The following is a 57,554-nucleotide window of genomic DNA, read 5'->3' on the forward strand; positions in this document are numbered from 1 at the left end:
GAGAACGGCGTCAAGATCGCCCGCAAGTTCACCGGCCGTCGCGCCGTCGCGGTGCTCGACCACGCCTACCACGGCCGCACCAACCTCACGATGGCGATGAACTACAAGGCCATGCCGTACGCGACCGGCTTCGGCCCGTTCGCCGGCGACGTCTACCACGCCCCCAACTCCTACCCCTACCGCGACGGCCTGAGCGGCGCCGAGGCGGCGGCCCGGACCATCGCGTACCTGGAGAAGGTCGTCGGCGCGTCCGACCTGGCCTGCCTCGTCGCCGAGCCGATCCAGGGCGAGGGCGGCTTCATCGTCCCCGCGGAGGGCTACCTGGCCGCGCTGCAGGAGTGGTGCACGGCCAACGGCGTCGTCTTCATCGCCGACGAGATCCAGAGCGGCATGGCGCGCACCGGCGCGTTCTACGCCAGCGAGCACTTCGGCGTCGTGCCCGACCTGGTGCTCAGCGCCAAGGGCATCGCCGGCGGCCTGCCGCTGGCCGCGGTCACCGGCCGCGCCGAGATCATGGATGCCGCCCAGCCCGGCGGGCTCGGCGGCACCTTCGGCGGCAACCCCGTCGCCGCTGCAGCCGCGATCGCCGTCTTCGAGACGATCGAGCGCAACGACCTCCTCGCGGAAGGGCGCCGCATCGAGAAGGCGCTCAAACCGGCCCTCGAGAAGCTGCAGGAGAAGTACGACATCATCGGCGACGTGCGCGGCATCGGCGCGATGATCGCCGTCGAGCTCGTGAAGCCCGGCACCGCGCAGACGACGAAGGAGCCGAACCCGGAGGCGGTCAATGCGATCGTCGCCGCGGCGGCGCAGCAGGGCATCCTGTTCCTCAACGCCGGCACCTGGGGCAACGTGCTCCGCTTCCTGCCGAGCCTCGCGGTCTCCGACGCCCTCATCGCCGACGCCGTGTCGGTGATCGACGACGCCATCGCCGCCCTGTGAGCGGGGAGGACGCGGTGACCGCCCAGGTGTTCTCGGTCGACGAGTCGGTCGAGCTCGCGGTGGTCGAGCGGAGCGGCTTCGTCGAGTCGCGGCACGCGGGCTCCGCCGTCGTGCTCGGGCCGGAGGGCGACGTCCTCCGCACCCTGGGCGCGCCGGAGCGGCCGGTGTTCCCGCGGTCGAGCATGAAGCCGTTCCAGGCCGTCGCCGTGATGGGCGCAGGCGTTCCGCTGGAGGGCGCGAGCGCCGTGCTCGCGACCGCCAGCCACGGCGGCACCCCGGCCCACCTATCGGTGGTGCGCAAGATCCTGGCCCAGGCGCAGCTGACGGAGGACGCCCTCCGCTGCCCAGCCGACTGGCCGCTCGACACGGCCGCGCGCGACGAGCTGGTCCGCGCGGGCGAGCACAAGCACCCCGTCTACATGAACTGCTCGGGCAAGCACGCCGCGATGCTCCTCGCCTGCCGGGTCAACGGCTGGCCGACGGAGAGCTACCTCGACCCATCGCACCCGATGCAGCAGCACATCCGCGACACGGTCGAGCGGCTGACCGGCGAGAAGGTCGTCGCGACCGGAGTCGACGGCTGCGGCGCGCCCGTGCACGCGATGTCGCTGCTGGCGCTCGCGCGCGGCATCCAGCGGATCGCCACGGCGTCAGACGGCTCGCCGTTCGCGCTGTTCCGCAACGCAGCGCTGCTGAAGAACGCCGTGCTGGCCGACGGCTGGGCGATCGACGGCCCCGGACGCGCGAACACGGTCGTCATCGACGAGCTCGGCGTCTTCACCAAGGGCGGCGCGGAGGGCGTCATGGTCATGGCGGCGCCCGACGGCACCACCGTCACGCTGAAGGTGCTCGACGGGAGCCTGCGGGCCGCATCCATCGTCGCCCTGCGCCTGCTCGCCGACGCCGGCGCGCTGACGCACGACGACGTCGGCCGTGTGGCCCCGAAGCTCGACCTGGCCGTCCTCGGCCGCGGCGCCCCCGTCGGCGCCATCCGCGCCTCCTACGCCTGACCTCCGCCGCCCCCCATCGCTTCCTCGCTTAATCCGCCTTTTCAGGCTTCAGGGCCGGATTAAGTGAGGAAGCGACGGTGGGGGGTTACTGGCGGGCGAGGCGCTTGGCGCGGGCGGCGGCGGTCAGCTGCGAGATCAGCACCACGAGGATGGTGAGGATGAACACCGCGCTCGCGATCACGTTCGCCTGCGCCGGGATGCCGCGGCTCGCCGCGATGTAGATGTACATCGGGAACGTGGTCACCGCCCCGGCGTTGAAGTTCGTGATGATGAAGTCGTCGAAGCTGAGCGAGAACGACAGCAGCGCCGCCGACAGGATGCCGGGCAGCAGCAGCGGGAACGTGATCCGCCAGAACACCGCGTTCGGCGACCCGTACAGGTCGCGCCCCGCCTCCTCCAGCGCCGGGTCCAGCGACGCGACGCGCGCCTTCACCGTCACGACCACGAAGCTGATGCAGAACATCACGTGGGCGATGATGATCGTCCCGAAGCCCTTGTTCACGCCGAGGCTGAGGAACTGCGCGGCGAGGCCCGCACCGAGCACGACCTCCGGGCTCGCCATCGGCAGGAACAGCAGCAGGCTGGTCTGCGACCGCAGGCGGAACCGGTAGCGCATCAGCGCGATCGCGATCATCGTGCCGAGCACCGTCGCGATCACCGTCGACACGATGCCGATGATGATGCTGGCCATGAACGCGTCGCAGATGCCGGCGGCGTCGCAGACGTTCGTCCAGTTGCGCAGGGTGAAGCCGCGCCAGGCGATGTTGTTCTTGATCGCGTCGTTGAACGAGAACACGAACGTGTAGACGATCGGGATGAGCAGGAACGCGAGCGCGAGGAACGCGTAGACCCCGAGTCCCAGTCCCTTGAAGCGCCGCCGCGGGGTCGGACGCCCGGGCGGGACGGGTGCGGCGCCGGGCACGGCGCCCGGCTCGGTCATCATGGCGGTCACAGCAGGTCCTCCGTCCCGCTCCGGCGCACGTACACACCGACGATCACGAGGATGACGGCCATCAGGATGACCGACATCGCCGCCGCCGTCGGGTAGTTCTGCAGCACGAGGAAGTTGCTCTCGATGACGTTGCCCATCATCGAGGTGTCGGCCGCTCCCAGGAAGTCCTGCGAGGCGTTGATGTAGTCGCCGGCCGCCGGGATGAAGGTGAGCAGCGTCCCGGAGACGATGCCCGGCATCGACAGCGGCACGGTCACCTTGCGGAACGTCGTCCACGGGCTCGCGTACAGGTCCTGTCCCGCCTCCAGCAGGCGCGTGTCCAGCCGCTCCAGCGTCGAATAGAGCGGGAGGCACATGAACGGGATGAAGTTGTACGTGAGACCGAAGATCACCGAGAACGGCGTCCCGGTGATGTGGGCGTCCGGCGGGAGGACGGAGATCGCCTTCAGCGAGCTCGCCACCCAGCCGTCGTCGCTGAGGATCGCCTTCCACGCCAGCGTCCGCAGCAGGAAGCTGATGAAGAACGGCGCGATCACGAGCGTCATCAGCAGGTTCTGCGCCAGCGGCCGGCCGCGCATCTTCACGCCGATGAAGTACGCCAGCGGGTAGCTGATCAGCAGCGCCGCGGCGGTGGCGATCAGGGCGTACCCGAACGAGCGCAGGATCTGCGGCCAGTACTCGGCGATCGAGTCGGTGTAGTTCTGCCACTGGAATGCGGTCTGGTACTGGCCGATGTCGCCGTCCACGACGGGTGCCTGGAACGACGTGATGATCAGCGAGACCAGCGGCGTGAGGAAGAACAGGACGAGGTAGAGCACCCCGGGCAGGAGGAGGACGAGCGCGATGCCGCTCTTGCGGCGGACCGCGGGCTCCTGGTCCTGCGTCGGCGGCGCCCCGGTGAACGCGGCGAGGGCCATTACGCCTCCTCCAGCTCCGACAGCATCCGCTCCCGCGCCTGCGCCGCGATCGCCTGCGTGTCGGCGTCGTCGACGAACCGGCCGTCGGCGGGCGGCTCGTCGGCGAGCACGAACGTGTGCGCCGCGTCCCACGCCACCCACACCTCGCCGCCCAGCTGGGCGACCGGGCCGCTGGCGAGGTTCTGCGCGAAGACGACGATCGTGCCGACGCCGGGGACATCGACCAGGTACTGCGTGCTCACGCCGCTGAACGAGACGTCGGTCACCCTCCCCGGCCCGAGGGAGTTGGCCCCCGACGGGATGGTCTCGGGCGACGCGTGCAGTGTCAGCTTCTCCGGGCGCACGCCGACCGTGACGTACCCGGAGGTGCGCTGTGCGCGCGACCGGGGCACCTGGATGCGGTTGCCGCCGACGTCCACCCCGAGCGTCTCCGAGCCGGTCTCCTGCACCGGACCGGCGAACAGGTTGGACTGGCCGAGGAAGTTCGCGACGAACACGGTCGACGGCAGCTCGTACAGCACCTCGGGCGAGCCCATCTGCTCGATCCGGCCCTTGTTCATCACGGCGACGGTGTCGGCCATGGTCATGGCCTCCTCCTGGTCGTGCGTGACGTGCACGAACGTGAGGCCGACCTCGGTCTGGATGGACTTCAGCTCCAGCTGCATCTGCCGGCGCAGCTTGAGGTCGAGCGCGCCCAGCGGCTCGTCGAGCAGCAGCAGGGCGGGCCGGTTGACGATGGCGCGGGCGAGTGCGACGCGCTGCTGCTGGCCGCCGGACAGCTGCGCCGGCCGGCGCGCGGCCAGGTGGTCGAGCTCCACCAGCCGGAGGGCCTCATGGGCCTTGCCGACCGGGTCGCCGATCTTGCGGCGGCGCAGCCCGAAGGCGACGTTCTCCAGGATGGTCATGTGCGGGAAGAGCGCATAGCTCTGGAACACGGTGTTCACCGGACGCTGGTACGTCTTGGTGCGCGTGACATCCTGACCGCCGATCAGGATGCGGCCCTCGGTCGGCTCCTCCAGCCCCGCCACCAGGCGCAGGGTCGTCGTCTTGCCGCAGCCGCTCGGGCCGAGCAGGGCGAAGAACGAACCGGCCGGGATGGTCAGGTCGAGGTGCTCGATCGCGGTGAACCCGGGGAATCGCTTCTTGATGCCGTCGAGCTGCAGGTCGGCGCCGGACTCGGCGAATGCTCCCTTGGCCATCAGGCCCCCAGGATCACTTTCTGGAACGCCGCCTGGTACTTCTGCTCCTCCGCGGGCTTCAGGGTGCGGAACACCTTCACCTTCGACAGCGTCGACTCGTCCGGGAAGATCAGCTGGTTGTCGGCGAGCTTCGGGTCGATCTTCGCCGCCTCCTCCTTCGCGCCCTGCACCGGGGTGATGTAGTTGACCCACGCCGCCACCTCGGCCGCGACCTCGGGCTGGTAGTAGTAGTCGATCAGCTTCTCGGCGTTCGCCTTCTGCGACGACCCGATCGGGATGACGAAGTTGTCGCTCCAGAGGGTGCCTCCGGCCTCCGGGATGGCGAACTGCCAGTTGTCGCCGGCCTCCGCGTTCAGCTGGGTGATGTCGCCCGACCAGCAGATCGCGGCGAGCGTGTCGCCCGACTTGAGGTCGTTGAGGTACGAATTGCCCTTGATGTTGCGGATCTGGCCGTCGCTGACGTGCTTAGTCAGGGTGTCGATCGCCTTGTTGAAGTCGTCGTCGCTGAAGTCCTTGGAGATGTCGACGCCCTGCTGCAGCATGATCAGGCCCATGGTGTCGCGCATCTCGCTGAGCACGCCGACCTTGCCCTTGAGGTCGGAGCTCCACAGGTCGTCGATCGACTTGAGGCCCTTCGGCAGCTTCTCCTTGTTCCAGCAGATGCCGGCGAAGCCGCTCTGCCACGGCAGGGACTTCTTGCGGCCCGGGTCGAAGTCGACGTCCTGCAGGTTGGAGACGAGGTTCTTCTTGTTGGGTATCTTCGCCTCGTCAAAGGTCTGCACGTAGCCGAGCCGGATCCAGCGGGCGATCATCCAGTCGGTGAGGCAGACCGTGTCGGCGCCGATGTCCTTGCCGAGCGCCAGCTGGTCCTTCACCTTGGCGTAGTACGTGTTGTTGTCGTCGACGGCGACGTCGTACTTGACCTTGATGCCGGACTGCTTCTGGAACGCCTCGAGCGTCGGGTACTTGCCGTTGTCGTCCTGGTCGAGGTATGCCTGCCAGTTGGCCCAGGTCATCGACTTGTCCGTGGCCGACTCGTCCTTCGCCGGGGTCGGCTTGCCGGAGGCGCCGCCGGTCGAACACGCGGCCAGTGCCAGCGCAGCCGCACCGGCGCCTGCTCCCGCGAGGAGGCCGCGGCGCGTCAGCTGGGACGCCCGGGAGGACTGCACGATCCGGCGGATCATCGGGTCTTGCGGAAGGTTGCTCGGTTTCACTGTGGTGCTCCTTGGGGGATCGAACACGGACCACGGGCGACGGCGCTTCGGCGGCACGTCCTCGTGCCGTCGCGGTGGACCCGATCCTGACACAGAACCGTGGCGATCCGCATCAGAATCTGGCCGGATCGTCCATTCGGAAACACAATCTTTACGAAATCCGTTCCGAATCGGTCGAAACGCCCGGGAAACCGCAGACGGGCCGTTCGGCGCCGACCGGATCCGGCGGAGGGTGACCATGACCCGGGCCTGCTGCGGAAATCGTCCGCAAATTCGACCCGACTCCGCGAAATCAGCATCCGGATGCGCAGATTTCAGTCGAAATCCTCCGTGAAGCCCGCTATGGTGAGACCGAACCACCACGTCGAGTGTCGAAGGAGCCCCATGAAGGTCGCGATCCCCCGCGAGATCAAGAACAACGAGTTCCGGGTGGCGATCACGCCGGCCGGCGTGCACGACCTGGTCGGCGCCGGGCACGAGGTCTACGTCGAGTCGGGCGCGGGCGTCGGCTCGTCCATCCCCGACGAGCTGTACGCCGGAGCGGGCGCCACGATCCTCCCGGACGCGGCGGCCACCTGGGCGGCCGGCGACCTGATCCTGAAGGTGAAGGAGCCGATCGAGAGCGAGTACGGCTATTTCCGCGAGGGGCTCGTGCTCTTCACCTACCTGCACCTCGCCGCCGACGAGGCGCTCACGCGCGCGCTCATCGACAGCGGCGTCACCGCGATCGCCTACGAGACGGTGCAGCTGCCGACCCGTGCGCTGCCGCTGCTCGCGCCGATGAGCGAGGTGGCCGGCCGGCTCGCGCCGATCGTCGGCGCCAACACCATGCTGAAGCCCAACGGCGGTCCGGGCCTCCTCGTCCCCGGCGTCCCCGGCACCCACCCGGCGGTCGTCACGGTGCTCGGCGGCGGTGTCGCCGGCACGAACGCCATCTCGGTGGCGGTCGGCCTCGGCGCGGAGGTCACGGTGCTCGACACCAACATCCAGCGCCTGCGCGAGCTCGACGCGCTGTACGCCGGTCGCATCAAGACGATCGCCTCGAACAGCTTCGAGATCGAGAAGGCGGTCGTGGCCTCCGACCTCGTCATCGGCTCGGTGCTCGTGCCCGGCGCGAAGGCTCCGAAGCTGGTCACCAACGAGCTGGTGTCGCGGATGAAGGCGGGCAGCGTCCTCGTCGACATCGCGGTGGACCAGGGCGGCTGCTTCGAGGACTCGCACCCGACCACCCACGCCGACCCCACCTTCACGGTGCACCAGTCGGTGTTCTACTGCGTGGCGAACATGCCGGGCGCGGTGCCCCACACCTCCACCTACGCGCTGACGAACGCGACGCTCCCCTACGCGCGGGCGATCGCGAACCGCGGCTGGCAGGAGGCGCTGCGCGCCGACGCGAGCCTGGCCCTCGGCCTCAACGTGCACGCCGGTGCCGTCACCAACGAGGGCGTCGCCTCCGCGCACGATCTCGAGGCGACCTCCATCGCCTCCGCCCTCGCCTGACCCGCCCCAAGCAATCAGCTCCGGAGTTCTTCGACCGATCGACGGCGTGTCGGGTCGAAGAACTCCGGAGCTGTTGGCGCGTGGAGGGGGTTCAGAGCGGGGTCAGGTCAGGAGACGTCGAACCACTGGTCGCCGATCTCGACGCGCGTGCCGCGGGTGACGCGGTAGCGGCGGCCGGCCTCGCACTGACGCGGGACGCCGCCGAGCGGGTGCGCGATCGTGCCGTTGCCGGAGTAGCGGTCGCAGATCCAGAGCTCGTCGCCCTCCAGGCCGAACTCGAGGTGCGTCTTGGAGACGCTGCGGGTCGGATCGGAGACGACCACGAGCTGGTCGACGTGCTCCCCCGGCTGCGTGATCGGACGCCGGCCGACCAGGCCGGAGCCGGAGACCTCAACCACGTCGCCGGTCGAGAAGCTGAGCGTGTAGCGGTGCTGCACCGGCGGATGCGCCGGCGGCGCCTGCTCCACGGGCACGATCGTCATGGCCTGCGTCGGCGGCAGGCCGTCCTCGTCGAGCAGCACCTCGTCCGGGAAGCGGCCGGCGACCGCGGGCGCGGGCGGACGCTCCGCGACCCGCTCGGAGATGATCGAGGTGTCGGACGGCCGCTGGTCCGCGACCTCCGGCGGGCGCAGGCGCGACGAGGTGACCGAGCTGCCGCACATCGGGCAGAACAGGGTGCCCTCGGCGAGTTCCGCACCGCAGACGCGACAGATCATCGATCCCTCCTGGTTCCCTTGCGTCTTCCACGGTAGCCGAGGGAGCGCAGCGAGACGGCCGCGAGCAGCCGCTTCCACCGCGTGTCGCGTTTCGCGAGCTGCGAGCGGAGGTCGTCGACCGCCTTCCAGACCGAGTCGGCCTCCGCCGGGGTCGGCGCCAGGCCGCTGAAGGTGGCACGGTCGGCGACGCTGGCGAGCGCGTGCGCCCGGGAGCCGCCGATGGTGGAGGCGAACTCGACCCGGGTCGCGGCGGGCGGCGGCTCGTAGCCGTGGTCGACGGCGGCGTCGGCGAACTCGCGCCAGCCGCCGACGATGCGCTCGCGTGCGGTGGAGGCGGAACGCCGGAGCGTGCGCCGACGCCACTTCGCGGCGAGCACCGCGAGGAACGGCGAGACGAGCAGGGCCAGGACGAGCAGCGACCACCCGACGACGACCAGGATGGCGAGCAGCGTCTCGAGCACCGGATTCGGCTGCGGCTGGTTCGACGGGTCCACCTGCGCCTGCGGGGGCTCGTCGTTGCGCTGCGGGTTGTCGTCCACCGGCGGCTGCACGTTGGTCTGCGGCCGGGAGATCTGCGTCGGCTGGTCGGGCTGCTTCGGCGGGACGGGGCGCAGCGGCGGCGTGGGGTCGACCGTCACCCAGCCGTCGGTGGTCTGCACCTCGATCCACGCCGAGATGTCGGAGCCGACGAACGTCACCGCGGAGCCTGTCACGTCCTTCGGCGCGGCGAAGCCCACGACGACGCGCGCCGGGAAGCCGAGCTGACGCGCCATGAGCGCCGCGGTGACGGCGTACTGCTCCTGGTCCCCCAGCATCGGGACGTCGGTCAGCAGCTCCGTGATCCGGTCGGCGCCGTGGCCGGAGCGGCTGGCCGGCTCGTCCGGTCCGACGCCGTGGCTGATGTAGCCGTCCTGCGCGAGCCCGCGCAGCGCCGCGGCGAGCTTGGCGCCGGCGCCGGAGACGCCCGCGGTGTACTTCTGCAGCACGGACTGCAGCTCGTCGGGGATCACCGACGGGCGCGGCACGGAGTCCGTCCCGGGCTGCACCTTCTCCAGCTGCGACGCGCTCAGCAGCGGCTTCACGACCGACTCGGCCGTGTACGTGTCCCCGCTGCGCAGCGGCGAGGTGACCGCGCCCGTGCCGGTGACGTCGTTGTAGTAGAACGAGCCGGAGAGGCTTCCGGCGTCCTTCCCCGTGAACGCCAGCTGCTCCAGCTGGCCGCTGCCCGGAAGCCACGGCCCGCGGTAGTCGCGGACGACGACGTTCATGCTGACCCTCTTGCCGTCGACGCGGCTCTGGTCGATGCGGTACGGGACGCGCGTGAACGAGCCGGAAGCGCTGGTCACGTCGCCGCTCCCGACGGCGTACGTGACTCCGTCGTAGGTGTCGAGCGTCGCGATCCGGATCCGGCGGTCGGCGGGCAGCCCGTCGACCGTGATCATCGGCTCGTCCGCCCTCGCCGGCTGCAGGTACGACCGGAAGCCGCTGAGCGGGCTCGGGTAGGCCCGCGGGTCGAAGGGCTGCTCCACCGCCGTGCGGACGACCTGGCGGTCGGTCGCGGGCGGGAGGAGCGCCGCGGCCGCGATGCCCGCAGCGGAGGCGGTGACCAGCATGACCGCGGCGCCCGCGGTGGTCAGCAGCGCGGTCGAACGCCGCTCGCTGCGGGATTCGACCAGCAGCCCGCTCTGCTCCCGCAGCGTGCGCACGGCCGCGGATCGCCGCTGCAGCCGGAACCGGATCAGCCACGCCATGAGCACGGCGAACAGGGCGAGCAGGAGGGCGAGCGGCACCGGCGCTACGGACGACCCGAGCAGGATGCCCGCCACGAGCAGCAGCACCGGCGGGATGGCCGCCAGCTCCGGCCGCGACGACCGCAGCGCGATCGTGACGGTGACCACGGTCGCCAGCAGCACCAGCAGGAACGCGGGCACCAGCAGCGCCTGGTACGAGCCGACCGGGACGCTGATCGTCACGAGCTGCTTCCAGCTGAGCCACGTGCCCTGCACCAGGTCGACGAAGCCCGTCCACGTCGGGAGGAGACCACCCGCCGCCGCTTCGGTCGGCACCGCGAGCGGGACCCCGAGGGCCAGGTAGGCGACGACGACCAGGCCGGCGACCGCGATGCTGGGCAGCCGGAACGCCCATCCCGCGCCCGCGATCGCCGTGCCGGCCAGGAGCGTGACGACCAGCATGAGCACGAACGCCGCGGACTGGTAGACCGGCCAGAACGACCACGCGCCGAGCGCGACGGCCGCGAGGGCGAAGACGACGTCGACGAGGGCGGAGGCGGAGCGGCGCGCGGGCATCAGGTGGCCAGCCGTTTCGCGAGGCTGCGCTGGAGGTCCTCCAGGTAGCCGATGGTGAGCACGCTCAGGTCGGCGACCCGGCGCAGCGACGGGACGGCGCCCTCGTCGCAGACGATGGCGACGACGTCCACGCCCAGCGGGAAGTGCGCGGCGGCCGCCCGCAGCTGCGACGCGGTCAGCGTCGACCCGCAGACCAGGAACGCGATGGAGATGCCCGCGGCGTCCTCGGAGGCGACCTGTGCGAGCTCCGGGAGCCGCAGCGCGGCGTCCGTCAGCTCGACGCCGGACAGGTCGTCGAGCAGGCGGCCACGGTTGACGGTGCTGAGCCGCCGGGCGCTGAACACCATCCGCTTGGCGAAGTCGGGGGTCTCCGCGCTCGCCACCACCGAGACGGTGCGCGAGTCGAGCATGGCACGGACGCCGAGCGAGCCGGTCACGCTCACCGCGAGCTCGAACTCCTCGTCCGTCGCGTAGTCGGCCTCCGACAGCGTGAGGGCGACGAGGAGGTGGCTGCGCCGCGTCTCCTCGAACTGCCGCACCATGTAGCTGCCGGTCTTGGCGGTCGACTTCCAGTGGATGTAGCGGCGCTCGTCCCCCGGCACGTACTCCCGCAGCGCGTGGAAGGCGATGTCGCTCGAGGTGAGGTCGCGCGTGGGCGACCCCTCCAGATCCCGCACGAAACCGGTGCTCATGCTCGGGATGGCGATGGTGCGCGGGTGCACGAACAGGTCGAGCGAGTCGGCCCAGACCATTTCGCGCCTCAGCAGCCCGATCGGGTCCGCGCGCACGGTGCGCACCGGTCCGATCGGCACGATGCCGCGACGGGTGGTGGGCACCACGAACACGTCCGAGTGCTCGTCCCCCGCGCCAAGCGACGGCGCGGCGAACTCCGCGAGCCCGGCGCCGACCGGCACCTCGACCCGCACGCCGGGCAGCCTGCGGCGCAGCGGGTTCCGGATGGCGACCTCGCCGGGAGCGCGGTCGCCGACGACCACGCGGTTGGCCGGGAGCGACAGGCCCACGTCGTACGCGGTCCGGCCGATCAGGTAACCGGAGGCCACGACGAGCAGCGCGAGCGCCGCCCAGCCGGCGACGACCGACTCCACCCAGCCCCACACGTAGCCGGCGGTGAGCGCGAGCACGGCGAGCAGCAGCACGGACCAGCCGAGCGCCGTCACCACCCCGCCCACGCGCCGGGCGACGACCGCGACCGCGCGCCCGGCGGTCGCGGAGGTGCGCACGATCCACACGATCGCGTCGGCGAGGAACCCTTCGCGCTCGCCGACGATGCGGGCGCGCGCGTTGGTGAGCTCGGTCTGCGAACGGGTGACGGTGGTCACACGGCGGCCCGATCGCTCGGCGGCGGGGTCTCGATGAGCAGCTGGCCGACGATGCTGGACGCGCTGACGCCCTCGAACTCCGCCTCGGGGTCGAGCACCAGGCGGTGCGCGAGCACCGGCTCCGCCAGAGCCTTCACGTCGTCGGGCGTGACGTAGTAGCGGCCGGAGGCGGCGGCCAGCGTCTTCGCCGCGCGCAGCAGCGCGAGGGCGCCGCGCACGCTGACGCCGAGCCGGATCTCGTCGGCCGTGCGGCTGGCCTCCACGAGACGCGAGACGTAGTCGTTGATGGTCGGGTCGACGTGGACGCCGCGGGCGATGGTCGCCATCTCGACGACCGTGGCCGCCGAGATCACCTCGGGCACGACGACCTCGTGCGCCTTCCGCTCCGAGCCCTCCAGGATGCGGAGGGTGGCCTCGTGGTCGGGGTAGCCGATGGACGCCTTCATCAGGAAGCGGTCGAGCTGCGCCTCCGGGAGCCGGTAGGTGCCGGCCTGCTCGATCGGGTTCTGCGTCGCGATCACCATGAACGGCGCGCCGACCGAGTGCCGCACGCCGTCGACGGTGACCTGCTGCTCCTCCATGACCTCCAGCAGCGCGGACTGCGTCTTCGGGCTGGCGCGGTTGATCTCGTCGGCGAGCACGATGTTGGCGAACACCGGTCCCCGGTGGAACTCGAACGCGCCGGAGCGCTGGTCGTAGATGTTGACGCCCGTGATGTCGCCCGGCAGCAGGTCGGGGGTGAACTGGACGCGGTTGGTCGTGCCGCGCACGCTCTCCGCGATCGCCCGGGCGAGCGAGGTCTTGCCGGTGCCGGGGTAGTCCTCCAGCAGCAGGTGGCCCTCGCTGAACAGCGCGGTCAGGGCGAGGCGGATCACGTGCGTCTTGCCGAGGAGCACCCGGTCGATGTTCCCGACGAGGCGCTCGAACACTCCGGAGAACCAGCCGGCCTGCTCGGGGGTCATCGTCATGCTCCGGCCTCTTTCGGTACAGGGCGCGGCCATGCCGGCCGCTCGGGAAGGGAAACCTGCCGCGGGATGCGGCACTCCTCAGTATGGCGTCCGCGGATCACTGCAGGCTCGATCCCGGATAGGGCTGTTGGTACGTGTCGCCGCCGGACACGACCCGGATCACCAGGGTCGGGTTGGGGTCGTTCGCCGGTGCGGTGCAGGAGGCGGTGCCGCCGGCCGCGGGCATGGGCAGCTGCGTCGTCCCGTCGCACGAGTAGGTGACGGCGGTGTAGTCGCCGGTCGGCCAGCTGGTCCAGGTGAAGACGTGGCTCGCCGGGTCGTAGCGGCCGCCGCCGATCGCCGTGTTCACGGCGACGCCGAGCGATGCGCTCGCCGACTGCGACGAGCACAGCCGCGAGCCGTCGGGGTAGCCCTCGCAGATGCGCGTGAACTGGACGAGCATGTCGACGCCGTAGTGGTTCGCGCCCGATCCGGTGAGGACTCCTGAGGTGCCGTTCAGCGTGCCGGAGTCGAGGATCGCGCCGCCGTTCTTGGCGACCAGCTGGTAGTCGATCTGCGGGCTCGACCCGCTGCCGGCGCGGTACGACAGCGAGACCGGGAAGTCCCAGGTGGTGCCGTCCTGCTGCAGCTTGCTGACCGAGATGCTGCTCTGGTCGATCTGCCCGGGCGACTGGCGAGGCGTCGCGCTGACCACGGCCGCCGCCGTGCAGCCCTGGCCGTTGTAGGCGTAGACGACGAAGTTGTAGCTCTGGTTGGGGTTCAGCCCGTTGAAGACCGTGCTTCCGCCCTGCACCTGGCTCAGCCGCGGGTCGACGCTCACCGACGGGTTGCCGGTCTCGACGCCCGAGACCGAGCATCCCGGCATCCCGCCGCCCTGGAAGACGCCCGCGTAGTAGGCGCTGATCGCCTTGCCATTGTCCCCGAAGACGTTCGACCAGCTGAGGGTCACGCTGGTGCCGTTGGACGTGTCCGGGTTAGCCACCGGGGCGATGCCCGTCGTCGTCGGGGCGCCGGCGGGCACGCCGCTGCCCTGGCTCTGGTTCCAGGTGGTGCGGCCCTGGTAGAACTCGTTGCGCGAGGAGACCGTGAAGCCGATGCTGGCACCGTTCGCGATCCCTGCGTCGGTGATGTTGAGCGCGTAGCCGGTGCCGACCGGGTCGGAACCCGAGACCTGGAGCGCGTTCGTCACGCCGCCCACCGACACCACGTACGAGGTGATCGGGCTCGCCCCGGGCGCGTTCGCCGGCTTGGTCCAGGAGACGCGGAGCCCGTGGTCGAGCGGGGCGGCCGACAGCCCGGCCGGGGCGTTCGGGATGACGTCGGACCACACCGGCTCCACGTACGCCGTCGGGTCGGAGAGACCGAGCGCGTTCCTGGCGCGGACGGTGAGGGTCACCGCGTTCGAGGGCCCGTTGCCGGGGGTGGCGATCGCGCAGGTCGTGGTGGCGCACTGCGTCGTGGAGAGCACCTGCCCGGTCGCCGCGCTCGCCATCGTCACCTCGAAGCCGGTGATCGGCGAGTTGTTGAACGCTCCGGGGATCCAGCTCACCGTCAGGCTGCGGTCGGCGATGGTGCCGATCTGCACGTTGGAGACGGGAGCCGGCCGGTCCTGAACCGACACCGTGACCGTGCCCCAGGTGTACCGGTCGGGGTCGCCTGTCGCATCCGCCACCTCGTACTGCAGCGTGGCGTCCGCCGCCGCCGCGGTCGAGGACACCGAGATCTGCAGCCGGGAGTTGTCGGCGCTCGGCGTGATGCTCACGCCGTCGGGCAGGCCGCTGCCCAGCCCGCGCACGGCGATCACCCGGAGCGGCTTGTCGGGGAACGGGTTCGTGGCGCCGTCGTTCGCGAGCACGTCGACGCTCGTCGTCTGTCCGCGCGGGGCGATGACGCGGTCCGGCTGCGGGCTCGCCAGCGGACGGGTCGACGGCACCACCGAGATGTCGATGCGCCCCGCCTGGCCGGCGTTGACGGCGTCCTTCACGCCGATGGACAGCGACGGTGTGGAGCCCTTCTGCGTGCCGGTCGCGACGGTCACGGTCAGCTTCTGCCCGTCGAGGGACGCGCTCACGCCGGCCGGACGCGGGTCCTGGATCGAGTACACGAGCTCGCCCTGGTCCTTCGCGTACGGGTACTTCGTCACCTTGGTCAGGTCGATGGTCTTGGTCTGCCCCGGCTCGAAGTCGATCAGCGCACCGGTGAAGACCGGCGGCTGGTTCTCGCGCGGCGTGACATCGATGGGCAGCACGATCGTGGCGACGTTGCCGTTCGGATCGGTCGCGCTGGAGCCGTCGGTCACCTGGAACGAGATCGACGCGGGGCCGAAGTACCGCGGCGACGAGGTGAACTGCAGCGTGTCGGAGCCGGCGACCAGGTCGTCCCCGTTGGCGTGCGTCGCGCGCACGGTGGCCGCGTCGGTGAGCCGCACCTTGCGGCCGCCGACGGCGACGATGTAGTCGTTCAGGTGGATGGTCAGCGTCTTCTCGCTCACCACCGTGAGCTTGGGCGCACCGCGCTTCAGCTGCGGGAGCGCGTCGTCGTAGCCGGGGACGTGCACGAACCCGTAGGCCACGACCGACTCGTCCTCCGGATTGGCGACCTTGAAGGGCACGATCTGGCTCTTCGCGCCGATCGCGATCCGCAGGCGCTTCGACGCGGTGACCTGCGCGTCGCTGCTGTAACCCGGCACGAGCGAGAGCTTCAGCGTCGAGACCGGGCCGTCGGCGAAGAAGACGTTCGCGAGCACGTTCACGTCGACGTGGTCCTTGCCGAGGATGTCGGACAGGCCGAGCGTGGTGTCGGAGACCACCGGCCGCGCCGGCGGCGCCTTGTCGTCGACGGTCAATCGCAGGAAGGCCTGGCTCGTGCCCCCGCGCTCGTTCTGGATCGTGTACAGGAAGCCGTAGGAGCCCTCGGTCTTCGGCGCGGTCACGACGACAAGCGGTCCGCTCACCTTCGCCTTCGCCTTGCCGTCGAGCGACGAGACGGCCGTCACCGACAGCGGGCTGCCGTCCGGGTCGCTGTCGTTGGCGAGCACCTGGACGCTGAGCGTGCGGCCAGGACGCGTCGTCACATCGTCCTCGACCGCCACCGGGTTGCGTGCGCCCTCGACGCGCGCCGCGATGCCGACGCGGACCGTGCCGGTCGCGCGTGCGCCGAGCGCGTCGACCACCGCGTAGGTGAAGGTGTCGGTGCCCGCCGCGTAGTCGCCGGCCTGGAAGTCCATCCAGTCGGGTCCGGAGGCGATCACCGCGCCCTTCTGCGGATTGGTCTCCTGGCCGATGAACTGCACCGAGTCGCCGTCCGGGTCGATGCCCGACAGCGGGATCGTGATGCGGACCGTGTCGCCGGCCAGCACACGCGCGGTCACCGTCTTCGGCACCGGCGGGTTGTTGGTGGCGGCGTCGCGCTCGCGCACCGCGATGGTCACCTCGGCGGTCGCCCACTGCCCGTCGGCGCCGTAGACCTTGTAGGCCGCGGTGTAGTTGCCGGGCTTGCCGGGCGCGAGGTACCGCAGGTGGTCGCCGCTCGCGAACAGCAGGCCCGCGCCGCTCGGGAGCGGGGTCGCGAGCGTCGGGTCGAGGGTCAGCTTGTCGCCGTCGGGCTGCACGTCGTTGGCGAGCACTGGGATGTCGACGACGTCGTGCACGCGCACGGAGACGGTGTCCGGAGCGGCGATCGGCGGCTGGTGGACGGTCAGCGGCGGCAGCTGCACCACCGTCACCGTGCCGACCGTGTCCGCCAGGCCGTTGCTGAGCCGGTAGTGGAAGTCGACCGGTCCGTCGAGCGGCCGGCCGAGCGTGACGCGCAGCGTGCGCTGCTGCAGCACCTGCACCCGTACGCCGGTCGCGGCGGCCGGCTCGGTCACGCCGGTGACGAGCAGCACGCCGCCCGAGGGGTCGATGTCGGTGGAGAGCACGTCCACGTCCTGCGCCGACTGCTCCCGGATGAACGCCGTGTGCGGCACGGCGATGGGCGCGGTCTTGGCCCCGGGCGGCGCCTTCACCTCGACGCGGACGACGCCGGTCGCCGTGACGACGCCGTCGGTGGCGGAGTACTCGATGTTGTGCGTCCCGGCCTGGTCGGACTCGAACCGGAACGTGCCGCCCTGGTAGTCGGGCGTGATGGTCGCGTCCGCCTTCGACGGGACGGTGCTCAGACGCACCGTGCCGTTGCCGCCGCGCACATGGTCGAGCGGCGAGACGGTCACCTCCTGGCCCTGGTACGCGACCACCGCGAACGGGTCGGCGATGATCGGCACCTGCCCGGGCGGCCGCACGGTCACCGCGAGCAGGCCCGCCGACTGGGCGCGGCCGTCGGAGAGCGTGAGCGCGACGTCCTTCACTCCGGCGCCGTCGCCGTGGTCGGAGTAGGCGACCTGGCCCTGTGGGGTGAAGGTGACGGTGTCGGGCGCGGGGACCGACGCCCCGGCCAGGTAGAAGGAGTCGCCGTCCGGGTCGTAGCAGTCGCCCAGCACCTCGGAGGAGACCCGGCCGCCGGTCTGCACGACGGCCTTGGCGCTCCGCACGCACACGGGCGGCAAGTTCTCGGAGGGCGAGCGCACGGTCACCACGACGTGCGCGGTCGCCGTGCCGCCGCGGCCGTCGGAGATGGTGTAGTCGAACGCGATCGTGCCGCTCGCGGTGTCGGGCAGCGAGATCTGCAGCTGCTGGTCGGAGTTGGTCAGCTCCAGGGTGCCCTGCGACGCCGGGATCGCCGTGAACGAGTCGATCGTGAGCACGTCGCCGTTCGGGTCGTAGTCGTTGAGCAGCACCGGCAGCGGCGTCACGCGCCCCGGCCGGGCCCCGAACGCGTCGTCGACGGCGACGGGAGGCTGCTCCTGCTTCTCGTACTGCGGCGCCGTGTCCTGCTTGGTCTGGTCGACCATCTCCTTCGTCGTCTTCTTGGAGACCAGCTCGTCCCAGTTGTCGATGCGGGCGTTGCCGCTCTGCACCGCCCAGGAGACGCCGGAGCGACCGTCGTTGAGCACGACACGGTCGCCGTTCGCGCGGAAGGCGAGCGCGGCACCGGAGGGGACGTCCTTCAGGGTCGACCGCTCCCCCGACCCGTTCGCCGCGCAGGAGCGCCAGGCGGCGCCGTCGGACCAGGCCGCGTACGTGCACCCCGCGACCGTCACCGGCGCGGCGGCCGTTCCTGCGGCCGTCACGGGCCTCGTCGCCCGGCCGCCGTCGAGCGGCACGCGCACGAGTCCGGCGTTCGAGGAGATCCACACCGCATCGCCGTGCGCCGACGGCTGCTGCAGCACGGGATCCGATCCCTCGGGCAGCAGCGCGGAGAGCGCGACCGCGCGTCCGTCGATCCAGACTGTCCGCTGGTCGGGGTCGAGCAGCGCCCAGTGACCCGCGACCGAGGTGAGGGAGACCGCGGCGCCCTCCCCGCGCGTCGCCACCTTCTGCGTCGTGGTCGACGGCTCCGCCGCATCCAGGTCGATGCGCACAACCGTGCGGGTCGCGGGCTGGTAGGCGAACAGGATGCCGGACGGGTCCATCGCCGACACCGCGCGGCCGCCGAGGTCGATCGTGGCGGCCGATCCCGAGTTGAACTGGTCCAGCTGGCCGACCGTGGTCAGCCACAGCTGGCCGGTGGTCTGCGACAGCAGGGCGACGTGGCCACCGGCCAGCGACACCTGCGGAGCGCGCGGCGGCAGGGCGACCGACTTTCCCGCCTCCGCCTTCGCCGGGTCGACGACCGCGACGGTGTTCGCCTCGCGGTCGACGAGCAGGACGTCCTCGCCGTCCTGGACGACATCCAGCGCCTCGCCGGTCCCCGCCACCACCGAGTTGAGCCGGTCGATCTCGGTGTTGGCGCGGCCGAGCGACTTCTTCGCGTCGCTCGCCACCCACACCGCGGCGTCGTTCAGCTGCAGGTGCTGCGCGCTGTATCCCCCCGACACCACCGCCAGCGTGGTCACCAGGGCGGCCACCGCCGTCCCGCTGACGGCCGTCGCCGCGACCGACTTGTGGGCCGCGAGCCAGGCGCCGAGAGTGGCCAGGCGGCTCACGTCCCGTCCGTCCTCTCGACGCACTTCTGGCCGCTCGGCGTCCCCGGCTTGCCGTCGCGGTTGACGGTGACCGTCACGCACACCGTCTGCCCCGGCTTGGCATCCACCCGGAACTCGGTCGCGTGCTGGGTGGCCGGCGGCTGCTCGTCCACGGTCACCTGGTAGGTGTCGCCGTCCTGCAGGCCGGGATCGGTCCAGCTGAATTCGATCGTGCCGCCGGTGACCCGGCCGCTCAGGTCGCGGACAGTCGGGATGTCGGAGTTCGCGCCCGCCCGTACCAGGACGATGGACGCCGTCACGGCGAGCACCACGACGAGTGCGGCGCACGCGATCAACGAGACGACGAGCGCTCGCGAGGTCTTCGCCGGCGCCGCCTGGTTCGACGGCGAGCTGCCCCCGGTCTCGCGCACGACCGTGCGGGTCGGCGCCCGGGTGACGGTCGCGGAGGCCGGGACGGCGCGGCGGCGACGGCGGCGCTCCCCCGGATCGACGGCGACGACGCCCTTCACGCGGGTGCGGTCCTCCGGGTCGCCGGCGGTCGCCAGCGCCCAGTCGTCCATCGCGACCTCTATCGGCGTCTGCGGCAGGCCGAGCTCGGCCTCCACCGCCTGCAGCTCGCGGATGAACTCCAGTGCGCTGCGCTGCCGCTGCGACGGCTTGCGCGACATCGACTTCAGCAGCACCTGCTCGAGCCGCGGCGGCACGTCGGCACGGCCGATCGGCAGCGGACGCCCCTTGGTGATGCGCTGGATCAGCTCGGCGGAGGTGTTCTCCTTGCCCGGCACCTCGAACGGCGAGCGGCCGGCCAGCAGCGAGTACATGGTCGCCCCGAGCGACCACACCTCGCTCGCGATGGTGCCGCTCGTCTCGTCGAGCAGCACCTCCGGCGCCGACCACGGGATGGAGAGGCCGATCGCCTCCGTCACATCCGCCTCGCTGAGCGTGGCGGCGATGCCGAAGTCGCTCAGCACCGGGTGGCCGTAGGCGGTGCTCAGGATGTTGGAGGGCTTGATGTCGCGGTGCAGCACGCCTGCCCGGTGCGCGGTCTCGACCGCGCTGGCGATGCGCACACCGATGCTGAGCACCTCCGGGACCGACAGCGGCTCCGCCCGGTAGCGCTGACCGATCGCGGCGGAGCACAGCTCCATCACGAGGTAGGGCCGGCCGTCCGACGAGACGCTCGCCTGGTACACGGTCAGGATCGACGGATGCGTGCTCAGCTGCGCCATCAGGTTCGCCTCGGCCTGGAACATCTGCTTCACCTGACTGGTGACGACCTCGGCCAGCATGACCTTGACAGCGACCTGGCGGCGGGGCATGTTCTGCTCGTAGAGGAACACGTCGGCGAAACCGCCCGAACCGAGCACCCGGACGTACGAGAAACCGGGGAGGTTGGGCGGCTGGGATGGCAGACGCCGGGCCATCGGCTCCCTCCCGTTCGTCGGCGAAGACGCGTTCGCGCGTGCACAGCGTCTGACAATTGTAGGCAGCGGACTCTGGAGGACAGCCGGGCCGGACCCTCTCTGGGGGCAACCCGATTACCCCCAAGTCGGGGGGCATTTCAGTGCCGGCGGGCCGCCCTGCGGGAGCCGTCGTCGCGGTGCGCACCCGACTCGGGCGTGGCCAGCACGTCGACCACCACGACCGTGACGTTGTCGCGGCCGCCGTTGCCGAGGGCCGCATCCATCAGCTGCTGCGCGGCGTCGAGCGGCGATGTGCCCTCGCCGAGGAAGTAGCGGATGCCGTGCTCGGTGAGCTCCTTCGTGAGCCCGTCGGAGCAGACCAGCAGGCGGGAGCCGGCCACGATCGGGATGAGGAAGTAGTCCGGGACCGGGTCCTCGTTGAAGCCGACGGCCCGCGTGATCACGTTGCTGTGCGGGTGAACCTCGGCCTCCGCCGGTGTGATGGCCCCGGCGTCGAGCAGCTCCTGCACGATCGAGTGGTCGACGGTCAGCTGCTCCAGCGTGCCATCGCGGTAGCTGTACACGCGCGAGTCCCCGATGTTGAACACCAGCCAGTACGGGGACCCGTCGACGAGTGTCAGTGCGATGCCGGTGACGGTGGTGCCGGTGCCGAGGTCGGTGTGGCCGACGCCGCGGCCCATGTCGTCGACCGCCGCGCGGAGCGCTTCGGTGAGCGCGAGCTCGCCGACGAAGTCGGCCTTCACCTTCTCGGCCAGCCGGGTCACCACCGCGGTGCTGGCGAAGTCTCCCGCGGTGTGGCCCCCCATCCCGTCGGCGACGGCGAAGATCGGCGAGCGGGCCAGGAGGCTGTCCTCATTCACGCTGCGCCGGTATCCGGTGTCGCTGAGTGCCGCCCAGGACAGGCTGATGCGCGCGTCGGGATCGCCTGGCACGGCCACGGTGTGGCGTCTGCTGCTGCGACCGATCTGGGTCACTCGCGTCCTTCGTCTCGGCGGGAGGTGATCTCGATGATATTACCGTCGCCGATCTCGACCCTCGCGCCCGCGAGCACCACGACCGACTCCCCCGGCCGCAGCCGGCGGGCGCCCGCCGGTCCGGTCACCAGCGTTCCGTTGGTGGAGCGGAGGTCCGTGACGACGACGGCGTCCCCCGACTGCTCGATGCGGACGTGCGTGGACGACACCTCCTGCGTGGGCGAGACGACGGTGACGAGCCGCGGCTCCACGCCGTCGGAGACGCGCTGCGGCACGGGCCTCCGGCCGACGAGCAGGGGCGTGTCGAGCAGTCGCGTGTCCCCCGACGGGAGCCGGACGGCGAAGGTGGCGGGAGCCGGCGGAAGGACGACCGGCTCGGTCGGCGGGAAGGCGTCCTGCTGACCGGTGGTGAGCGGGGCGGGGGCGGCGCTCGGCGTGTCGTGCCAGGTCGGCGGCGCGATCGGGGCCGCGGCGGGGACTGCCGGGGCCGCGGCGTTCGCCGGCGCCGGGACGGCCGGGGGCGGCGGCACGACCGTCGGCTCCTCGATGTCGACCGCGCCGGGGAGTTCGTGGGCGGCCGGACGCACCGCCGGCGGCACCTGCTCGCGGCCGTCGAACTCCGAGCCGTCGGGTTCGGAGGCTCCGCCGCCGAACAGCCGCGAGCTGGAGTTGCGCTCGCGGATGATGGTCTCCTCCGCCGCCGGTCCGGGCGCCACCGCCGGGGCCACCGCCGGCTGGGCGGAGCGCTCGGCGCGCTCGATCGGGGTCAGCGTCCAGGTGAGCAGTTCGCCGTCGGCCACGCCGATGCGCAGCGGCAGCGACCCGATCGCGAGGCGGGCGACCGGGCCGGTCGGCGCGTCGTCGCCCTGCAGGACGAGACCGGTGACGTTCCGGAACTCGGCGAGCACCCACGGCTGCACGCCCTGAGCCGAGAAGCGGCGGGCGCCGCCGACGGAGAAGACGTCGATCGCGGCCGACCCGCGCACCACTGCGGTGACCGTGACCTCGCCGGCCGCGTTGGGGTCCGCGATCTCCGCGACCGCGAACGACCGGACGCTGTCGGGGCCGGCCAGCGGGAACGCGCCGACCACGGACTCGATGGTCGCGAGATCGGAGTCGGCCAGCCAGTACACCGCGTCGACGATCTCGTCGGCCACCGTGCTCTCGACCGCGGCGACGAAACGTCGTCCGGCGATCAGCAGCCAGCGCGAGGGCCCTGCCGTCGGCGCATACCGGACGAAGCCGCCAGCCATCGTCGGCTCCTCCCGTCGTTCCGCCTCCCGCGATCCTATCCCGCTCTCCCCCTCCCGACTGCCGCTGAGGTGGGGACGAGGTGGAAGGGGGTGCCGGGGCATGGGATGGACGCGGCGGGGATCGCCACGACGGTCCCGACGCGGACGGCGGGGTCGGTCGAGACCATGACACGGCCCGCCTCGTTGACCAGGGCGAGGCGACGTCCGGTCGAGAGGAGCGACGGCAGCAGCTCGCGCTCCAGCCGCTTCACGTAGACATCGACGCCGACGACCCCGAGCATCCTCCCGTCGCTCTCGACCGGCGAGGTCACGGTGACGATGTAGTCGCAGGCGCAGAGGTGGTCGATGTACGGCCCGGTGATGTGCGTGCGGTGGGTGCTGCGCGGGATGCTGTACCACTCCAGCGACCCGAGGTCGCGCAGATAACCGGAGTACGACCGGGAGGCCAGGTCGAGCCGGGACGGGGCCGCAGTCGCCCCGAACACCGGGTTGTCCTCCAGCGGGCCGAGCCACCAGGAGAAGTGGAGGTCGTCGCCACCGGTGAACTCCGGCGCGGCGATGAACCCCGCGCCGATGAGCAGCGGGTCGGTCTCGCGCAGCGGCGGGAGTACCAGGCTCGCCACGCGCTCGTCGAGCACCGCGGGCGAGGAGACGGCGTCGAGGTCGTCGAGGATGGCGTCGCGCCAGGCGCCGAGTGTCCCGTGCAGCAGCGAGAACAGCTCGGACACGCGCCCGGCCGCCTCCGCGACGCCCGCCTCCAGCACCGTGCTAGCCATCGATCGTCCCTCCGGTCTCGATCCGGGCCTTCGCCGCGAGCAGCCACTCGGCGACGTCGGAGAGCAGGGCGGAGACGCCCGCACGCGCCGCGGCGCCGTCCCGGGCGGCCACCGCGGCCGCGATCGCGTCCGCGGCCTCCGCGGCCCGTCGCCGCAGCGCCGCGTCGCGCATCCCGAGCCACAGCAGCGGACCGGATTCGGCCTGCAGCCGCAGCTGCTCGCGCACGAGCCGGGTGGACTGGCTGAGCACGGCCAGCTCGAGCAGGAAGCCTCCGGCGTTGCGCCGTGCCGCGGCGGCGTCCGAGAAGTCGGCGGCGGCGACCCAGACGCGCAGCCGGTCGTCGTCGGCCGGGGTGGAGCGCTCGGCCGCGCGGTCGGCGCAGCCCGCGGCGATCGCGGTCACGTAGACGGCCAGGTCGCCGAGCTCGACCTGCGACAGCCCGCGCAGCCGCGCGGTCAGCAGCGCGTCGTCGGCGTCTCCGGGATGCACCACGAAGCTGCCGCCCTCGCGGCCGCGGCGGGTCTCGACGAGTCCCGCCTCGCGCAGCATCCCGAGGCCCTCGCGCGCGGTCACCAGCGCGACGCCGAAGCGGCGCGCCAGCTCCGCCTCGCTCGGCAGGCGCTCCCCCGCCGCGAGCACTCCGAGCACGATCGCGTCGGCGAGGCGGCGGGCCACCTGCTCGGCGCGGCCGGCGTCGGCCAGCTGCGCGAAGACGGCGTCGCGCGCGCCCGGCGCCGCACGGGCCGGCCGGGCGTCGGGGCGAAGCGGGATGGTCACCGGTCCACGATATCCCGATCGAATCATCCGGTATAGGATGAATTGTCGAGCGAAGGAGCGAGCATGGCCGAAGGCGTCCCCGACCCGCGCGGGAGCGGCATCCTGAGCGGCCTCCGCGTCGCCGACTTCTCCCGCGTGCTCGCCGGCCCCTACGCCACGATGATGCTCGCCGACTTCGGCGCCGACGTGGTCAAGATCGAGAGCCCGACCGGCGACGACACGCGCGCCTGGCGGCCGCCGGTGGACGACGCGGGTGAGTCCACCTATTTCGCGGCGGTCAACCGCAACAAGCGCTCGGTGGCCTGCGACCTGACCACGCCGGAAGGTCTCACGGCCGCGCGGCGCCTGGCAGCGACGGCCGACGTGGTGGTGGAGAACTTCCGCCCAGGGGTCATGGAGCGCTTCGGCCTGGACGAGGCCACGCTGCGCGCCGGCAACCCGGGACTGGTCTACTGCTCGATCACCGGCTTCGGCCGCGATGCGGGCGCGGCCCTGCCCGGCTACGACCTGCTGGTGCAGGCGGTCGGCGGCCTGATGAGCATCACCGGCACGCCTGGGGGCGAGCCGAGCAAGGTCGGCGTCGCCCTGGTCGACGTGCTCACCGGGCTCAACGCATTCTCCGGCATCCTGCTCGCCCTGCGGCGCCGGGATGAGACCGGCGAGGGCTCCCGTGTGGATGTCGACCTCCTCGGCTCGCTCCTCGCCGCCCTCACCAACCAGGCGTCCAGCACACTCGCGACCGGCCGAGCCCCGGGCAGGCTGGGCAACGCCCACCCGAGCATCGCGCCCTACGAGCTGTTCGCCGCGGCCGACCGCGAGCTCGTCGTCGCCGTCGGCACCGACCGGCAGTTCTCCGCGTTCGCCGCCGCCCTCGGGCGGCCGGAACTGGCGGCCGACCCGCGGTTCGCCACGAACGAGGCGCGCGTCGGCGATCGCGCGGCCCTGCGCTCGGTGCTCGAACCGCTGCTCGCCGCCCGGCCCGCGTCCGAGTGGGTGGAGGCGTTCACGGCCGCGCGCGTGCCGGCCGGGCTCGTCAACGACGTCGCGGAGGCCTTCGCCTTCGCCGAGTCGCTCGGCCTCTCCCCCGCCGTCGAGACCGTCGACGTGGCGACAGGACGACGCTCCCGGCAGCCGGCGACCCCCATCCGGATCGACGCCGCCCCCGCTGCGCACCGCACGCCCCCGCCGCTCCTGGGCGCGGACAAGGCGCGCTGGGCCGACGAGGGCGCCCGGCCGACCGACACCGACCACGACCATCCCGTTATCCCGCACGAAAGGACCCGACCGTGACGACGACGCTCGACGAGGCGTTCAGCATCGACCACCTGCTCACCGACGAGGAGCGCGGCTGGCGCGACCGGGCCCGCGCGTTCGCGGCAGAGCGCATCCGGCCGGTGATCGAGCAGGACTTCGAGGACAAGCACTTCCGCCGGGAACTGGTCGCGGAGCTCGGCGCGCTCGGCGTGCTGGGCATGCACCTGAAGGACGAGGGCTGCGCCGGGGCGGGAGCCGTCAGCTACGGCCTGGTCTGCCACGAGCTGGAGGCGGCCGACAGCGGCTGGCGCACCTTCGTCTCGGTGCAGGGCTCGCTGGCGATGAGCGCGATCTCGACGTTCGGCTCCGACGAGCAGAAGGCCGAGTGGCTGCCTCCCATGGCCCGCGGCGAGCGCATCGGCTGTTTCGCGCTCACCGAGCCGGACGGCGGGAGCGATCCCGCCGCCATGCGCACGCGGGCCCGGCGTGACGGCGACGACTGGGTGATCACCGGGACCAAGCGCTGGATCGGGCTCGCGGCTCTCGCGGACGTCGCCGTGGTGTGGGCGGCGACCGACGACGGTGTGCGGGGTTTCGTGGTCCCGACGGCGACGCCCGGCTTCGCCGCGACGGCGATCGACGGGAAGCTGTCGATGCGCGCTTCGGTGCAGTGCGATGTGGTGCTGGAGGAGGTGCGCGTCCCGGGCTCTGCGATGCTGCCGGGCGCTCGCGGCCTGTCCGGTCCGTTCTCGTGCCTGAACGAGGCCCGGTACGGGATCGTGTGGGGGGCGATGGGTGCGGCCCGTGACTGCCTGGAGGTGTCGATCGCCCGGGCGACGACGCGGGAGGTGTTCGGCCGCCCGATCGGGGCGACGCAGCTGATCCAGGAGAAGCTGGCGAACATGCTCGTCGAGTACGAGAAGGGGATGCTGCTTGCGCTGCACCTGGGCCGGCTGAAGGAGGCCGGCCGGCTGACTCCGACCCAGATCAGCGTCGGCAAGCTGAACAGCGTGCGGGAGGCGCTGGCGATCGCGCGGGAGGCGCGCACCATCCTGGGCGGCGACGGCATCACGAGCGCGTTCCCGGTGATGCGGCACATGGCCAACCTGGAGTCGGTGCGCACCTACGAGGGGACGGACGAGATCCACACCCTCGTGCTCGGCCGCGCGCTCACCGGTCTGGCGGCGTTCGCGTGACCGGGGTCGAGGAGGCCGTCGGCGCCGCAGCCGCGGCGGCGCTGTCCCCTTCGACGCGGGAGGAGCGCGCGGGGTGGCTGGAGCGGCTGGCCGCAGCCCTCGAGGCCGACCGCGCCGAGCTGGTCGCGCTCGCGCACGAGGAGACCCACCTGTCGGAGGCGCGGCTCGACGGCGAGGTGACGCGCACGGCCGCACAGCTGCGCTTCTTCGCCGGTGTCGTCCGGGAGGGCTCGTATCTGGAGGCGGTGGTCGAATCCCCCGACCCGTCGCTCGTGCCGCCGCGGCCCGACCTGCGGCGCATCCTCCGGCCCCTCGGGCCGGTCGCGGTGTACACGGCGTCGAACTTCCCGTTCGCGTTCTCTGTGCTCGGCAACGACACCGCCTCCGCGCTCGCCGCCGGCTGTCCCGTCATCGTCAAGGCGCATCCCGGGCATCCGGAGCTGTCGCGCCGCACCGCCGCGCTCGCGGCCGGGGTGCTGCCCGCCGGCTGGCTGACCCTGGTCGAGGGGATGGAGGCCGGCGTCGAACTGGTGCGCCACCCGCTGGTGCGGGCGGCCGGGTTCACCGGCTCCGTGCGCGGCGGTCGTGCGCTGTTCGACATCGCGGTGTCGCGTCCCGACCCGATCCCGTTCTACGGGGAGCTCGGCAGCATCAACCCGGTCGTGGTGACGCGCGCCGCGGCGGCCGACCGCGCCGCGGCCATCGGTGCCGGCCTCGTCGGGTCGTTCACGCGCGACGCCGGTCAGTACTGCACGAAGCCCGGGCTGGTGTTCGTGCCGGAGGGCGGCGGTGTGGAGGCGGCGGTCCGCGACGCCCTCGGCTCGGCTCCGGCGGCCCGGCAGCTGACCGACGGCATGGCCGGGGCGTTCGCGTCGGGGGTGGAGGCGTTCGCCGCTCACGCCGGGGTCGACGTCGTCCGTGCGGAGGCCGCCTCGGGCGAATCCGCCCCGACGGTGGTGTTCGTGCCGGCGGCGGTGTTCCTCTCCGACCCGTCGGCGTTCCGGGAGGAGTGCTTCGGCCCGGTGACGGTCGTGGTGACGTACGCCGACGACGAGCTCGGCCGCCTCCTGGACGCGCTGGAGCCGTCGCTCACCGCCACCGTCCACCGCGGCCCGGGCGAGGACGTGACCGCCCTCGCCGCCGCGCTGGCCCCGCTCGCCGGGCGGCTGCTCTTCGACGGCTGGCCGACCGGGGTCGCCATCGGCTGGGCGCAGCATCACGGCGGCGGCTGGCCGTCGACGACCGCGAGCATCCACACCTCCGTCGGTGCGACCGCGATCCGCCGCTGGCTCACCCCCATCGCCTACCAGGACGCCCCGCAGGAGGTCCTTCCGCCCGAGCTGCGCGACGGCAACCCGCTGCGGATCCCGCGCCGCGAGTCGTGAGTCATACCGCGCACCATCGAGTCCGCAGAAAGTGCACGATTCTGGGCCGAAAGTGTGCAGTATTCGCGGACTCGATGGTGGGCGGAGGGGCGGAGGCGGTGGGGGTCAGACGGGGGTGGTGTCGGCGGCGGGGGCGGCCCGGCGGGCACGGAGGAGCTCCGCGACGCGGATCGCGTCGCCCTCGGGCGCGTCGGAATGCCGGTCGGGGCGTGCCAGGACGAGGTACAGCAGCCCGGCGCCCGCGACGATGCCGAGACCGATCAGCACGATCCAGTCGTTGAACCAGCTTCCGGTGTTCGTCGGCCAGGCGAGCAGGATCATCGCGAAGACCCCGTACGCCAGCGCCACGATGTTGACGACGAGTCCGGCCCGCCCCAGGCTGAACGGTCCGGCCGGACGCCAGCCCTTCAGCCGCTGCCGCAGCGACGCGAGCACGACCGACTGGAACGCGACGTAGATCCCGAGCACCGCGAACGCGGTCACCTGCGTGATCAGCCCGTCCGGTCCGACATAGACGATGAGCGTGATGATGACGGGGATGCTGCACGCCACGATCAGCGCGTTGACCGGCACCTTCGTGCGCGGCGACACCTTCGCCAGCCAGCGGTGCGCGGGGATCATCCCGTCGCGGGCGAAGGAGAACAGCAGCCGGCTGGCCGCCGCCTGCAGGCTGAGCACGCACGACAGGAACGCCGTGACGGCGACGACGAGGAAGATCTTCGCGCCGACCGTGCCGAGCGACGACTGCAGGATCTCCGGGATCGGGTCCACATCCTTGCCCGAGACGATCTTCTCCAGGTCGGGCGCCGCGAGCACGTAGCCCCCGAAGGCGAACAGCGCCGACACCCCGCCGACGAGGATCGTCATCATCATGGCCTTCGGGATGCGCCGGGCCGGGTTCGCGACCTCCTCGGCCACATCCCCGCACGCCTCGAACCCGTAGAAAAGGAACAGGCCCGCCAGCGCCGCGCCGAGGAACGCCGCCACGTACGACCCGTCCCCCTGCACTCCCATGGTGTCGAAGAACACCGAGAACGGGTGCTTGCGCTGGAAGAACAGCAGGTACAGCCCCACGGCGATGACGCCGATCAGCTCGGCCGCGAGGCCGATGCGGGCGACGGTCGCGAGGGTCTTGGTCCCGGTGAAGTTGAGCGCGAGGGCGACGACGAGCAGCACGACGGTGAGCAGCAGCGTCACCTCCTTGGTCGCCTCCAGCCCGAACAGGCTCGCCAGGAAGCCGCTGCCGTAGGAGGCGACGGCGGTGATGGTGACGATCATGGCCCAGATGTAGATCCACGCCGCCATCCACGCGTACCGCCTGCCCCACAGCCGCCGAGCCCACGGGTAGATGCCGCCGTGGATGGGGTACTGCGACACCACCTCGCCGAACACCAGCGAGACCAGCAGCTGCCCGGCGCCGACGATGACGATCCACCAGATCGACGGCGGTCCGCCGGTCGCCATGGCGACGGCGAACAGCGAGTACACGCCGACCAGCGGCGACAGGTAGGTGAACCCGAGGGCGAAGTTCGCCCACAGGGACATGGACCGGTTGAAGGAGTCCTCGTACCCCAGGACGGCGAGGTGCTCGCCGTCCTCGAGGTGCGCGGACGAGGGTTCTGCAGACATCGACTGCCTTCCGCTCGGACTGCACACCACGGTGTGTGTGCAGGCAGCGTAGCGGAGACCCGGGCCGGATACCTATAGGACAGGATGATTGATTCGGCCCGGCGTGTCGTCACTCCCCGATGTACGACATGACGTGCTTGATCCGGGTGTAGTCATCGAACCCGTACTGCGACAGATCCTTGCCGTAGCCGGAGTGCTTGAAGCCGCCGTGCGGCATCTCGGCGACGATCGGGATGTGCGTGTTGATCCACACGCAGCCGAAGTCGAGCCCCTTGGCGAAGCGCATGGCCCGGCCGTGGTCTCGCGTCCAGACGGACGACGCCAGGCCGTACTTCACGCCGTTCGCATTGGCGAGCGCCTCCGCCTCGGTGGAGAACCGCTGCACGGTCTGCACCGGGCCGAAGATCTCGTTCTGCACCGCCTCGTCGTCCTGCCGGAGGCCCGCGACGATGGTCGCCTCCCAGAAGTAGCCGCGGTCGCCCTGCCTGCGGCCACCCGTCTCCACCGTCGCGTGGTCGGGCAGCCGGTCGACGAACCCGGCGACCTGCGCCAGCTGGTTCGCGTTGTTGAGCGGCCCATACAGGATGCCGTCCTCGCGCGGCCCGCCGGTGCGTGCGTTCTCGCGCGCGTACTGCGCGAGCGCGGCGACGAACTCGTCGTGGATGCCGTCCTGCACGAGCAGGCGGGTGGCTGCCGTGCAGTCCTGACCGGCGTTGAAGTACCCGGCCGCGACGATGCCGGCTACGGCCTTCTCGATGTCGGCGTCGTCGAACACGATGACCGGCGCCTTGCCGCCGAGCTCCAGGTGCACGCGCTTGAGGTCGAACGAGGCGGCGCGCGCCACCTCCATGCCGGCCCGCACCGATCCCGTGATCGAGATGAGCTGCGGGATGGGGTCGGCGGTCATCGCGGCGCCCGTCGTCCGGTCGCCCAGCACGACGTTGAGCACCCCGGCGGGCAGGAACTCGGCCGCCACCTCGGCCAGCAGCAGGGTGGAGAGCGGGGTGGTGTCCGACGGCTTGAGCACCGTCGTGTTGCCGGCCGCGATCGCCGGAGCGAACTTCCACACCGCCATGTTCAGCGGGTAGTTCCACGGCGTCACCTGTCCGACGACGCCGATCGGCTCGCGCCGGATGAACGAGGTGTGGTCGGGCATGTACTCGCCCGCCGAGCGGCCCTCGAGGTTGCGGGCGGCGCCGGCGAAGAAGCGGATCTGGTCCACCGACAGCAGGATCTCGTCCTCCACGAGGGTCGCCCGCGGCTTCCCGGTGTCCTGCGACTCCAGGTCGGCGAACTCGTCGGCGCGCGCCTCCATCGCGTCGGCGATCCGGAACAGGGCGAGCTGTCGCTCGGCCGGGGTCGTCTGCCCCCAGGTCTCGAAGGCGCGCTCGGCGGCGCGGTAGGCGTCGGCCACGTCCTCCGCGGTCGAGACGGGCGCCGTCGCGTACACGTCCTCGGTGGCCGGATCCACGAGCGGGATGCCGCCCTCGCCGCGCGGGGCGACGTGCTCACCATCGACGAAGTTCTGAAGTTCCGCTGAGTTCATGGCGGCAGCCTACTGATTTCGTCATCGAAATGGGCAAAATCGTGCGGAATCGCTTGCGGGGTGCCTCATCCACTGACAGAATCGCTCCATGAGTACCCCTCGGGCGACGAACGGCCAGAAGGCTGCGGCGATCGATGACGTCTCCAAGGCGATCATCGAGCAACTGCAGGTGGACGGGCGCAAGTCCTATGCGGAGATCGGCAAGGCCGTCGGTCTCAGCGAGGCCGCTGTGCGCCAGCGCGTGCAGAAGCTGACCGAGTCGGGTGTGATGCAGATCGTGGCCGTGACCGACCCCATGCAGCTCGGCTTCTACCGGCAGGCGATGATCGGCGTGCGCTGCACGGGCGATACGCGTGCGGTGGCGGACAAGCTGGCGGCGATGCCCGCGGTGGACTACGTGGTGCTGACCGCGGGCACCTTCGACATCCTCGCCGAGGTGGTGTGCGAGAACGACCTCGACCTCATCACGATGCTCAACTCCGAGATCCGGACGCTGGAGGGCGTGCTCTCCACCGAGACGTTCGTGTATCTGAAACTCCACAAACAGTTCTACAACTGGGGAACGCGATAACCATGACGACAACCGTTGAAACGTTCGGCGAGCCCATCACGCCCGATGAGGCCGGCTTGCAGGCCAAGGCGCGCGACCACCTCTGGATGCACTTCGCACGCCAGTCGGTGATGGAGGACGGCCACGGCGTCCCCATCATCACGCGGGGCCAGGGCCACCACATCTGGGACGACCACGGCAAGCAGTACATCGACGGCCTCTCCGGGCTGTTCGTCGTGAACGCCGGCCACGGCCGCAAGCGTCTCGCCGAGACCGCCGCGAAGCAGGCCGAGCAGCTCGCCTTCTTCCCGATCTGGTCCTACGCGCACCCGAACGCGATCGAGCTCGCCGACCGGCTGGCGTCCTACGCGCCGGGCGACCTCAACCGCGTCTTCTTCTCCACCGGCGGCGGCGAGGCGGTCGAGACCGCCTTCAAGCTGGCCAAGTACTACTGGAAGCTGCAGGGCAAGCCGACCAAGCACAAGGTGCTCTCCCGGGCCGTCGCCTACCACGGCACCCCGCAGGGCGCGCTGGCGATCACCGGCATCCCGGCCATGAAGGAGATGTTCGAGCCGCTGACCCCCGGCGGGTTCCGCGTCCCGAACACCAACTTCTACCGCGCGGGCGAGATGGGCGCCCCGACCGACGACGTCGAGGCCTTCGGCGTCTGGGCGGCGAACCGCATCGAGGAGATGATCCAGTTCGAGGGTCCGGACACCGTCGCGGCGATCTTCCTCGAGCCGGTGCAGAACTCGGGCGGCTGCTTCCCGCCGCCTCCCGGCTACTTCCAGCGCGTGCGCGAGATCTGCGACAAGTACGACGTGCTCATGGTCAGCGACGAGGTCATCTGCGCCTTCGGCCGCATCGGCCACATGTTCGCCTGCGACGAGTACGGCTACGTGCCCGACATGATCACCTGCGCGAAGGGCATGACGAGCGGCTACTCCCCCATCGGCGCGACGATCATCAGCGACCGGATCTACGAGCCGTTCAAGCACGGCAACACGTCGTTCTACCACGGCTACACCTTCGGAGGTCACCCGGTCTCGGCCGCCGTGGCGCTGGAGAACCTCGACATCTTCGAGGAGGAGAAGCTCAACGAGCGCGTCCGCGAGAACTCGCCGCTGTTCCGCGCGGAGCTCGAGAAGCTGCTCGACCTGCCGATCGTCGGCGACGTCCGCGGCGCCGGCTACTTCTTCGGCATCGAGCTGGTGAAGGACAAGAACACCAAGGAGACCTTCGACGACGACGAGGCCGAGCGCCTGCTGCGCGGCTTCCTGTCGAAGGCCCTCTTCGACGCGGGCCTCTACTGCCGCGCCGACGACCGTGGCGACCCCGTCGTCCAGCTCGCGCCGCCGCTCACGATCGGCCCCGACGAGTTCGTCGAGATCCGGCAGATCCTGGAGTCGGTGCTGACCGAGGCCTCCAACCACCTGTAGGCCCCCGATCCATGGGACGCAACACGCCGCACGACCCGAACGAACGCGGCGTGTTGCGTCCCATTGTTCTGTAGAGGAGCACCATGGATTACCGTCAGGTCGGCTTCTGGTTCGACTCGATCGCGGAGCAGGAGGACGGCTTCCGCCCGCGCCCCGGGCTCGATGCCGACACGCAGGCCGACGTCGCGATCGTCGGCGCCGGGCTGACCGGGCTCTGGACGGCGTACTACCTCCAGGAGCGCGACCCGTCGCTGAAGATCGTGCTGCTGGAGAAGGAGGTCGCCGGCTTCGGCGCCTCCGGACGCAACGGCGGCTGGTGCTCCGCGCTCTTCCCCTGGTCGGCGTCCAAGCTGGAGAAGCGGTACGGCTTCGACGCCGCGGTCGCGATGCGCCGCGCCATGGTCGGCACGGTGGACGAGGTCGGCCGGGTCGCCGAGGCGGAGGGCATCGAGATCGACTACGCCCGCGGCGGCACCGTCACCTTCGCCCGCACACGGCCGCAGCTCGACGCCGCGCGCGCCGAGTACGAGGAGTCGGAGCGTTACGGCGTCGACGAGGTCGCCCTGTGGGGCACCGAGACCGTGCGGGAGCGCTTCGGCGCGCCGGACGCAGTGGCGGCGACGTTCACGCCCGCGTGCGCGCGCATCCACCCGGCGAAGCTCGTGCGCGGCCTCGCCCGCGTGGTGGAGCGGCGCGGCGCCACGATCGCGGAGGGCACCGAGGTGCTCTCCTGGCGCGACGGCACGGTCCGCGTACGGTCGCGCGGCTCCGACCGGCTGGTGCGGGCGGGCATCGTCGTCAACGCGACGGAAGGGTACGGCTCGCAGTTGCCGCAGGTCGGCCGCCGCATCCTGCCGCTCTACTCGCTGATGATCGCGACCGAGCCGCTGCCGGACGCGACCTGGAACCGCATCGGCCTCGAGCACGGGCAGACGTTCACCGACTTCCGCAACCTGATCGTGTACGGGCAGCGGACCGCCGACAACCGGTTCGCGTTCGGCGGGCGCGGGGCGCGATACCACCTGGGGAGCGCCATCCACTCGTCGTACGACCGATCGCCGCGCGTGCGGCAGCACCTCATCCACACGCTGTTCGACCTGTTCCCGGATGCGGCGGGCGCGCGGATCACGCACCACTGGGGCGGCCCGCTCGGGGTGCCGCGCGACTGGCACGCGAGCGTCGGCGTCGACCGGCAGGCCAGAGAGGCCTGGGCGGGCGGCTACGTCGGCGACGGGCTGAGCACCACGAACCTCGCCGGCCGCACCCTCGCCGACCTGATCACGGAGACGCGCACGGACCTCACGACGCTGCCGTGGGTCGGCCACCGCTCCCCGCGCTGGGAGCCGGAGCCGCTGCGCTTCGCCGGCGCGAACGCGGGATTGGTCGCGATGGAGTCGGCCGACCTGGAGGAGACGGTCACCCGCCGCCCCTCCGTCGTCTCCCGCGTCCTCGGCCCCCTCATCGGCCACTGACCGGGGCAGACGCAGAAGAGGGGGTCCCGGCCGAGTGGCCGGGACCCCCTCCCACGCTGGCGCGGGTCAGGCCTGGTTGAGGACCGCCTGCAGCTCGAGCGTGATGGTGACCTCGTCGCCGAGGAGCATGCCGCCGGTCTCGAGCGCGGCGTTGTAGGTGAGGCCGAAGTCCTCGCGGTTGATCTTGGTCTTCGCGGTCGCGCCGGCCTTGTAGTTGCCGTACGGGTCCTGGCCGAAGCCGCCGAAGTCGAACTCGAAGGTCACCGGCTTGGTGACGCCCTTGATCGTCAGGTCGCCGTCGACGAGGAACTCGCCGTCCTCGTGGCGCACACCGGTCGAGACGAAGTCGATGGTCGGGTGCTCCTCGGCGAGGAAGAAGTCGCCGGTGCGGAGGTGGGCGTCGCGGTTCTTGTCCTTGGTGTTGATGGACGCGACGTCGGCCTTGGCGGTGACCTTCGACTCCAGCGGGTTCTCGGCGGTGACGAAGGTGGCGTCGAAGTTCTCGAACACACCCTTCACCTTGCTGATCATCAGGTGGCGGATGCTGAAACCGACCTCGCTGTGGGTGGGGTCGATGGTCCAGGTGCCTGCTTTGTAGCCGGGGATCTCGATGGTCACGCTTGTCTCCTTCAAAGAATGTGCCCGCGGTGTGGCCGGTCCACCCGCGCGTCGAATACATGCAAGCGCATCGAATCCCGGTCTATTCCGCAAATCCGAAAAAAGTTGACGCGTCACTCTTTCGGCGCGAGCGAGTGCCGCAGCGTGAGCAGCTTCCTGGCCTGAGCGTCGACCTGGGCGGCCGGGATGCGGCCGTCGGCCACCGCCGCGGTGACGGCGTCGATCATCGCGCCCGGGTCCACTCCGGCGCCCTGCACCATGAGCACCATCGTGTTGCCCGCGGCCACCGCGGCGACCGCGTTGGCGCCCGGGTCCTGGTACTGCGGCAGGCCGGTGTCCTGCAGCATCCGCAGGTCGTCGGTGATCGAGACGCCGCGGAAGCCCAGCCGGTCGGTCAGGATGCGGTGCCAGGCCGCCGACAGCGACGCCGGCTGCGCATCCACCCCGCTGTAGACGAGGTGCCCGAACATGACCAGGTCGGCGCCCGCGTCGACGCCCGCGCGGAACGACGGCTCGTCCTGCGCGCCGAACCGGCCGAGGTCGATCGCCGCAGTGGGCACGGTCAGGTGCGAGTCGGCGTCGGTCTCGCCGTGGCCCGGGAAGTGCTTGAGCGTGCTGAGGACGACGCCCTTCTGCCCGGCGACGGAGGCGGCGACCCGCTCGGCGGCCGACGCCGGGTCGGTGCCGAGCACCCGGTCGGAGATGAACGACGACGGGTCGGCGGTGACGTCGGCGACCGTCCCGAAGTTCACCGTGATGCCCACCTGCTTCAGCAGCTGCGCGCGCTGCGCGAACGCCTGCTTCGTGGCCTCCGGAGGCTGCGACCGCAGCTGCACCGCACCGGGACCGCTGTCCCACGGCAGCCGGGTGACGTCGCCGCCCTCCTCGTCGATGCCGACCAGCGGCGGCAGCGACGGGTCGGACGCCCGGGTGGCGGCCGTCTCGGCCGCGAGGGCGTCCGGCGTCGCCGGGATGTTGTCGCCCATCAGGATGATGCCGCCGAGCCCGTACCGGTCGACGAAGCCGCGCAGGGCCGCCGGATCGGTTCCGGGCGCGTGCAGCATGAACAGGCTCGCGACCTTCTGGCGGAGGGTCATGTTGCGCAGCCGCGCGTCCACGTACGCCGCGGCGGGGTCGGCGGTCGGCGCCGGCGTGGCCGAGGGAGACGGGGACGCGCCTGTGCCGCTCACGCCCGCCCGTGGCGCCGCCGCGCCGCCACCGGTGCAGCCGGCCACCGCGAGGGCCACGAGGGCCGCCGTGGTCAGCGCGAGCGCGCGCAACGGACGGAAGGGACGGGAGCGCATCCCCCGATCGTAGACGTCAGCCCTTGACGGCTCCTCCGAGCCCGGCGCTGCGCAGGAACAGCCCCTGGAACACCAGGAACAGCGCGATCGGGATGAGCGTCGAGATCGCGAGCGCCGCCAGGTACACGTCGAGCTGGATCGCCGCCTGCAGCGTGGGCAGCCGCACCGACAGCGGCTGGATGGCCGGGTCGCGCAGCACGAGCAGCGGCCACAGGTAGTCCTTCCACGCCGCGATGATGGCGAACACCGACACGACCCCGAGGATCGGCTTCGACATCGGCAGCACGATCGACCAGAACAGCCGGAACGGCCCTGCCCCGTCCGTCCGCGCCGCCTCGAACACCTCGCGCGGCAGGTTGTCGAAGAACCGCTTCACCAGCACCACGTTGAACGCGCTCGCCCCCGCCGGCAGCCACACCGCCCAGAACGTGTTGATGAGGGTGGTCCCGAGCAGCGGCGGGTTCAGGATGGTGAGGTACAGGGGCACGAGCAGCACCACCGACGGCACGAAGAGCGTCGTGAGGATGAGTCCGTACAGCACGCGACCGTAGGCGGGCCGCAGCACGCTGAGCGCGTAGCCGGCGGTCGTCGCGACGATCAGCTGGGCGGCCCACGACCCGGCCGCGACCCAGATCGTGTTCACGAACTGCACGTCGATGTGGACGGTCGACCACGCGGTGGACAGGTTGGCCCAGTCCACGCCGTGCGGGAACAGCGCCATCGGTGTGCGCAAGGTGTCCTCCGTCGGCGTGATCGCCGACTTGGCGAGCCACAGCAGCGGCCCGAGCCCCACGACGACGAGCACGAGCAGCAGCGCACCGTGGATGACTCGGGTGCTCCAGCGCACACCGGGCTTCCGGCGGTCGGAGGGCGACAGGATGCCGCGCTCCCCCTCGTCCCTCCGCGGCCGCCTGCGCCGCCGGCCGGGCCGCGGCGGACGTCCGCCCTCCGCGGCGACAGCGGTGAGCAGCTCCTGGGTCTCGGGGGCCGCTTCGCGGGGAAGCTCGGTGGAGGTGGTCAATTCTGGCTCCAGGACTTGGTGAGGCGGAAGTACACGAGCGACAGCACGGCGAGGAACGCCGCCAGCATGAGGCTGAGCGCGGTGGCGGCGCCGTAGTCGCCGCCGAGCGAGTTCTGGAACGCGTACCGGTAGATCAGCAGCAGGATGGTGACCGTCGAGTCGACCGGGCCGCCTCCCGTGAACAGGAACGGCTCGAGGAAGACCTGCGCCGTGCCGATGATCTGCAGGATGAGGGTGATGAGCAGCACGCTGCGCAGCTGCGGCAGCGTGACGTGCCACACCTTCTGCCAGATGCCCGCGCCGTCCACCTCGGCCGCGTCGTACAGCTCGGGCGCGACGCCGGTGATCGCGGCCAGGTAGATGATGATCGTTCCGCCGGCCGCCGCCCAGGTCGCCTCGACGACGAGCGACGGCATCGCCTGCACGGCCGACTGGATCCACGGCTGCGGCGGGATGCCGACCCAGCCGAGGATCGTGTTGAAGACGCCGTCCGGCCGGGCGTCGTAGAAGAACTTCCACAGCAGCACCGCGACGACCGGCGGCACGACGACCGGCAGGTAGGCGAGGGCGCTGTACAGACCCCTCGCCCGCTTCACCTCGCTCATCAGCACGGCCGCGACGAGCGGGATCGGGTAGCCGAGCAGCAGCGCCAGGAGGGCGAACCAGGCGGTGTTGCCGACGGCCGTCCAGAACAGCGGGTCGTTCACCACCTGCACGAAGTTGTCCCAGCCGACCCACGTGGGCGCGCTCACCAGGTTGGTGTGCTGGAAGCTCATCACGACGCTGCGCACGATCGGCCACCAGGAGAACACCCCGAAGATGACGAGCATGGGCAGCAGGAAAAGCAGGGTGCTGAGCCCCCCGCCGCGCACCCAGGTGAGGGGTGTGCGGCGGGGGCGCGTCAGCGTTCGATCGGGTGCGGTCACGGTCACTTGTCCGCGTCGACGAGCTTCTGGATGTCGCTGTCGACCTTGGCGAGCAGCTGGTCGATGTTCGCGTTCTTGTCCGTCAGCACGGCCTGGACGACCGAGTCGAGCGCGCCGTACAGCTCCTGCGTGTGCTTGTTCGGCTCCGGGATCAGGTTGGCGTCGAAGATCTTGTCGGTGAACGTGGACACGTTCTCCTGCGGCACGTTGATCTCGCCCTTGATCCACTCCATGTTCTGGTCGTAGGTGGCCTTGTCGAACACGGGAAGGGTGGGGACGCCCACCGGCTGACCCGACTTCACCAGCACCTTCGCGTCGGCGACGGCCTGATCCTTGTTGAGCAGCTTCTGCATGTAGTAGAAGTCGATCCACTTCACCGCGGCCTCCTTCTGGGCCTGCGACGACTTGGGGCTGACCGCCGCGACGTTGCCGCCGCCCAGCACCCCGGCCTGCTTGTCGGACGTGTCGACCGGCAGCATCGTCAGCCCGTAGTTCTTCGGGTCGACGGCGTTCTGCTGCACGAGCGAGGTGAGCACGTCGGAGCCGGACGGGTACATCGCGATCTGGCCGGCTCCGAACGCCTGGTTGATGCCGCTCCAGTCGAGCAGGAAGTTGCTGCCGACGGAGTTGTCCTCCCAGCGGAGGTCGTGCAGCCACTGCAGGGCCTCCTTGGTCACCGGGTTGTCCGTCGTGACCTTGGTCTTGCCGCCCTCGGTGGTCTCCATGCGGCCGCCGCGCGAGTACACGGTGGTGGTGAGCTCCCAGCCGCCGGTGTTGCCCTGCGTCATCTGCATGTAGCCCGCGACGCCCGGCACCTTCTCGGAGATGGTCTTCGCCGCCTGGCGCACCTCGTCCCAGGTCGTCGGCGGCTTGTCCGGGTCGAGCCCCGCCTTCTGGAAGATCTCCCGGTTGTACGAGAGCCCCATCGCGTACGGGCCGTACGGGATGCCGTAGATCTTGTCGCCCGACTTGGCGACCGCGAGCACGTTCTCGTTGAACTTGTCCGCGTACGGCAGCTTCTTCACCTCGGCGGTGATGTCGGCGAGCTGGCCGGCCTGGAGCAGCGACTGGGAGTCGGTGAACGGCACGTTGAAGACGTCCGGGAGGGTGCCGCCCGCGAGCTGGGTCGCGAACGTGGGACCCGTCCACTGGTACTCCTCGGACTTCACGACGATGTCCGGGTTGGCCTTCTCGAACTCCTTCACCCGGTCGTCGAACGCCTTGAACGCGGCCTTGTCGCTGCCCGGGATGAGGCTCGCGACGGTGATGTGGACCTTGCCGTCGTTCGCGTCTCCTCCGGCGGACGAGCAGCCCGCGAGCAGGCCGACGCCGGCGAGGGTGACCGCCGCGACCGCGGCGATCCTTCGTGGTGACTTCATTGTCTGGACCTTTCGAGTGTGATGCGTGGATGGTGCGATTCAGGTGGTGAGGTGCCCCGCGGGGTGCTGCGTGCGCAGCCACGCCGTGGAGTCGGGAGGCAGCAGGCCGCCCTCGAGCGGGCTGCTGCTGAGGAGGATCGCCTGGTGCGGCGGCAGGGGCACCGCGGCGGAGGACAGATTGGTGACGCTGACGAACGCGGCGCCGCGCGAGAACGCGAGCACGCCGTCCGGCGCGTCGAGCCACGTCAGCGGACCGTCGCCGAGGGCCGGCTCCGCCCGGCGGATGCGCAGCGCCTGGCGGTACAGCCAGAGCATCGACGACGGGTCGCTCTGCTGCGCCTGCACCGTGAGGGCCGCCCAGTCGGCGGGCTGCGGGAGCCAGGGCGGAGCCGTCGCCTGGTCCGGGCTGAAGCCGAACGGCGGGGTGGTCCCGCGCCACGGCAGCGGCACGCGGCAGCCGTCGCGGCCGGGGTCGACGCCGCCGGAGCGCTCGTGCATCGGGTCCTCGCGCAGCTCGTCCGGCAGGTCCTCGACCTCGGGCAGGCCGAGCTCGTCGCCCTGGTAGATGTACAGGGACCCCGGGAGGGCGGCCGTCAGCAGCGCCGCGGCACGCGCCCGGCGGCGACCGAGGGCGAGGTCGGTCGGTGTCCCCTTGCGCTTGGTGGCGAAGGCGAACGAGCTGTCCTCACGGCCGTAGCGGGTGACCGCCCTCGTCACGTCGTGGTTGGACAGCACCCAGGTGCTGGGCGCGTGCACCGGCGCGTGGGCGGCCAGGGTCTCGTCGATGGAGGCGCGCAGCTCGCGGGCGTCCCACGGCGAGGCGAGGAAGTCGAAGTTGAACGCGGTGTGCAGCTCGTCGGGCCGCAGGTACCGGGCGAACCGGTCGATCTCGGGCAGCCACAGCTCGCCGACCAGCACGCGCGTGCCCGGATAGCCGTCGGCGAGGGCGCGCCAGCCGCGGTAGATGTCGTGCAGCTCGTCGCGGTCCTGGTTGGGGTGCTCCCCCGGCCCGGGATGCTCCGGCACCTCGGGCAGCGCCGGGTCCTTGACCAGCAGCGCCGCCGAGTCGATGCGGACGCCCGCCACGCCGCGGTCGAACCAGAACCGCAGGATGTCCTCGTGCTCGCGGCGCACGTCCGGGTGGTTCCAGTTGAGGTCGGGCTGCTGCGGACTGAAGAGGTGGAGGTACCACTCCCCGGGCGTGCCGTCGGGGTCCGTCGTGCGCGTCCAGGTGTCGCCGGAGAAGTTCGAGCGCCAGCCGGTCGGCATCCCGCTGCCGTCGTCGCCGCGGCCGCGGCGGAACCAGAACCGCTCGCGCGCCGCCGAGCCAGGACCGGCGGCGAGGGCCTCCTGGAACCACGGGTGCCGGTCGGAGACGTGGTTCGGGACGATGTCGACGATGGTCCGGATCCCGAGCGCGAGCGCGTCCGCGATGAGGGCCTCCGCCTCGGCCAGGTCGCCGAAGGCCGGGTGGATGCGGCGGTAGTCGGCGACGTCGTAGCCGCCGTCGGCCAGCGGGCTCTCGTACCAGGGCGTGAACCACAGCGCGTCGACGCCGAGATCGGCGAGGTAGGGCAGGCGCTCGCGAACCCCGGCGAGGTCGCCCACGCCGTCGCCGTTCCCGTCGGCGAAGCTGCGTGGATAGATCTGGTAGATCACCGCGCTCCGCCACCAGTGCGGGTCCTCCGGCGGCGCGACCGGTCCGGCCGGCAGCCCGGCCTGCTCCGCGTCCGCCGCATCCACCGCGGGGTCGGCGGCGGTGGCGGCGCTGTCGCCGGTCATCACGGTGAGGTCCACGCTGAGCCTTTCGGTCGTCTGTCGTCGCGACGGACACCGCGGCGCCGTCGTCGTTCACCGAAATGTAGCTAAGGCGACAGATTGACGCAAGAACTCAACAAAACGTAATTGGTTTGCGCACATTTGCGTGCGCTTGCGGGCTCAGCCGGCGTGCGGAGCCGGTCCGGTCGACCCGCGCACGACCAGTTCCGGCTCGAAGAAGAGTTCGTCGTGCAGGGCCGAATCGCTGGAGATCTGGCGCAGCAGGAGTTCGATCACCGTCCGCCCCATCGGCTCGATCGGCTGCCGGATCGTCGTCAGCGGCGGCTCCGTGCAGTTCATCAGCGCCGAGTCGTCGTATCCGACGATGGAGACATCGCGCGGCACCGACAGCCCTGCGCGGCGCGCGGCCCGGATCGCCCCGAGCGCCATCGGGTCGCTCGCGCAGAGGATCGCGGTGACCCCGGCGGCGAGCAGCCGGGTGGCGGCCGCCTGACCGGCCTCCAGCGAGTAGAGCGAGTGGACCACGAGCGACTCGTCGAACTCTGCTCCCCAGCCCGCGACGATCCGCCGGGCCGCCTCAAGCTTGCGCAACGACGGCACATGGTCGCGTGGACCGAGCAGCAGCCCGATCCGCTCGTGCCCCAGCGAGCGCAGGTGCGTCAGCGCCTGCGCGGTGGCGACGGAGTCGTCGCACGAGACGGTCGCGAAGGCGAGGTCGTCGACGGGCGCGTTGACCAGCACCGTCGGCAGATGCAGGTCGGCGAGGCGGCCGTAGTGGGCGTGATCGGCATCCCGCTGCGCGTAGGCGCCGCCGACGAAGACGACGCCGGAGACCTGCTGCTGCAGCAGCAGCTCGACGTAGTCCGCCTCCGAGATGCCGCCCGCAGTCTGCATGCACAGGACGGGCGTGTAGCCGTTCTGGGCGAGCGCTCCCCCGATGATCTCGGCGAACGCGGGGAAGATGGGGTTCTGGAGCTCCGGCAGCACGAGCCCGACGAGCCGGGCCCGCTCCCCGCGCAGCTTCGACGGCCGCTCGTAGCCGAGCACGTCGAGCGCCGTCAGCACGGCCTGCCGGGTCGCATCCGACACTCCCGGCTTGTCGTTCAGGACGCGGCTGACCGTGGCTTCGCTGACCCCGACCTTGCGGGCCACTTCGGCGAGACGTTTCGACATGGCCCACATCCTACGCAACTCCTTGCAGATCCACGCAACTTCTTGCGTCCCACGCCGATCTCGATCAGCACGGAGGGGCGGATACGATGGCGGGCATGGCGAAGAAGGTGCTCTCCCTCCTGCTTGCCAGCCATCCCGGTCCGACCGTGGTCGTCACCGTGATCGCCGCCCTGCTCGGACTGGGCCTCGGCTACCCGCCCGGGCGGCTCCTACTCCTCGCGCTCGCCGTCCTGTTCGGTCAACTGTCGATCGGGTGGAGCAACGACTGGCTGGACGCCGCCCGCGACCGGGCGGTCGCGCGCTCCGACAAGCCGGCGGCGCGCGGCGACGTCCCCGTCCCCGTGGTGCGCGCGGCCGCGTTCGTCGCGCTCGGCGCCGCCCTGCTGCTCACCCTCCCCCTGGGGCTCGGCGCGCTCGCGGCGCACACCGTCGCCATCGCCGGCGGCTGGGCGTACAACCTCGGCCTCAAGTCGACCGTGTACTCGTGGGTGCCGTTCGCGGTGAGCTTCGGCATCCTGCCGGCGATCGCGACCCTCGGGCAGGAGCAGCCCGCGTTCCCGCAGTGGTGGGTCTACGCCGCCGGCGCCCTGCTGGGTGTCGCCGCACACGTCACGAACGTGCTGCCGGACCTGGAGGACGACGCCCGCACCGGCATCAGCGGCCTGCCGCACCGGCTGGGGGCGCAGGTCAGCGGTCTCCTGGCCTTCGCCGCCCTGGCCGCCGCGACCCTGCTCATCACCTTCGGCCCGGGCCTCCCGGTGCGGCCGCTCCTGATCGCCGGGCTGGTCATCGGCCTCGGCGCGGCCGTCGCCGGTGTCGTGCTGCTGTTCCGGCGCACGCCGACCCGGCTGCTGATGCAGCTGATCATGACGTGCGCCATCGTCGATGTCGCCATGCTGGCCCTCGCGGGTCAGTCCGTGACCGTCTGAACCTTCTCCGCGACGGGCGCCTTGTTCCGGATGCCGATCGCCGAGACGATGCCGCCCACCAGCAGGAGGGCCGCTCCCGCGATCATGGCCCGGTGCAGCCCCGCGACATCCAGCGTCCCTCCGATGATCATGCCGGCCGCCGCCACGGCCAGCAGGCCCGCAATGCGGGAGACCGCGTTGTTGACCGCGGAGGCGATGCCCGCCTGCTCCGGGTGGATGGCGCCGAGGATCGCGCTCGTCAACGGCGCCACGGTGATCGACAGCCCCACGCCGAACAGCAGCACCGCGGGCAGGAGCGTCGTCCAGTAGTTCACGTCGGTGCCCATCATCAGCAGCCACAGGAAGCCGACGGCCGCGATCATCGGCCCGATCGCCATGAAGAGCCGGGGCCCGTAACGGCCGGCGAGGCCGCCGAAGAAGCCGGAGAGCAGCAGCATGCACAGCGTCGACGGGATGAACACGAAACCGGCCGCGATGGCGGAGAACCCCGCCACCTGCTGAAGGAAGAGCGTGACGATCAGCGGACCGAACGACAGCGCCGCGTACACGAAGAAGGTCGAGATGTTGCCCACCCAGAAGTTGTGGACGCTGAACAGGCCGAGCGGGAGCATCGGCTGCTTCACGCGCGTCTCCGCGAAGAAGAACGCGGCGAGGCAGAGCAGGCCGACGATCAGCGGGAGGTAGACACGCGGACTGCCCCACCCGTAGGTGCCCTGCTCGATCAGGGCGAACACCGTGCCCGCGAGGCCCACCGAGCCGAGGATCGCGCCCAGCACGTCGACGCGGCCGCCCATCCCCTTGTCGGTCTCGCCGAGGGTGAGCATGAGCACGAGCGTGACGGCGATCGGGAGGACGTTGATCGCGAACACCCAGCGCCAGCCGAGCGTGTCGACGAAGAGCCCGCCGACCACGGGCCCCGCGATCATCGCGATGCCGGTCCACGCGGTCCAGCGCCCGATCGCCTTGGCCTGCGCCGCCCCCTCGAACCGGGAGATGATGATCGCCAGCGAGCTCGGCACGAGGAGCGCTCCGGCGACGCCCTGCAGCGCGCGGGCCAGCACGAGGAACAGGCCGCTCGGCGCGAAGGCGCACAGCAGCGACGTGATCCCGAAGCCGATCAGCCCCGCGTACAGCACGCGCTTGCGGCCGAACACGTCGGACAGCGAGCCGGCGATCAGGATGAGGGAGCCGAGGGTGACGAGATAGGCGTCGACCACCCACTGCTGCAGCTGCAGGCCGCCGCCCAGGTCGCGCGAGATCGCGGGCAGCGCCACGTTGATGACGGCGCCGTCGAGGAACGCGACGAAGCTCGACAGGATCGCGATGAGGAGCACTCTCAACTGGAGCGACGTCATCCGCTCGATCCGTGCAGTGGTGGCCATGACCTCATTCAACGGCCTGGTCGGCGCGGTGGCAAGCGAACCGCATCCATGGGACGCGACACGCCGTGACGCCCGCCGGATAACGGCGTGTCGCGTCCCATGGATGCGCGCCGCAGCGCGTCAGTCGTTGCCCTTGGTGCAGGTCTGCTGCGCCGCGGTCTGACCCGTGATGGTCGACGGCAGCTCGACCGGGCCGCCCGCGGTGCCGGTCGGCGCGGGAGTCGTGCCCGCATCCGGTGTCCCCGGCGTCGCAGGAGTGGTCGGTGACGGCTCCCCGCCCGCGTCGGGAGCGGGCGACGAGGTCGCCGTCGGGTCCTCCGCCGCCCGTCCGGTCGAACCGGTCAGCTTCACGGGCTGGTCGGCGACCAGCGCCTGGTTGAGCGCGTTCGCGGCGGACTTTTGCGGTACCACCCGGTTCGGGTTGTCCGGGTCGCCCACCGCCGGGTACTGCACGAACACCATGTTCTGGAGCCCCGTGTCCTTCAGGGCGAGGGCGATCTGCACGAGCGTGGTCGGGTTGGTCAGCGTGTCGGAGGGCGTGATGTTGTTCACCGCCGCCTTCGCCAGCGCGTACAGCTGGACCGGGTTGGAGAGCACGCCGCCGCTGACGACCTTGCGGGCGAGCGCCGAGAGGAACACCTGCTGGTTGGAGATGCGCCCCAGGTCGCTGCCGTCGCCGACGCCGTGCCTGCTGCGCAGGAACGAGAGCGCGGTGTCGCCGACGATCGTGTTCTCCCCCGCCGGCAGGTCGAGCGGCGGGTTGGTGTAGTCGTCCTTCACGGGCGAGGCGAGGCACACGGTGACACCGCCGACCGCGTTCGACATCGCGCTCACGCCGTTGAAGTTGATGACCGCGGCGAACGGGATGTCGAGCCCGGTCATCTTCGACACCGTCGCGACGACGCAGTTGAGACCGCCGCGGGACAGCGCCGTGTTGAACTGCGCGTACGAGGTGCCGTCGATGGTGCCCTTGCCGTTGGGGTCGGGACAGTCCGGGATGGGGACCACGAGGTCGCGCGGAAAGCTGACGACCATCATGCTCTTGTGGTCCTGTGCGATGTGCAGCAGCATCGTGACGTCGTTGTTGCCCGCACCGCTGCTGGCGTCCTGCTCGTCCGCACTGTTGTAGATGCCGCCGAGGTCGCTGCGGCTGTCCGTGCCGGCCAGGAGCAGGTTCACCCCGCCAGGGATGGCCGCGACGTTCGGGATGTCCTGCGGGATCGCCGTGTGCCCGGGCAGCGCCTGGAGGTGCACTCCGGTCTTGATCGAGCGCGCGACATCCCACACCGCGTAGGCCGCGACCGAGCCGACGCTGACGAAGGCGACTACGACGACCACCGCGAGCAGCTTGAGCGCGGCGACGCCGCCCCGGCGCCGAGGGAGACGCCCGTGACGCACGCCGGCGGGCCCGCGGGCACGCTGATGGCGTCGCGGCAGGTCGGTCATCGGGATCCCTCGGGCTCGGCGGACGTTGCTGGAATCTTAGCCGCCCCGCGCCAGGTGCGGGCTGCGTGGCGCGCTCGCCGAGGCGTGGCGGGTTCCCCTCATGCCGCCCGCAGGGCGCGAGGCGGCGTGGCGGTTCTCCCCGATGCCGCGCGCGCACTCGGCGCGCATGCTCATGCCTGACGGCCGCCCCGGGCCGCCGCCCGACCGCCCAGGAGGCCACCATGACCATCGCAGAACCCCGCCACGAGACCGGCAGCGCAGCATCCGGCAGCGCCGCATCCGACAGCCCCGCATCCGACAGCGCCGAGATCCGGCCGTTCTCCTACACCGCGCCGCCGGAGGAGCTCGACGACCTGCGCCGCCGCATCCGCGCCACCCGCTGGCCCGAGAGGGAGACGGTCGACGACAGCTCCCAGGGCGTGCGGCTGGAGGTGATGCGCGCCCTCGCCGACTACTGGGCCGACCAGCACGACTGGCGGAAGGCGGAGGCCCGGCTGGCAGAGCTCCCTCAGTTCGTGACCGAGATCGACGGCCTCGACATCCACTTCATCCACGTGCGCTCGAAGCATGAGGACGCCATGCCGATGATCGTCACGCACGGCTGGCCCGGGTCGGTGCTCGAGCAGCTGAAGATCGTCGGACCGCTCACCGACCCGACCGCGAACGGCGCGGACGCGTCGGACGCGTTCCACCTGGTCATCCCGTCGCTCCCCGGCCACGGCTTCTCCGGCAAGCCGGACGCAACCGGGTGGGACCCGGTGCGCATCGCCAAGGCGTGGGTGGAGCTGATGCGCCGCCTCGGCTACGACCGGTACGTCGCGCAGGGCGGCGACTGGGGCAACGCCGTCACCGAGCAGATGGCGCTGCTGACCCCGCCGGGGCTGATTGGCATCCACACCAACATGCCGGCGACCGTGCCGCCCGCGATCCAGGCGGCCCTCGACGCGCACGAGCCGCCTCCCGCCGGCCTCGACCCGGAGGAGCGAGGCGCCTGGGACCAGCTGGCGTTCTTCTGCGCCCACGGTCTCGCCTACGCGCAGGAGATGGGCAACCGCCCCCAGACCCTGTACGCGCTCGCCGACTCCCCCGTAGGCCTGGCCGCGTGGATGCTCGACCACGACGCCCGCAGCTACGACCTGATCGCCCGCGTCTTCGCGGGTGCGGCCGAGGGTTTGAGCCGGGACGACGTGCTCGACAACGTCACGCTGTACTGGCTGACCAACACGGCCGTCTCCTCCGCCCGCCTCTACTGGGAGAGCAAGCTGGCGTTCTTCGCGCCGAAGGGCGTCACCCTGCCGGTCGGCGTGAGCGTGTTCCCGGACGAGATCTACGCCGCCCCACGCAGCTGGGCGACCGCGGCCTACCCGAACCTGGTGCACTTCAACCGTCTCGACCGCGGCACGCACTTCGCCGCGTGGGAGCAGCCGGAGCTGTTCTCGTCGGAGGTCCGCGCCACCTTCCGGTCGCTGCGCTGAGCGGGTGCGGCGGATGGAACCCCTGCTCCGCATCCACGCCGGCGACCTGGAGGTCGGGTACAGCGACACGGGCCCGCGGGACGGCGACGCCGTGCTACTGCTGCACGGATGGCCGTACGACATTCACAGCTTCGAGGAGGTCGCGCCCGCCCTGGCCGGAACCGGGTTCCGGGTGGTCGTGCCGTATCTCCGCGGGTACGGCACGACCGCCTTCCTCGACCCGGCCACGCTGCGGAGCGGTCAGCCGGCCGCCCTGGCACAGGATGCGGTCGCCCTGCTCGACGCCCTCGGCATCGACACGGCGATCGTCGCCGGCTGCGACTGGGGCGCCCGGACGACCAACATCCTGGCGGCGCTCCGGCCGGACCGGGTCGCCGGGCAGGTCACCGCGAGCGGTTACCTCGTCGCGGGGCAGGCCGCCAACGCGCACCCGCTGCATCCGGTCGACGAGCTCACCTGGTGGTACCAGTTCTACTTCGCGACCGAGCGCGGCCGGGAGGGGTACGACCGGTACCGGGACGAGTTCGCCCGCCTGATCTGGCGCACCGCGTCGCCGCGCTGGGCCTTCGACGACGCCGCCTTCGAGCGCAGCCGGCCGTCGTTCGCCAACCCCGATCACGTCGCCATCGTCATCCACAACTACCGTTGGCGGCTCGGCCTCGCCGCGGGCGATCCGCGGTACGACGAGTGGGAGGCGCGCATCGCCGAGCGACCGACGATCGGCGTGCCCGCGATCACGCTCGAAGGGGACGCGAACGGCGCCTTCCACCTCGACCCCGCCGCCTACCGCGACCGGTTCACCGGGCCGTACGAGCACCGTTCGGTGACCGGCGGCGTCGGCCACAACCTGCCGCAGGAGGCCCCGGACGCGTTCGCGCAGGCCGTCATCGACGTGGCGCAGCGAGCCGCCGAGCACACAGCGGAGGCGTCCGGTGTCCGCTGACCGTCCCCACGCGCCGTTCCGGACGCTGGCGCACCGCCTCGCGGGCGACCGGGAGGAGCTGCCCGACGAGGGCCGGCTGCCCCCGTTCTCCCGGGCCACCGGCTGGCTGAACAGCGAGCCGCTCACCCCGGGCGCGCTACGGGGCCGGGCCGTGCTCGTCGACTTCTGGACGTACACCTGCGTGAACTGGCTGCGCACCCTCCCGTACCTGCGGGCCTGGCACGAGAAGTACGCGGCCGCGGGCCTGACGATCGTCGGCGTGCACACGCCCGAGTTCGGCTTCGAGCACGAGCGGCGCAACGTCACCGAGCGCACCAGCGCCCTCGGCGTCCGGTATCCCGTCGCCGTCGACGACGACTACGGCGTCTGGGAGGACTTCGCCAACCACTACTGGCCTGCCCTCTACCTCGCCGGCGCCGACGGCCGCCTGCGCTACCACCACTTCGGCGAGGGCGAGTACGCGCGGACGGAGATGATGATCCAGCGCCTGCTGATGGACGCCGGCGCGACGGACCTCGATCCGGACCTGGTCATGGTCGACCCGCACGGCCTCGAAGTGGCCGCCGACTGGTCCCACCTCCGCTCGCCCGAGACCTACCTCGGTTACGCCCAGAGCAGCGGGTTCGTCTCGGAGGCGGCGGACCGCTACGATCGCTCCACCTCGTACGCCGGCTCGACCGCGCTCCCGCCGAACGCCTGGGATCTGACCGGGAGATGGACGCAGGCCCGCCATGCGGCCGTGCTCGACGAGGCAGGGGGAAGCGTCGCGTTCGCCTTCCACGCCCGCGACGCGAACCTCGTGCTGGGTCCGACCCCGCCGGGCGCCCGCATCCCGTTCGAGGTGCGGCTCGACGGCCGGCCGCCGGGCGACGCCCACGGGACGGACGTGGACGCGGAGGGCCGGGGCGTGCTCGACCGGCAGGACACGCTGCAGCTGATCCGGCAGCCGGGTGCTGTGCGGGACGCGGTGCTGCAGGTGCGGTTCGGAGCCGCGGGCGCGGAGGCGTACTGCTTCACCTTCGGGTGATGCGCTGTCACGCGATCCCGTGCCGCAGCGCGTACGCGGTCGCCTCGCTCCTGCGGGCGACCCCGATCTTCCGGTACAGGCTGGTGATGTGGCGTTCCACCGTCCGGTCGCTCAGCCACATCACCCCGGCAATCTCCTTGTTGCTGAGCCCCTGCGCGAGCAGCCCGAGCACCTCCAGTTCGCGCCGGGTGAGGGCCGCCGCCGTCGCCGGGTCCACGTACGGTGGCCGCGGGCCGACCTCGACCGTGCCACCGGCGAACGCCTGTGTCGTGACACCGGCGTCGGCATCGCCGTCGTGCAGCGCGTCCGCCGCCTCCCGCACCCGGCGGGAGACGGCGGCCAGCGCCGGCGTCACCTCGTCGAGCAGAGACCGGAGTTCGCTGCTCCGCCGGGCGAGCTCGCGCTCGGCCTCGCGCCGCGCGCGCTGCTCCGCGACGAGCCGGCGGGCGGTGTGCAGGGCGATGGCGGCCTGCCCGACCGCGACCCTCAGCAGGTGCGTCTCGCGCTCGGTCGGGAAGTCGGCCCGGTCGGCGGACGCCACCACCAGTCCGCTCCCCCACGGCAGCGCCAGCGCCAGGGTCGCCAGCCGCGCGATCCCGCCCTCGTCGCCCTCCCTCTCGCCGAGCGCAGCCTTCAGCATCCGCGGCGGGTCCGAGCCGGCCGGCCGCCACGCCTCCAGCGGCGATCCGGCGCCCGGAGTGTCGAAGCGGGCGTACACCGCATCCAGCCGGAGCATCCCGACGAGAACGCCGAGCAGGCCGTCCGCGATCTCCGCAGGCGGGTGGCCGACCCAGAGCGACGGGAGGGCGAGCAGCGCGCCCAGGTCGCGCATCCACCGCCGCTCGTCGTCGTCCATCCGCTCACTCCCCGGCGCGCTCACGCAGGAAGTCGGAGGGCGGCACGACGAACGGGCTCTCCTGCAGCTCGTCCGCTCCCATTCCGGCTCCCGCCCCGCGACGGTTGGAGGGTAGCCCAGCCGCCGCAGCGTGCACAACGGCGACCGACCGTTCCGCCGTGCTCGCGGTGCCACTACGCTCGCAGCATGACGAACAAGACCCCGCGCGAAGAAGAGATCCAGAAGGAGCAGGAGGCGAAGGACGCCGAGAAGGAGCGTCTGGAGCAGGAGGAGGAGCGCCGACTGCGCTGACCGCCTCTTGCCCCGGGGTGCGACGACCCGGTACAGTCGTGAACCTTGCGCCAGAAGGCGCAGGCAGCCCACGCTGAAGAACGCCGAGCGGAAGGACACGCGATGAGTCACCTGCAGTATCAGCAGCTCGACAAGCGCGCCTTCCGCGCGCTCGAGCGTCCCCGGGGTCTGTAGCACCACTGCCGCAGCCCCGTCGTTCGAGGACCGGGGCTGTCCATCCTTCGCGTCTCCCTGCCGGGAGCTCTCGCGTCGGTCCGGCCGTCCCGGCCGCACACCGATGAGAGACGAAAGGATCATGGAAAGAATCTCGAACCGCCTGCTGAGCTGGGCCTCCCTCCTGGAGGACTCCACGCGCGAGCAGGCGGTCACCACCTCGCGGATGCCGTTCATCCACCCGCACCTCGCCCTGATGCCGGATGCGCACCTGGGCCTCGGCGCGACGGTCGGCTCGGTCATCCCGACGCTCGGCGCGATCATGCCGGCGGCCGTCGGGGTCGACATCGGCTGCGGGATGATCGCCGTGCGCACGCAGTTCACGCGCGACGACGTCGCCGCGGTCGCGAAGCCGCTCTCCGTGCTGCGCGCCGACATCGAGCGGGCCATCCCGCTCTCCGCCGGCGCGCGCAACCGGAAGATCGTCGCCACCGCGGAGCCCCGCATCGCGGAGCTGACGCTCCTCGCCGAGGAGGCCGGCTTCGACCCGGCGGAGCACCGCAAGGACTGGGAGCTGCAGCTGGGCACGCTCGGCTCCGGCAACCACTTCATCGAGGTCAGCCTCGACGAGGACGGCAACGTGTGGTTGTTCCTGCACTCCGGCTCCCGCGGCGTGGGCAACCGGATCGCCGGGCACCACATCCGGGTCGCCCAGGAGCTGATGCGCCGCTGGTGGATCGAGCTCCCGGACAAGGACCTCGCCTACCTCATCGAAGGCACGCCGGAGTTCGACGCCTACATCGCCCAGCTGCGGTGGGCGCAGCACTTCGCGCTGCTGAACCGCGAGGAGATGATGGACCGGGTGGTGCGGCAGACGTCCGAGTGGTTCGGGACGCCGGTCGTCGAGCAGGAGCGCATCAACTGCCACCACAACTTCACGGAGCGGGAGCACCACTTCGGGAAGGACGTGTGGGTGTCCAGGAAGGGCGCGATCTCGGCGCGACCCGGGCAGCCGGGCCTGATCCCGGGCTCGATGGGCACAGCGTCGTACGTCGTGGCCGGGAAGGGCGACCCGTTGTCGCTGCACTCGTCGCCGCACGGAGCCGGTCGGCAGTTCTCGAGGTCGGCCGCGCGTAAGCGGTTCACGGTGGAGGAGCTGCGGGAGGCGATGGCCGGCATCGAGTTCCGTGACACCGACGCGTTCCTCGACGAGATCCCGCAGGCCTACAAGCCGATCGACCGGGTGATGGCGGACGCCGCCGACCTGGTCGAGGTGCGGCACACCCTCCGCCAGCTCGTCAACGTGAAGGGCGACTGACCGGCGCGGGCGGCACGTCACGCCACATGGTCGTGACGGCCGCCCCGTCGATCACGGAGCGGAACCCGCCCACCGGGCGGAAGCCCGCGCGGCGGTAGCGGTGGTCGTTGGCGGGGTTCGTCGACTCGAGGTAAGCCGGGATGCCCTGCTCGTCGGAGCGCGCCAGCGTCTCGGCGAGCAGGGCCTGGCCGATGCCGCGACCGCGGTGCGCCGGATGCGTCGCGAGCAGGCTGAGATACCGGTGGGGCGGTTCGTGCGGGTGCGTCTCCTCGAACCGTTCCCAGAGCCGTTGGTAGGCCTCGAAGCGTTCCGGCGTCAGCGTCCGCTCCATCAGGGCGTCTAGTGCCGTCTCCTGGGTCTCGATCAGCTCCGGCACGCCCGGGGGGAGCCACACGGCGACCGTCGCGACCTCGCCGTCCGGTTCGTTCACGAGCCGGACGAAGCCGTGCGGCACCGCGCCGTCGACGAAGAACCGCCAGAACGACTCCAGGTGCCCTGTGCCTCCGTCTGCCGCTTCGAGCGCCGGACCCCACACCGGGTCGTCGCGGAAGGCGAGCGCGATGGTGGTGGCGATCGCGGCCGCATCCTGCGGCTCGGCGGGGCGGCTCTGCATGCCTGAACTGTACCGAGACGTCGGGCAGAACAAGAACCCCCTGCGGTGCGCTCCGCGCTCGGCGCTCCGTCGGACATTCGGGCGATCCGCCTCCAGATCTCCGACGGAAGGCAGCCCAGCAGGAGATTCGAACGTTCGATCGCTCACCAGGCCAAGCAAGAAGCCCCCGGCCGATGGCCGAGGGCTTCCGGAAATGGTGGATCTGAGGGGACTCGAACCCCTGACCCCCTGCATGCCATGCAGGTGCGCTACCAGCTGCGCCACAGACCCAGAGTGTGATCCTTTCGGCCCTTCGGACCTCCCGGAACAACTCGTCCAGCGTACTACATCGCAGGCGTGAGAAAAAACTGAGGCGGGCTCGCGTCAGTCGAAGAGCTCGCTGAGCCAGTTCTCGCGCTTCTTCTTGTACGGGCGCTGTCCGTAGGAGTGGTCGGAGCGCTGATCGCGGTACTGCGGCTCGGCGTATTGCGGCTCCGCGTACTGCGGCGGCGCGTACGACGGGGCGGCCGGCGCGGGAACCGGCGCGGCGGTCGGCTGACCGGCCGTTCCGGCGCGGTCGATGATCTTGTCTAGCTCCCCGCGGTCGAGCCAGACGCCGCGGCACTCCGGGCAGTAGTCGATCTCGATGCCGTGGCGCTCGCTCATCACGAGGACGGCCTGGTCGTTCGGACACTTCATGCATCCATCCAAGCGGTCGCGCATGAGAGACCTCTCAGGCGGACCCGCGAAGAGGCTGGGAGCTACTCCGCGCTCTCGTGCACCGGCAGCTCGATCGGGAGGGTCGGGCAGTCCTTCCACAGACGCTCGAGCGCGTAGTACATCCGGTCCTCCTCGTGGAAGACGTGCACCACGAGGTCGCCGAAGTCGAGCAGCACCCAGCGGCCCTCCCCCTTGCCCTCGCGGCGCAGGGTCTTCACGCCGGCCTCGTTGAGCCGGTCCTCCACCTCGGACGCGATGGCGATGACGTTGCGCTCGACCCGCCCGCTGACGAGCAGGAAGGCGTCGGTCAGGGGCAGCGGACCGGACACGTCGAGCGCGACGAGGTCTTGGCCGCCCTTGGAGTCGGCTGCCGCTGCGGCCACCTGGAGGATCTCGCGGGCGTGCGGGGATGCGGTCACGGACGGTCCTCCGGTCGCGTTCTGTGCGGGACGGGTGCGGGTCGAGCTGGGGTGCGGATGATCAGAACACCTTCAGGACGTACGCGGCCACGAGCAGGCCGATGACACCGACGGCGAGCACGCCGGCCGTGACCATGAGCACCACGGGCAGCGCGTTGCCGCGCTTCTTCGGCGGCGCGATGACACCGCGGGTCGAGGTGTGCGTGCTGATCGCGCGCGATGCGCGGACGGGCTGCACCTCGGACGTGTTGAACTCGTTCTCCTCGCCGTCGAGCAGGCGGTCGATGTCGGACGAGTCGATCCGGTCGGGGTGCGCGCCGGTGGCGCCCATCCCCCGCGGCAGGTCGATGGAGCCTGTGACGAGGATCTCGCCCGTGCTCGTCAGCGGCGCAGCGCTCGGCTGCGGGATGGCCGGCAGGATCAGCGCGTTCGTGGTGGTCGCGGCCGTGGACTGGGCGACGTTGCGCGACGTGATCGGCTGGTTCTGGTCGTCGAGCTCGGCCGCCGTCGACCAATGGCCGGTCGGCGGGGTGAACGGACGGCGCTCCTGCGCAGCGGTGTCCTCCGAGGTCGCGGAGGCGGCGGGAGCCGCAGCGGTGGGGGCCGCAGCGGCGGCCGGGGACTCGGGCTCGGCCGGTGTCGACGGCTTCGGCGTGGCGGTCGCGCCGAAGGCGGCGAACGGCGACGCGGTGGTCTGCGTGACGGTCGGCTCCTCGGCACCGGCGCGCGCCGCGGAGGGCGCCGACGACGGGGTGAGCGGTGCGAACGGCCAGGCCGTCTTCTCGCTGGTGGACGTCTCCGCGCTCTGCGGCACGGCATCGCCCTTCGCAGCGTCGCCCGCGGAAGCGGACGACCCGGACTCCGGGCCCGACGTGAAGGCGACCGGGAAGACCTGCTCCTCGGAGGTCGCCGGGTGGTTCGCCTGCGCGTTCGCCTGCTGGGCCTGCTGCATCGCGCGCAGCTCGCGTCGCGTCAGCGTGCGCTCCGGGAAGGCTGCGGAAGCAGCGGGAGACGAGTCGGCGGAGGCGGCCTTCGGCTGGGCCGGCGTCTGCTGCGCCGGGGTCGCCGACTCCGGGGTCTGAAGGATCGCCATCGGCTGGGTGACGGGCTCCGGACGCGAGGAGTCGGGCGCCTGGCGGAACAGGTCGAAGCCGTCGCGTGACGGCGAGGAGACGCCGGGCTCGGCGAAGGCGCTCGCCGGGATGGCCGGGGCCTCGGCGGACTCCTGCCCCTGCTTCTCAGGCCGCGGGGCGTCGGAGGGCTGCGCGGTGTCGCTGTCGTCGGCCGGCCGCGGCGGGGCGGAGGTCGTCATGTCGGGCACCTGGCCGGCCGGGGTCGGCTCCGCCGTCCCGGCGCGCCGGGCGAACTCCCTGGCCTGTCGCCGCGTCTGCGGCTGGCCCGTCGGCGGCTCTTCAGGCCACGATGTCATGCCACGCTCCGATACAGATGGTGTTTGGAGATGTACTGAACCACTCCGTCCGGCACCAGGTACCAGACCGGGAATCCCCTGCTCACCCGGCTCCGGCAATCGGTCGACGAGATCGCCAGGGCCGGAACTTCCAACAAGGATACGTCCTGCTCCGGTAATCCAGAAATACTCAAGTCATGTCCCGGGCGACTCACAGCCACGAAGTGGGCCAGCTCCCACAGCTCCTGGACATTGCGCCAGCTCAGGATCTGCGCGATGGCGTCGGCGCCGGTGATGAAGAACAGCTCCGCCTCCGGCCGTTCCTCGTGCAGGTCGCGGAGGGTGTCGATGGTGTAGGTGGGGCCCTCGCGGTCGATGTCGACCCGGCTGACGGTGAACCGCGGGTTGGACGCCGTGGCGATCACGGTCATCAGATAGCGGTGCTCGGCCTCCGTGACCGGGCCCTTCTGCCAGGGCTGACCGGTCGGCACGAACACCACCTCGTCGAGCCCGAACGACTGGGCGACCTCGCTGGCCGCCACCAGGTGACCGTGGTGGATGGGGTCGAACGTGCCGCCCATCACGCCGATGCGCGGTCGGCCCGTCTGCGTCAATTCCATGCCGGGGTCAGCCCCATGCCAGGGGTTGGTCAGTGCCCCTGGGTCGGGTGCCCGCTGCCGTGGTGCGTCGCACCGGGGGCGCCGGCGTGGGCCGCGGCGTCGGGCGCCGAGCGGTGGCTGTGCCGGTTGGCCACGTCCTTGAAGCTCCAGGTGACGAAGACCAGGGCGATGAAGATCACGATCGCGATCGCTCCGAAGGCCCACGTGGGCATGGGCAGCTCGACGTGGGTCTCCGCCTCGGCGAGGACGGTCGTCAGGAATGACATCGTGCGTGGTCCTTTCTCGAGGGCTTCACGCCCTCCGTCAAGTCTAGCGGTCGCCTATGCGCGGATCTGGCCGGACCCGCGGACGATCCACTTCGTGCTGGTGAGCTCCGGCAGTCCCATCGGACCGCGCGCATGCAGCTTCTGCGTCGAGATGCCGACCTCGGCGCCGAACCCGAACTCGCCGCCGTCGGTGAAGCGCGTCGACGCGTTGACCATCACGACCGCCGAGTCGACCTCGGCGAGGAACCGCTCGGCGTTCGCCAGGTCGTTGGTGATGATCGACTCGGTGTGCTGCGTGGAGTACCGGCGGATGTGGTCGATCGCCTCGTCGAGGTCGTCGACCACCTTCACCGAGATGTCGAGGCTCATGTGCTCTGTGGCGTAGTCCTCCTCCGTCACCGGCACGGACTCGCGCGCGAAGGGCCGCGACCGCTCGTCGGCGTGGATGGTGACCCCGGACTCGCGCAGCGCGCTCAGCACCGGCGGCAGCAGCCGCTCGGCGGCAGCCCGGTGCACGAGCACCGTCTCGACCGCGTTGCAGACGCTCGGCCGCTGCACCTTGGCGTTGCGGACGATGTCGACCGCCCAGTCTTCGCGCGCCGACTCGTCGAGCACGATGTGGACGACGCCGGCACCGGTCTCGATGACGGGCACGGTGGACTGCGTGACAACGGCCTGGATGAGGTCGGCGCTGCCGCGCGGGATTAGCACGTCGACCAGGCCGCGCGCCGTCATCAGCTCGGCCGC

Annotated in this window: 47 protein-coding genes and 1 tRNA gene (2 of these 48 only partly in view); 14 read left to right on the forward strand and 34 right to left on the reverse strand. The window is 71.3% G+C overall.

Annotated elements, in window-relative coordinates; all coding sequences use genetic code 11:
- Both gabT and P5G59_RS03995 read left to right on the forward strand, forming a co-directional pair.
- On the forward strand, positions 1 to 942 hold the 3' portion of the coding sequence (gene gabT / locus P5G59_RS03990) for a 4-aminobutyrate--2-oxoglutarate transaminase (protein ID WP_301216219.1). Its footprint begins 420 nt before the window's first position; only the last 942 of its 1,362 coding nucleotides appear in the window; its start codon lies off the left edge, out of view; its stop codon occupies positions 940 to 942.
- The gene (locus tag P5G59_RS03995; protein ID WP_301216221.1) at positions 939 to 1,952 is read left to right on the forward strand and encodes an asparaginase; all 1,014 of its coding nucleotides are present in this window, start codon (positions 939 to 941) and stop codon (positions 1,950 to 1,952) included. The genes gabT and P5G59_RS03995 overlap by 4 nt, the downstream gene beginning before the upstream one ends.
- 85 nt (positions 1,953 to 2,037) lie before the next feature.
- Here P5G59_RS03995 and P5G59_RS04000 read toward each other — a convergent pair whose 3' ends face one another.
- The 4 genes from P5G59_RS04000 to P5G59_RS04015 are packed head-to-tail and all read right to left on the reverse strand — an operon-like array spanning position 2,038 to position 6,234.
- A complete protein-coding gene (locus P5G59_RS04000) occupies positions 2,038 to 2,895 on the reverse strand; it encodes an ABC transporter permease (RefSeq protein WP_435871241.1) in 858 nt (285 codons plus the stop codon).
- A 5-nt stretch (positions 2,896 to 2,900) separates the two neighbouring features.
- Positions 2,901 to 3,821 (reverse strand): ABC transporter permease, encoded by a 921-nt coding sequence (locus P5G59_RS04005; RefSeq protein WP_175337295.1) that lies wholly within the window; start codon positions 3,819 to 3,821, stop codon positions 2,901 to 2,903.
- Entirely contained in the window at positions 3,821 to 5,020 is a 1,200-nt protein-coding gene (locus tag P5G59_RS04010; protein WP_301216225.1) for an ABC transporter ATP-binding protein, read from the reverse strand. Before P5G59_RS04010 ends, P5G59_RS04005 begins: the two co-directional genes overlap by 1 nt.
- Positions 5,020 to 6,234 (reverse strand): ABC transporter substrate-binding protein, encoded by a 1,215-nt coding sequence (locus P5G59_RS04015; RefSeq protein WP_301216227.1) that lies wholly within the window; start codon positions 6,232 to 6,234, stop codon positions 5,020 to 5,022. Before P5G59_RS04015 ends, P5G59_RS04010 begins: the two co-directional genes overlap by 1 nt.
- Positions 6,235 to 6,618: 384 nt before the next feature.
- Here P5G59_RS04015 and ald point away from each other — a divergent pair, with 384 nt between their 5' ends.
- Positions 6,619 to 7,734: an alanine dehydrogenase gene (gene ald / locus P5G59_RS04020; protein WP_301216229.1), complete on the forward strand. Its 1,116-nt coding sequence runs from the start codon at positions 6,619 to 6,621 to the stop codon at positions 7,732 to 7,734.
- 107 nt (positions 7,735 to 7,841) lie between these two features.
- On the opposite strand, the gene P5G59_RS04025 is transcribed toward ald, so the two are convergent.
- The 10 genes from P5G59_RS04025 to P5G59_RS04070 form a co-directional block, all read right to left on the reverse strand.
- Positions 7,842 to 8,450: a zinc-ribbon domain-containing protein gene (locus P5G59_RS04025; RefSeq protein WP_301216231.1), complete on the reverse strand. Its 609-nt coding sequence runs from the start codon at positions 8,448 to 8,450 to the stop codon at positions 7,842 to 7,844.
- Complete coding sequence (locus tag P5G59_RS04030; RefSeq protein WP_301216233.1) at positions 8,447 to 10,756, reverse strand: transglutaminase TgpA family protein; 2,310 nt, start codon at positions 10,754 to 10,756, stop codon at positions 8,447 to 8,449. The genes P5G59_RS04025 and P5G59_RS04030 overlap by 4 nt, the downstream gene beginning before the upstream one ends.
- Positions 10,756 to 12,096: a DUF58 domain-containing protein gene (locus P5G59_RS04035; protein ID WP_301216235.1), complete on the reverse strand. Its 1,341-nt coding sequence runs from the start codon at positions 12,094 to 12,096 to the stop codon at positions 10,756 to 10,758. Before P5G59_RS04035 ends, P5G59_RS04030 begins: the two co-directional genes overlap by 1 nt.
- Positions 12,093 to 13,064: an AAA family ATPase gene (locus P5G59_RS04040; protein ID WP_175337302.1), complete on the reverse strand. Its 972-nt coding sequence runs from the start codon at positions 13,062 to 13,064 to the stop codon at positions 12,093 to 12,095. Before P5G59_RS04040 ends, P5G59_RS04035 begins: the two co-directional genes overlap by 4 nt.
- A 97-nt stretch (positions 13,065 to 13,161) precedes the next feature.
- Positions 13,162 to 19,086 carry an Ig-like domain-containing protein gene (locus tag P5G59_RS04045; RefSeq protein ID WP_301216238.1) on the reverse strand — a complete coding sequence of 1,975 codons (5,925 nt, stop codon included), beginning with the start codon at positions 19,084 to 19,086 and terminating at the stop codon, positions 13,162 to 13,164.
- Positions 19,083 to 20,510, reverse strand: coding sequence for a serine/threonine-protein kinase (locus P5G59_RS04050; protein ID WP_301216240.1), 1,428 nt, complete (start codon positions 20,508 to 20,510; stop codon positions 19,083 to 19,085). Before P5G59_RS04050 ends, P5G59_RS04045 begins: the two co-directional genes overlap by 4 nt.
- A gap of 137 nt (positions 20,511 to 20,647) precedes the next feature.
- Positions 20,648 to 21,484 carry a PP2C family protein-serine/threonine phosphatase gene (locus tag P5G59_RS04055; RefSeq protein WP_301216242.1) on the reverse strand — a complete coding sequence of 279 codons (837 nt, stop codon included), beginning with the start codon at positions 21,482 to 21,484 and terminating at the stop codon, positions 20,648 to 20,650.
- The gene (locus P5G59_RS04060; protein ID WP_301216244.1) at positions 21,481 to 22,737 is read right to left on the reverse strand and encodes an FHA domain-containing protein; all 1,257 of its coding nucleotides are present in this window, start codon (positions 22,735 to 22,737) and stop codon (positions 21,481 to 21,483) included. The genes P5G59_RS04055 and P5G59_RS04060 overlap by 4 nt, the downstream gene beginning before the upstream one ends.
- A 35-nt stretch (positions 22,738 to 22,772) precedes the next feature.
- A complete protein-coding gene (locus P5G59_RS04065; RefSeq protein WP_301216246.1) occupies positions 22,773 to 23,513 on the reverse strand; it encodes a cache domain-containing protein in 741 nt (246 codons plus the stop codon).
- Positions 23,506 to 24,291 carry a FadR/GntR family transcriptional regulator gene (locus tag P5G59_RS04070; protein WP_301216248.1) on the reverse strand — a complete coding sequence of 262 codons (786 nt, stop codon included), beginning with the start codon at positions 24,289 to 24,291 and terminating at the stop codon, positions 23,506 to 23,508. Before P5G59_RS04070 ends, P5G59_RS04065 begins: the two co-directional genes overlap by 8 nt.
- A gap of 63 nt (positions 24,292 to 24,354) precedes the next feature.
- On the opposite strand from P5G59_RS04070, the gene P5G59_RS04075 reads away from it, so the two are divergent.
- From P5G59_RS04075 to P5G59_RS04085, 3 genes are read left to right on the forward strand one after another with little or no spacing between them, the layout of a single operon-like run.
- A complete protein-coding gene (locus tag P5G59_RS04075) occupies positions 24,355 to 25,581 on the forward strand; it encodes a CaiB/BaiF CoA transferase family protein (RefSeq protein ID WP_301216250.1) in 1,227 nt (408 codons plus the stop codon).
- On the forward strand, positions 25,578 to 26,741 hold the full coding sequence (locus P5G59_RS04080; RefSeq protein ID WP_301216252.1) for an acyl-CoA dehydrogenase family protein: 1,164 nt from the start codon (positions 25,578 to 25,580) through the stop codon (positions 26,739 to 26,741). Before P5G59_RS04075 ends, P5G59_RS04080 begins: the two co-directional genes overlap by 4 nt.
- Positions 26,738 to 28,126 carry an aldehyde dehydrogenase family protein gene (locus P5G59_RS04085; RefSeq protein ID WP_301216254.1) on the forward strand — a complete coding sequence of 463 codons (1,389 nt, stop codon included), beginning with the start codon at positions 26,738 to 26,740 and terminating at the stop codon, positions 28,124 to 28,126. The genes P5G59_RS04080 and P5G59_RS04085 overlap by 4 nt, the downstream gene beginning before the upstream one ends.
- Positions 28,127 to 28,231: 105 nt before the next feature.
- Here the strand turns inward: P5G59_RS04085 and P5G59_RS04090 are convergent, their stop codons facing one another.
- Both P5G59_RS04090 and P5G59_RS04095 read right to left on the reverse strand, forming a co-directional pair.
- Positions 28,232 to 29,755, reverse strand: a complete 1,524-nt coding sequence (locus tag P5G59_RS04090; protein ID WP_301216256.1) for an APC family permease — start codon at positions 29,753 to 29,755, stop codon at positions 28,232 to 28,234.
- Positions 29,756 to 29,864: 109 nt separating this feature from the next.
- A complete protein-coding gene (locus tag P5G59_RS04095) occupies positions 29,865 to 31,301 on the reverse strand; it encodes a gamma-aminobutyraldehyde dehydrogenase (RefSeq protein WP_301216258.1) in 1,437 nt (478 codons plus the stop codon).
- A gap of 88 nt (positions 31,302 to 31,389) precedes the next feature.
- On the opposite strand from P5G59_RS04095, the gene P5G59_RS04100 reads away from it, so the two are divergent.
- The 3 genes from P5G59_RS04100 to P5G59_RS04110 all read left to right on the forward strand — a co-directional run bounded on the left by P5G59_RS04100 (position 31,390) and on the right by P5G59_RS04110 (position 34,762).
- The gene (locus tag P5G59_RS04100) at positions 31,390 to 31,872 is read left to right on the forward strand and encodes an Lrp/AsnC family transcriptional regulator (protein WP_301216260.1); all 483 of its coding nucleotides are present in this window, start codon (positions 31,390 to 31,392) and stop codon (positions 31,870 to 31,872) included.
- 2 nt (positions 31,873 to 31,874) lie between these two features.
- Positions 31,875 to 33,290 (forward strand): aspartate aminotransferase family protein, encoded by a 1,416-nt coding sequence (locus P5G59_RS04105; RefSeq protein WP_301216262.1) that lies wholly within the window; start codon positions 31,875 to 31,877, stop codon positions 33,288 to 33,290.
- 83 nt (positions 33,291 to 33,373) lie between these two features.
- Positions 33,374 to 34,762 (forward strand): NAD(P)/FAD-dependent oxidoreductase, encoded by a 1,389-nt coding sequence (locus tag P5G59_RS04110; RefSeq protein WP_301216264.1) that lies wholly within the window; start codon positions 33,374 to 33,376, stop codon positions 34,760 to 34,762.
- A 66-nt stretch (positions 34,763 to 34,828) separates the two neighbouring features.
- On the opposite strand, the gene P5G59_RS04115 is transcribed toward P5G59_RS04110, so the two are convergent.
- The 7 genes from P5G59_RS04115 to P5G59_RS04145 form a co-directional block, all read right to left on the reverse strand.
- Positions 34,829 to 35,380 carry a YceI family protein gene (locus P5G59_RS04115; RefSeq protein ID WP_301216265.1) on the reverse strand — a complete coding sequence of 184 codons (552 nt, stop codon included), beginning with the start codon at positions 35,378 to 35,380 and terminating at the stop codon, positions 34,829 to 34,831.
- A gap of 113 nt (positions 35,381 to 35,493) precedes the next feature.
- Entirely contained in the window at positions 35,494 to 36,684 is a 1,191-nt protein-coding gene (locus P5G59_RS04120) for a glycoside hydrolase family 3 N-terminal domain-containing protein (protein WP_301216267.1), read from the reverse strand.
- 16 nt (positions 36,685 to 36,700) lie between these two features.
- Entirely contained in the window at positions 36,701 to 37,705 is a 1,005-nt protein-coding gene (locus P5G59_RS04125) for a carbohydrate ABC transporter permease (protein ID WP_301216269.1), read from the reverse strand.
- Complete coding sequence (locus P5G59_RS04130; protein ID WP_301216271.1) at positions 37,702 to 38,631, reverse strand: carbohydrate ABC transporter permease; 930 nt, start codon at positions 38,629 to 38,631, stop codon at positions 37,702 to 37,704. Before P5G59_RS04130 ends, P5G59_RS04125 begins: the two co-directional genes overlap by 4 nt.
- Positions 38,632 to 38,633: 2 nt before the next feature.
- Positions 38,634 to 40,010, reverse strand: coding sequence for an ABC transporter substrate-binding protein (locus P5G59_RS04135; RefSeq protein WP_301216273.1), 1,377 nt, complete (start codon positions 40,008 to 40,010; stop codon positions 38,634 to 38,636).
- Positions 40,011 to 40,049: 39 nt separating this feature from the next.
- A complete protein-coding gene (locus P5G59_RS04140) occupies positions 40,050 to 41,792 on the reverse strand; it encodes a glycoside hydrolase family 13 protein (RefSeq protein ID WP_301217005.1) in 1,743 nt (580 codons plus the stop codon).
- 156 nt (positions 41,793 to 41,948) lie between these two features.
- Entirely contained in the window at positions 41,949 to 42,962 is a 1,014-nt protein-coding gene (locus P5G59_RS04145; protein ID WP_301216275.1) for a LacI family DNA-binding transcriptional regulator, read from the reverse strand.
- Between the two features lie 95 nt (positions 42,963 to 43,057).
- Here P5G59_RS04145 and P5G59_RS04150 point away from each other — a divergent pair, with 95 nt between their 5' ends.
- On the forward strand, positions 43,058 to 43,891 hold the full coding sequence (locus tag P5G59_RS04150) for a UbiA family prenyltransferase (RefSeq protein ID WP_301216277.1): 834 nt from the start codon (positions 43,058 to 43,060) through the stop codon (positions 43,889 to 43,891).
- Here the strand turns inward: P5G59_RS04150 and P5G59_RS04155 are convergent.
- Together P5G59_RS04155 and P5G59_RS04160 are read right to left on the reverse strand one after the other, a co-directional pair.
- Positions 43,873 to 45,273 carry an MFS transporter gene (locus P5G59_RS04155; protein WP_301216279.1) on the reverse strand — a complete coding sequence of 467 codons (1,401 nt, stop codon included), beginning with the start codon at positions 45,271 to 45,273 and terminating at the stop codon, positions 43,873 to 43,875. The genes P5G59_RS04150 and P5G59_RS04155 overlap by 19 nt on opposite strands.
- 120 nt (positions 45,274 to 45,393) lie before the next feature.
- On the reverse strand, positions 45,394 to 46,719 hold the full coding sequence (locus P5G59_RS04160) for an LCP family protein (RefSeq protein WP_301216281.1): 1,326 nt from the start codon (positions 46,717 to 46,719) through the stop codon (positions 45,394 to 45,396).
- A 221-nt stretch (positions 46,720 to 46,940) separates the two neighbouring features.
- Here P5G59_RS04160 and P5G59_RS04165 point away from each other — a divergent pair, with 221 nt between their 5' ends.
- From P5G59_RS04165 to P5G59_RS04175, 3 genes are read left to right on the forward strand one after another with little or no spacing between them, the layout of a single operon-like run.
- Positions 46,941 to 48,194, forward strand: coding sequence for an epoxide hydrolase family protein (locus P5G59_RS04165; protein WP_301216283.1), 1,254 nt, complete (start codon positions 46,941 to 46,943; stop codon positions 48,192 to 48,194).
- 13 nt (positions 48,195 to 48,207) lie between these two features.
- The gene (locus P5G59_RS04170) at positions 48,208 to 49,137 is read left to right on the forward strand and encodes an alpha/beta fold hydrolase (RefSeq protein WP_301216284.1); all 930 of its coding nucleotides are present in this window, start codon (positions 48,208 to 48,210) and stop codon (positions 49,135 to 49,137) included.
- A complete protein-coding gene (locus tag P5G59_RS04175; protein ID WP_301216286.1) occupies positions 49,127 to 50,164 on the forward strand; it encodes a thioredoxin family protein in 1,038 nt (345 codons plus the stop codon). Before P5G59_RS04170 ends, P5G59_RS04175 begins: the two co-directional genes overlap by 11 nt.
- A gap of 7 nt (positions 50,165 to 50,171) precedes the next feature.
- Here P5G59_RS04175 and P5G59_RS04180 read toward each other — a convergent pair whose 3' ends face one another.
- A complete protein-coding gene (locus P5G59_RS04180; RefSeq protein ID WP_301216288.1) occupies positions 50,172 to 51,020 on the reverse strand; it encodes a helix-turn-helix transcriptional regulator in 849 nt (282 codons plus the stop codon).
- A gap of 586 nt (positions 51,021 to 51,606) precedes the next feature.
- Here P5G59_RS04180 and P5G59_RS04185 point away from each other — a divergent pair.
- On the forward strand, positions 51,607 to 52,782 hold the full coding sequence (locus P5G59_RS04185; RefSeq protein WP_301216290.1) for an RtcB family protein: 1,176 nt from the start codon (positions 51,607 to 51,609) through the stop codon (positions 52,780 to 52,782).
- Here the strand turns inward: P5G59_RS04185 and P5G59_RS04190 are convergent.
- The 8 genes from P5G59_RS04190 to P5G59_RS04225 form a co-directional block, all read right to left on the reverse strand.
- The gene (locus P5G59_RS04190) at positions 52,763 to 53,395 is read right to left on the reverse strand and encodes a GNAT family N-acetyltransferase (RefSeq protein WP_301216292.1); all 633 of its coding nucleotides are present in this window, start codon (positions 53,393 to 53,395) and stop codon (positions 52,763 to 52,765) included. The genes P5G59_RS04185 and P5G59_RS04190 overlap by 20 nt on opposite strands.
- A 194-nt stretch (positions 53,396 to 53,589) precedes the next feature.
- Positions 53,590 to 53,665, reverse strand: a tRNA-Ala gene (locus P5G59_RS04195).
- 93 nt (positions 53,666 to 53,758) lie between these two features.
- Positions 53,759 to 54,073, reverse strand: coding sequence for a TFIIB-type zinc ribbon-containing protein (locus P5G59_RS04200; RefSeq protein WP_301216294.1), 315 nt, complete (start codon positions 54,071 to 54,073; stop codon positions 53,759 to 53,761).
- A gap of 62 nt (positions 54,074 to 54,135) precedes the next feature.
- Complete coding sequence (rsfS, locus tag P5G59_RS04205; protein ID WP_301216296.1) at positions 54,136 to 54,513, reverse strand: ribosome silencing factor; 378 nt, start codon at positions 54,511 to 54,513, stop codon at positions 54,136 to 54,138.
- Positions 54,514 to 54,574: 61 nt separating this feature from the next.
- Complete coding sequence (locus P5G59_RS04210; protein ID WP_301216298.1) at positions 54,575 to 55,942, reverse strand: hypothetical protein; 1,368 nt, start codon at positions 55,940 to 55,942, stop codon at positions 54,575 to 54,577.
- The gene (gene nadD, locus P5G59_RS04215) at positions 55,939 to 56,541 is read right to left on the reverse strand and encodes a nicotinate-nucleotide adenylyltransferase (RefSeq protein WP_301216300.1); all 603 of its coding nucleotides are present in this window, start codon (positions 56,539 to 56,541) and stop codon (positions 55,939 to 55,941) included. Before nadD ends, P5G59_RS04210 begins: the two co-directional genes overlap by 4 nt.
- A gap of 29 nt (positions 56,542 to 56,570) precedes the next feature.
- Positions 56,571 to 56,807, reverse strand: a complete 237-nt coding sequence (locus P5G59_RS04220; RefSeq protein WP_175337327.1) for a hypothetical protein — start codon at positions 56,805 to 56,807, stop codon at positions 56,571 to 56,573.
- A gap of 54 nt (positions 56,808 to 56,861) precedes the next feature.
- Positions 56,862 to 57,554 carry the 3' portion of a glutamate-5-semialdehyde dehydrogenase gene (locus tag P5G59_RS04225; protein ID WP_301216303.1) on the reverse strand. The gene runs 588 nt beyond the window's last position, so 693 of the gene's 1,281 nt are visible here — the last part of the coding sequence; its start codon lies off the right edge, out of view — the gene reads right to left on this strand; it ends in the stop codon at positions 56,862 to 56,864.

Source organism: Leifsonia virtsii, from assembly GCF_030433675.1.
GTDB classification, from domain to species: Bacteria; Actinomycetota; Actinomycetes; order Actinomycetales; family Microbacteriaceae; genus Leifsonia; species Leifsonia virtsii.

Excerpts from the sequence above, each read along its gene's own strand:
- P5G59_RS04050 (WP_301216240.1), bottom strand. The coding sequence starts at position 20,510 with ATGGCCCGGCGTCTGCCATCCCAGCCGCCCAACCTCCCCGGTTTCTCG.
- P5G59_RS04145 (WP_301216275.1), bottom strand. The coding sequence starts at position 42,962 with ATGTCGAAACGTCTCGCCGAAGTGGCCCGCAAGGTCGGGGTCAGCGAA.
- P5G59_RS04180 (WP_301216288.1), bottom strand. The coding sequence starts at position 51,020 with ATGGACGACGACGAGCGGCGGTGGATGCGCGACCTGGGCGCGCTGCTC.
- P5G59_RS04000 (WP_435871241.1), bottom strand. The coding sequence starts at position 2,895 with ATGATGACCGAGCCGGGCGCCGTGCCCGGCGCCGCACCCGTCCCGCCC.
- P5G59_RS04150 (WP_301216277.1), top strand. The coding sequence starts at position 43,058 with ATGGCGAAGAAGGTGCTCTCCCTCCTGCTTGCCAGCCATCCCGGTCCG.
- P5G59_RS04155 (WP_301216279.1), bottom strand. The coding sequence starts at position 45,273 with ATGGCCACCACTGCACGGATCGAGCGGATGACGTCGCTCCAGTTGAGA.
- P5G59_RS04165 (WP_301216283.1), top strand. The coding sequence starts at position 46,941 with ATGACCATCGCAGAACCCCGCCACGAGACCGGCAGCGCAGCATCCGGC.
- P5G59_RS04010 (WP_301216225.1), bottom strand. The coding sequence starts at position 5,020 with ATGGCCAAGGGAGCATTCGCCGAGTCCGGCGCCGACCTGCAGCTCGAC.
- P5G59_RS04135 (WP_301216273.1), bottom strand. The coding sequence starts at position 40,010 with ATGAAGTCACCACGAAGGATCGCCGCGGTCGCGGCGGTCACCCTCGCC.
- P5G59_RS04100 (WP_301216260.1), top strand. The coding sequence starts at position 31,390 with ATGAGTACCCCTCGGGCGACGAACGGCCAGAAGGCTGCGGCGATCGAT.
- P5G59_RS04040 (WP_175337302.1), bottom strand. The coding sequence starts at position 13,064 with ATGACGATGACCCCCGAGCAGGCCGGCTGGTTCTCCGGAGTGTTCGAG.
- P5G59_RS04030 (WP_301216233.1), bottom strand. The coding sequence starts at position 10,756 with ATGCCCGCGCGCCGCTCCGCCTCCGCCCTCGTCGACGTCGTCTTCGCC.
- P5G59_RS04025 (WP_301216231.1), bottom strand. The coding sequence starts at position 8,450 with ATGATCTGTCGCGTCTGCGGTGCGGAACTCGCCGAGGGCACCCTGTTC.
- P5G59_RS04005 (WP_175337295.1), bottom strand. The coding sequence starts at position 3,821 with ATGGCCCTCGCCGCGTTCACCGGGGCGCCGCCGACGCAGGACCAGGAG.
- nadD (WP_301216300.1), bottom strand. The coding sequence starts at position 56,541 with ATGGAATTGACGCAGACGGGCCGACCGCGCATCGGCGTGATGGGCGGC.
- P5G59_RS04095 (WP_301216258.1), bottom strand. The coding sequence starts at position 31,301 with ATGAACTCAGCGGAACTTCAGAACTTCGTCGATGGTGAGCACGTCGCC.
- P5G59_RS04075 (WP_301216250.1), top strand. The coding sequence starts at position 24,355 with ATGGCCGAAGGCGTCCCCGACCCGCGCGGGAGCGGCATCCTGAGCGGC.
- ald (WP_301216229.1), top strand. The coding sequence starts at position 6,619 with ATGAAGGTCGCGATCCCCCGCGAGATCAAGAACAACGAGTTCCGGGTG.
- P5G59_RS04190 (WP_301216292.1), bottom strand. The coding sequence starts at position 53,395 with ATGCAGAGCCGCCCCGCCGAGCCGCAGGATGCGGCCGCGATCGCCACC.
- P5G59_RS04090 (WP_301216256.1), bottom strand. The coding sequence starts at position 29,755 with ATGTCTGCAGAACCCTCGTCCGCGCACCTCGAGGACGGCGAGCACCTC.
- P5G59_RS04060 (WP_301216244.1), bottom strand. The coding sequence starts at position 22,737 with ATGGCTGGCGGCTTCGTCCGGTATGCGCCGACGGCAGGGCCCTCGCGC.
- P5G59_RS04170 (WP_301216284.1), top strand. The coding sequence starts at position 48,208 with ATGGAACCCCTGCTCCGCATCCACGCCGGCGACCTGGAGGTCGGGTAC.
- P5G59_RS04140 (WP_301217005.1), bottom strand. The coding sequence starts at position 41,792 with ATGACCGGCGACAGCGCCGCCACCGCCGCCGACCCCGCGGTGGATGCG.
- P5G59_RS04160 (WP_301216281.1), bottom strand. The coding sequence starts at position 46,719 with ATGACCGACCTGCCGCGACGCCATCAGCGTGCCCGCGGGCCCGCCGGC.
- P5G59_RS04065 (WP_301216246.1), bottom strand. The coding sequence starts at position 23,513 with ATGGCTAGCACGGTGCTGGAGGCGGGCGTCGCGGAGGCGGCCGGGCGC.
- P5G59_RS04210 (WP_301216298.1), bottom strand. The coding sequence starts at position 55,942 with ATGACATCGTGGCCTGAAGAGCCGCCGACGGGCCAGCCGCAGACGCGG.
- P5G59_RS04120 (WP_301216267.1), bottom strand. The coding sequence starts at position 36,684 with ATGCGCTCCCGTCCCTTCCGTCCGTTGCGCGCGCTCGCGCTGACCACG.
- P5G59_RS04105 (WP_301216262.1), top strand. The coding sequence starts at position 31,875 with ATGACGACAACCGTTGAAACGTTCGGCGAGCCCATCACGCCCGATGAG.
- P5G59_RS04200 (WP_301216294.1), bottom strand. The coding sequence starts at position 54,073 with ATGAAGTGTCCGAACGACCAGGCCGTCCTCGTGATGAGCGAGCGCCAC.
- P5G59_RS04110 (WP_301216264.1), top strand. The coding sequence starts at position 33,374 with ATGGATTACCGTCAGGTCGGCTTCTGGTTCGACTCGATCGCGGAGCAG.
- P5G59_RS04185 (WP_301216290.1), top strand. The coding sequence starts at position 51,607 with ATGGAAAGAATCTCGAACCGCCTGCTGAGCTGGGCCTCCCTCCTGGAG.
- P5G59_RS04220 (WP_175337327.1), bottom strand. The coding sequence starts at position 56,807 with ATGTCATTCCTGACGACCGTCCTCGCCGAGGCGGAGACCCACGTCGAG.